Annotated in this window: 50 protein-coding genes and 1 riboswitch (1 of these 51 only partly in view); of the genes, 38 read left to right on the plus strand and 12 right to left on the minus strand. The window is 59.1% G+C overall.

Annotation, left to right across the window (positions count from 1 at the left end):
• Positions 1-92: 92 nt before the first annotated feature.
• Both EJA72_RS07370 and EJA72_RS07375 read right to left on the minus strand, forming a co-directional pair.
• A complete protein-coding gene (locus tag EJA72_RS07370; RefSeq protein WP_157710841.1) occupies positions 93-1,406 on the minus strand; it encodes a sorbosone dehydrogenase family protein in 1,314 nt (437 codons plus the stop codon).
• A gap of 66 nt (positions 1,407-1,472) precedes the next feature.
• Complete coding sequence (locus tag EJA72_RS07375) at positions 1,473-2,057, minus strand: hypothetical protein (RefSeq protein WP_157710842.1); 585 nt, start codon at positions 2,055-2,057, stop codon at positions 1,473-1,475.
• A 154-nt stretch (positions 2,058-2,211) separates the two neighbouring features.
• A riboswitch (cobalamin riboswitch) is annotated at positions 2,212-2,446 on the plus strand.
• 80 nt (positions 2,447-2,526) lie between these two features.
• Between EJA72_RS07375 and cobO the strand changes: the two genes are divergently transcribed.
• The 14 genes from cobO to EJA72_RS07440 all read left to right on the plus strand — a co-directional run bounded on the left by cobO (position 2,527) and on the right by EJA72_RS07440 (position 14,023).
• On the plus strand, positions 2,527-3,138 hold the full coding sequence (gene cobO, locus EJA72_RS07380) for a cob(I)yrinic acid a,c-diamide adenosyltransferase (RefSeq protein WP_059402199.1): 612 nt from the start codon (positions 2,527-2,529) through the stop codon (positions 3,136-3,138).
• Positions 3,135-4,535 (plus strand): cobyrinate a,c-diamide synthase, encoded by a 1,401-nt coding sequence (locus EJA72_RS07385; protein WP_178129151.1) that lies wholly within the window; start codon positions 3,135-3,137, stop codon positions 4,533-4,535. Before cobO ends, EJA72_RS07385 begins: the two co-directional genes overlap by 4 nt.
• Complete coding sequence (bluB, locus tag EJA72_RS07390) at positions 4,532-5,182, plus strand: 5,6-dimethylbenzimidazole synthase (RefSeq protein WP_157710843.1); 651 nt, start codon at positions 4,532-4,534, stop codon at positions 5,180-5,182. Before EJA72_RS07385 ends, bluB begins: the two co-directional genes overlap by 4 nt.
• A complete protein-coding gene (gene cbiB / locus EJA72_RS07395; RefSeq protein ID WP_157710844.1) occupies positions 5,179-6,087 on the plus strand; it encodes an adenosylcobinamide-phosphate synthase CbiB in 909 nt (302 codons plus the stop codon). The genes bluB and cbiB overlap by 4 nt, the downstream gene beginning before the upstream one ends.
• Entirely contained in the window at positions 6,080-7,072 is a 993-nt protein-coding gene (gene cobD, locus EJA72_RS07400) for a threonine-phosphate decarboxylase CobD (RefSeq protein WP_157710845.1), read from the plus strand. Before cbiB ends, cobD begins: the two co-directional genes overlap by 8 nt.
• Complete coding sequence (locus EJA72_RS07405) at positions 7,069-8,520, plus strand: cobyric acid synthase (protein WP_157710846.1); 1,452 nt, start codon at positions 7,069-7,071, stop codon at positions 8,518-8,520. Before cobD ends, EJA72_RS07405 begins: the two co-directional genes overlap by 4 nt.
• Positions 8,521-8,632: 112 nt before the next feature.
• Positions 8,633-9,154 carry a bifunctional adenosylcobinamide kinase/adenosylcobinamide-phosphate guanylyltransferase gene (gene cobU, locus EJA72_RS07410; protein ID WP_157710847.1) on the plus strand — a complete coding sequence of 174 codons (522 nt, stop codon included), beginning with the start codon at positions 8,633-8,635 and terminating at the stop codon, positions 9,152-9,154.
• Positions 9,151-10,206 carry a nicotinate-nucleotide--dimethylbenzimidazole phosphoribosyltransferase gene (gene cobT, locus EJA72_RS07415; protein WP_157710848.1) on the plus strand — a complete coding sequence of 352 codons (1,056 nt, stop codon included), beginning with the start codon at positions 9,151-9,153 and terminating at the stop codon, positions 10,204-10,206. The genes cobU and cobT overlap by 4 nt, the downstream gene beginning before the upstream one ends.
• Positions 10,203-10,778 (plus strand): alpha-ribazole phosphatase family protein, encoded by a 576-nt coding sequence (cobC, locus tag EJA72_RS07420; RefSeq protein WP_157710849.1) that lies wholly within the window; start codon positions 10,203-10,205, stop codon positions 10,776-10,778. Before cobT ends, cobC begins: the two co-directional genes overlap by 4 nt.
• A 2-nt stretch (positions 10,779-10,780) precedes the next feature.
• Positions 10,781-11,512 carry an adenosylcobinamide-GDP ribazoletransferase gene (locus EJA72_RS07425; RefSeq protein ID WP_157710850.1) on the plus strand — a complete coding sequence of 244 codons (732 nt, stop codon included), beginning with the start codon at positions 10,781-10,783 and terminating at the stop codon, positions 11,510-11,512.
• A gap of 113 nt (positions 11,513-11,625) precedes the next feature.
• Complete coding sequence (locus tag EJA72_RS07430; protein ID WP_157710851.1) at positions 11,626-12,030, plus strand: MarR family winged helix-turn-helix transcriptional regulator; 405 nt, start codon at positions 11,626-11,628, stop codon at positions 12,028-12,030.
• Between the two features lie 52 nt (positions 12,031-12,082).
• Positions 12,083-13,291 carry an MFS transporter gene (locus EJA72_RS07435; protein ID WP_157710852.1) on the plus strand — a complete coding sequence of 403 codons (1,209 nt, stop codon included), beginning with the start codon at positions 12,083-12,085 and terminating at the stop codon, positions 13,289-13,291.
• Between the two features lies 1 nt (position 13,292).
• Entirely contained in the window at positions 13,293-13,415 is a 123-nt protein-coding gene (locus tag EJA72_RS29180) for a hypothetical protein (RefSeq protein WP_256679648.1), read from the plus strand.
• Positions 13,416-13,471: 56 nt separating this feature from the next.
• Positions 13,472-14,023, plus strand: a complete 552-nt coding sequence (locus EJA72_RS07440; protein WP_157710853.1) for a glutathione peroxidase — start codon at positions 13,472-13,474, stop codon at positions 14,021-14,023.
• A gap of 89 nt (positions 14,024-14,112) precedes the next feature.
• Here EJA72_RS07440 and EJA72_RS07445 read toward each other — a convergent pair whose 3' ends face one another.
• The 3 genes from EJA72_RS07445 to EJA72_RS07455 form a co-directional block, all read right to left on the minus strand.
• Complete coding sequence (locus tag EJA72_RS07445) at positions 14,113-15,396, minus strand: OmpP1/FadL family transporter (RefSeq protein WP_157710854.1); 1,284 nt, start codon at positions 15,394-15,396, stop codon at positions 14,113-14,115.
• A 146-nt stretch (positions 15,397-15,542) separates the two neighbouring features.
• Positions 15,543-16,025: a hypothetical protein gene (locus tag EJA72_RS07450; RefSeq protein WP_157710855.1), complete on the minus strand. Its 483-nt coding sequence runs from the start codon at positions 16,023-16,025 to the stop codon at positions 15,543-15,545.
• Positions 16,026-16,303: 278 nt separating this feature from the next.
• Positions 16,304-16,528 (minus strand): hypothetical protein, encoded by a 225-nt coding sequence (locus tag EJA72_RS07455; RefSeq protein WP_157710856.1) that lies wholly within the window; start codon positions 16,526-16,528, stop codon positions 16,304-16,306.
• Positions 16,529-17,467: 939 nt separating this feature from the next.
• On the opposite strand from EJA72_RS07455, the gene EJA72_RS07460 reads away from it, so the two are divergent.
• Both EJA72_RS07460 and rmuC read left to right on the plus strand, forming a co-directional pair.
• Positions 17,468-17,791 (plus strand): sel1 repeat family protein, encoded by a 324-nt coding sequence (locus EJA72_RS07460; protein ID WP_157710857.1) that lies wholly within the window; start codon positions 17,468-17,470, stop codon positions 17,789-17,791.
• 175 nt (positions 17,792-17,966) lie between these two features.
• A complete protein-coding gene (gene rmuC, locus EJA72_RS07465; protein ID WP_178129170.1) occupies positions 17,967-19,331 on the plus strand; it encodes a DNA recombination protein RmuC in 1,365 nt (454 codons plus the stop codon).
• A 91-nt stretch (positions 19,332-19,422) separates the two neighbouring features.
• Here rmuC and EJA72_RS07470 read toward each other — a convergent pair whose 3' ends face one another.
• Both EJA72_RS07470 and EJA72_RS07475 read right to left on the minus strand, forming a co-directional pair.
• Complete coding sequence (locus EJA72_RS07470) at positions 19,423-22,893, minus strand: PAS domain-containing hybrid sensor histidine kinase/response regulator (RefSeq protein WP_157710859.1); 3,471 nt, start codon at positions 22,891-22,893, stop codon at positions 19,423-19,425.
• A gap of 250 nt (positions 22,894-23,143) precedes the next feature.
• On the minus strand, positions 23,144-23,683 hold the full coding sequence (locus EJA72_RS07475; RefSeq protein WP_157710860.1) for a TetR/AcrR family transcriptional regulator: 540 nt from the start codon (positions 23,681-23,683) through the stop codon (positions 23,144-23,146).
• Positions 23,684-23,774: 91 nt separating this feature from the next.
• Here EJA72_RS07475 and EJA72_RS07480 point away from each other — a divergent pair, with 91 nt between their 5' ends.
• From EJA72_RS07480 to EJA72_RS07490, 3 genes are all read left to right on the plus strand, one after another.
• Positions 23,775-24,959, plus strand: coding sequence for an MFS transporter (locus tag EJA72_RS07480; RefSeq protein ID WP_157710861.1), 1,185 nt, complete (start codon positions 23,775-23,777; stop codon positions 24,957-24,959).
• A 137-nt stretch (positions 24,960-25,096) separates the two neighbouring features.
• A complete protein-coding gene (locus EJA72_RS07485; RefSeq protein WP_157710862.1) occupies positions 25,097-26,248 on the plus strand; it encodes a TDT family transporter in 1,152 nt (383 codons plus the stop codon).
• Positions 26,249-26,346: 98 nt separating this feature from the next.
• On the plus strand, positions 26,347-28,221 hold the full coding sequence (locus EJA72_RS07490; protein ID WP_157710863.1) for an MFS transporter: 1,875 nt from the start codon (positions 26,347-26,349) through the stop codon (positions 28,219-28,221).
• 135 nt (positions 28,222-28,356) lie between these two features.
• Here EJA72_RS07490 and EJA72_RS07495 read toward each other — a convergent pair whose 3' ends face one another.
• From EJA72_RS07495 to EJA72_RS07515, 5 genes are all read right to left on the minus strand, one after another.
• Positions 28,357-29,283, minus strand: coding sequence for a GGDEF domain-containing protein (locus EJA72_RS07495; protein ID WP_157710864.1), 927 nt, complete (start codon positions 29,281-29,283; stop codon positions 28,357-28,359).
• Between the two features lie 387 nt (positions 29,284-29,670).
• Positions 29,671-30,411 carry a YciK family oxidoreductase gene (locus EJA72_RS07500; RefSeq protein ID WP_157710865.1) on the minus strand — a complete coding sequence of 247 codons (741 nt, stop codon included), beginning with the start codon at positions 30,409-30,411 and terminating at the stop codon, positions 29,671-29,673.
• A gap of 235 nt (positions 30,412-30,646) precedes the next feature.
• Entirely contained in the window at positions 30,647-31,318 is a 672-nt protein-coding gene (gene mupP, locus EJA72_RS07505) for an N-acetylmuramic acid 6-phosphate phosphatase MupP (RefSeq protein WP_157710866.1), read from the minus strand.
• A gap of 4 nt (positions 31,319-31,322) precedes the next feature.
• On the minus strand, positions 31,323-32,021 hold the full coding sequence (gene ubiG / locus EJA72_RS07510) for a bifunctional 2-polyprenyl-6-hydroxyphenol methylase/3-demethylubiquinol 3-O-methyltransferase UbiG (protein WP_157710867.1): 699 nt from the start codon (positions 32,019-32,021) through the stop codon (positions 31,323-31,325).
• Positions 32,022-32,078: 57 nt separating this feature from the next.
• Complete coding sequence (locus tag EJA72_RS07515) at positions 32,079-33,413, minus strand: TRZ/ATZ family hydrolase (RefSeq protein WP_157710868.1); 1,335 nt, start codon at positions 33,411-33,413, stop codon at positions 32,079-32,081.
• A gap of 108 nt (positions 33,414-33,521) precedes the next feature.
• On the opposite strand from EJA72_RS07515, the gene mtnA reads away from it, so the two are divergent.
• The 19 genes from mtnA to EJA72_RS07610 form a co-directional block, all read left to right on the plus strand.
• On the plus strand, positions 33,522-34,598 hold the full coding sequence (mtnA, locus tag EJA72_RS07520; RefSeq protein ID WP_157710869.1) for an S-methyl-5-thioribose-1-phosphate isomerase: 1,077 nt from the start codon (positions 33,522-33,524) through the stop codon (positions 34,596-34,598).
• 466 nt (positions 34,599-35,064) lie between these two features.
• Positions 35,065-37,728 (plus strand): DNA gyrase subunit A, encoded by a 2,664-nt coding sequence (gyrA, locus tag EJA72_RS07525; protein ID WP_157710870.1) that lies wholly within the window; start codon positions 35,065-35,067, stop codon positions 37,726-37,728.
• Positions 37,729-37,980: 252 nt separating this feature from the next.
• The gene (serC, locus tag EJA72_RS07530) at positions 37,981-39,066 is read left to right on the plus strand and encodes a 3-phosphoserine/phosphohydroxythreonine transaminase (RefSeq protein WP_178129153.1); all 1,086 of its coding nucleotides are present in this window, start codon (positions 37,981-37,983) and stop codon (positions 39,064-39,066) included.
• Complete coding sequence (gene pheA, locus EJA72_RS07535) at positions 39,066-40,160, plus strand: prephenate dehydratase (protein ID WP_007899727.1); 1,095 nt, start codon at positions 39,066-39,068, stop codon at positions 40,158-40,160. Before serC ends, pheA begins: the two co-directional genes overlap by 1 nt.
• A 10-nt stretch (positions 40,161-40,170) precedes the next feature.
• On the plus strand, positions 40,171-41,283 hold the full coding sequence (hisC, locus tag EJA72_RS07540; RefSeq protein ID WP_157710872.1) for a histidinol-phosphate transaminase: 1,113 nt from the start codon (positions 40,171-40,173) through the stop codon (positions 41,281-41,283).
• Between the two features lie 28 nt (positions 41,284-41,311).
• The gene (locus tag EJA72_RS07545; protein ID WP_256679653.1) at positions 41,312-43,519 is read left to right on the plus strand and encodes a bifunctional prephenate dehydrogenase/3-phosphoshikimate 1-carboxyvinyltransferase; all 2,208 of its coding nucleotides are present in this window, start codon (positions 41,312-41,314) and stop codon (positions 43,517-43,519) included.
• Entirely contained in the window at positions 43,516-44,205 is a 690-nt protein-coding gene (cmk, locus tag EJA72_RS07550) for a (d)CMP kinase (protein ID WP_178129158.1), read from the plus strand. Before EJA72_RS07545 ends, cmk begins: the two co-directional genes overlap by 4 nt.
• Positions 44,206-44,324: 119 nt before the next feature.
• Positions 44,325-46,016, plus strand: a complete 1,692-nt coding sequence (rpsA, locus tag EJA72_RS07555) for a 30S ribosomal protein S1 (RefSeq protein ID WP_157710873.1) — start codon at positions 44,325-44,327, stop codon at positions 46,014-46,016.
• 278 nt (positions 46,017-46,294) lie between these two features.
• Complete coding sequence (locus EJA72_RS07560; protein WP_157710874.1) at positions 46,295-48,337, plus strand: hypothetical protein; 2,043 nt, start codon at positions 46,295-46,297, stop codon at positions 48,335-48,337.
• 447 nt (positions 48,338-48,784) lie between these two features.
• A complete protein-coding gene (locus EJA72_RS07565) occupies positions 48,785-49,696 on the plus strand; it encodes an FkbM family methyltransferase (RefSeq protein WP_157710875.1) in 912 nt (303 codons plus the stop codon).
• 624 nt (positions 49,697-50,320) lie between these two features.
• A complete protein-coding gene (locus EJA72_RS07570; RefSeq protein WP_157710876.1) occupies positions 50,321-50,599 on the plus strand; it encodes a hypothetical protein in 279 nt (92 codons plus the stop codon).
• A 151-nt stretch (positions 50,600-50,750) separates the two neighbouring features.
• A complete protein-coding gene (gene ihfB / locus EJA72_RS07575; protein ID WP_033055808.1) occupies positions 50,751-51,047 on the plus strand; it encodes an integration host factor subunit beta in 297 nt (98 codons plus the stop codon).
• A gap of 27 nt (positions 51,048-51,074) precedes the next feature.
• Positions 51,075-51,314 carry a LapA family protein gene (locus EJA72_RS07580; protein WP_157710877.1) on the plus strand — a complete coding sequence of 80 codons (240 nt, stop codon included), beginning with the start codon at positions 51,075-51,077 and terminating at the stop codon, positions 51,312-51,314.
• 230 nt (positions 51,315-51,544) lie between these two features.
• Positions 51,545-52,621 (plus strand): dTDP-glucose 4,6-dehydratase, encoded by a 1,077-nt coding sequence (rfbB, locus tag EJA72_RS07585; protein WP_178129160.1) that lies wholly within the window; start codon positions 51,545-51,547, stop codon positions 52,619-52,621.
• The gene (gene rfbD, locus EJA72_RS07590) at positions 52,618-53,511 is read left to right on the plus strand and encodes a dTDP-4-dehydrorhamnose reductase (protein WP_157710879.1); all 894 of its coding nucleotides are present in this window, start codon (positions 52,618-52,620) and stop codon (positions 53,509-53,511) included. Before rfbB ends, rfbD begins: the two co-directional genes overlap by 4 nt.
• A complete protein-coding gene (gene rfbA / locus EJA72_RS07595; protein WP_157710880.1) occupies positions 53,508-54,398 on the plus strand; it encodes a glucose-1-phosphate thymidylyltransferase RfbA in 891 nt (296 codons plus the stop codon). Before rfbD ends, rfbA begins: the two co-directional genes overlap by 4 nt.
• Positions 54,399-54,454: 56 nt before the next feature.
• Positions 54,455-55,378 (plus strand): glycosyltransferase, encoded by a 924-nt coding sequence (locus EJA72_RS07600; protein ID WP_157710881.1) that lies wholly within the window; start codon positions 54,455-54,457, stop codon positions 55,376-55,378.
• The gene (locus EJA72_RS07605; protein ID WP_157710882.1) at positions 55,375-56,337 is read left to right on the plus strand and encodes an SDR family oxidoreductase; all 963 of its coding nucleotides are present in this window, start codon (positions 55,375-55,377) and stop codon (positions 56,335-56,337) included. The genes EJA72_RS07600 and EJA72_RS07605 overlap by 4 nt, the downstream gene beginning before the upstream one ends.
• Positions 56,334-57,243 carry the 5' portion of a glycosyltransferase family 4 protein gene (locus EJA72_RS07610; RefSeq protein ID WP_157710883.1) on the plus strand. 101 nt of this gene lie beyond the right edge of the window, so 910 of the gene's 1,011 nt are visible here — the first part of the coding sequence; it begins with the start codon at positions 56,334-56,336; the stop codon falls past the right edge of the window. The genes EJA72_RS07605 and EJA72_RS07610 overlap by 4 nt, the downstream gene beginning before the upstream one ends.

Consider the following 57,243-nt stretch of genomic DNA (forward strand, 5'->3'; position numbering starts at 1 on the left):
TAGCGGTGTATCAGGCGACATAAATGTTGACTGACCCACCGCCATCGCGAGCAGGCTCGCTCCTACGGGGGGGTATGTTCTCAGGCGCGTAATTACTTAACCGCCGACACCCGCCACACCTTGTTCCCCACATCATCCGCCACCAGCAAATCACCTTGCTGATCAATCACCACGCCCACCGGGCGGCCCATCGCATCCTCGTCGGCATTCAGGAAACCGGTGAGCACATCAACTGGCGGCCCATTCGGTTTGCCCGCACTGAACGGCACGAAGATCACTTTGTAGCCGCTGTGCGGATTGCGGTTCCATGAACCGTGCTGGCCGATGAAGGCGCCCTCCTTGAACTGCGCGGGGAGGGTGTTGCCTTGAGCAAACGTCAGGCCCAGTGACGCGGTATGCGGGCCGACGGCGTAGTCCGGTTTGATGGCCTTGGCCACCAGGTCCGGGTTTTGCGGCTCTACGCGGATGTCGACGTGCTGCCCGTAATAGCTGAACGGCCAGCCGTAGAACGCGCCGTCCTTGACCGAGGTGATGTAGTCCGGCACCAGGTCGCTGCCGATTTCATCTCGCTCGTTGACCGCCGTCCACAAGGCGCCGCTGTTGGGTTCCCAGGCCATGCCATTAGGGTTGCGCAAGCCCGAGGCAAAGATCCGGTGGTTGCCGGTGGCCCGGTCCACTTCCCAGATCGCTGCCCGGCCTTCTTCCTTGTCCATGCCGTTTTCGGCGACATTGCTGTTGGAGCCCACCGTGACATACAGCTTGCTGCCGTCCTGGCTGGCGATCACGTTTTTGGTCCAGTGGTGATTCAGCGGGCCGCCCGGCAAGTCGACCACTTTGATCGGCGGCGATTTGATCGCGGTCTCGCCGCTCTCATAGTGGAAGCGCAGCAAACGGTCGGTGTCGGCGACGTAGAGGTCATTGCCGACCAGGGTCATGCCGAAGGGCGAGTTCAGGTTTTCGAGGAAGACCGTGCGGGTTTCGGCGATGCCGTCGTGGTCCTGGTCGCGCAGCAGCGTGATCCGGTTCGGGCTCGGTACGGTGGCGCCGGCACGGCCCATGACTTTGCCCATCACCCAGCCGCGAATGCCTTTGCCGTCTTCGGGCTTGGGTGGCGCGTTGGTTTCGGCCACCAGCACATCGCCGTTGGGCAGCACGTAGAGCCAGCGCGGGTGGTCGAGGCTTTCGGCAAATGCCGCCACTTGGGTGCCGGCGGCAGCGGTCGGTTTTGCGCCGCTGGGCCAGCCAATCGCGGGGGCGACATTCACCGTGGGGATCAGTGTTTTGTTGGGTTCGGGCAGTTTTGGCGAGGGGCCGGTGCCGTCGGAAACTTGCAGGCTGGAGGTTTCACCGCAAGCGGCGAGCCCTCCGGCGAGCGCGATGACAAGAACGAGCTGAGGCTTGCGCATGCTGATCTTCCCTATGAATGCCTTATTTATTCATAGAGACGCAGGAAGCTTCGAAGGTTCAACAGGTCAGCCGCGGGCTTCCTTGAACAATACGGCGATGCCTGGGTGATAGTTGCCCGCTTCATTGCGCAACTTGCGGTAGGCGTAAGGGAAATACCAGGCAACGGCGCAGCTGTGTTCCTTTTGCAGGTCGTCGACCATGTCCTGGAGTTCTTCCGGCGTGGCGCCATGCTGGGCCTTTTGCGGCGCCACAAACAGGCAGCCGAGTTTCAGGTCGCTGGCGTAGCTGATCTTCTTCGCGTCGCTGGTGATGTCGATCAGCGCCTGGGTCAGGTTGAGGCTGTTGACCCGTGGCCAGCGTTGCGTGGTTTGCAGGTAGGCGCGTTCTTCGGTGGTCGCGATGAACAGGTCGGCGCGGCCGTTGCGCTCGCCTTCTTCGTTCTGTTTGCGGGTCGGGGTTTGTTGAAGCGTCACCATTTCCGCCATCCAGGCTGCAGCGGAAAGCAGGCCGAGGTTGGCTTTTTCATCGAACCAGTAGGGGGTGTCGTTATCGCCGCGCACGGCATTGTACCGGTCGATACAGTCAAACCAGCGCTCCAGCATCGGGCGCAGGAATTCCAGCTTCGGATTGCTGATGATCATGCCTTGCATGTAGCTCACCCTTGTTATTTTGATTGTAGGTTGTGGCTCTTTGATATCATTGCTGGCGCGTTGACACAACAATGGCGCCATTCAATTGACCGGCGGCAGTATATCTTTCGCTGGCGTTCTGTCTTCAATTGACGCTCTACCCCCAACCCTCTAACCTTCGCGGCTTGTTTCAGGTGCTCTGTGACCTTGGTCGACAGAGTGAAACAGGGAAGCCGGTGAGTGCGTTCATTCCGCCAGGAAGAACCGCGATCCCGGCGCTGCCCCCGCAACGGTAAATGAGTGAAGACTGCGCCTTGTGCCACTGTGTCGATCGTCGGCATGGGAAGGCGCGCAGTCCGGCAGATCGCCGCTCATGAGCCCGGAGACCGGCCTGACTCATCCAGCGGCATCACGGTGGGCGATGCCAGGCTTTTTGCCGTCTATTCTTGTGCCTGCCCGCCGTTATCCAGCCTCAACGGAGAGCTCCCCCATGACTGATACCCCCGATCGTGACGAACGCCACCTGGCGCGCATGCAGCGCAAAAAAGCCGTGATCGACGAACGCATCGCCAATTCCCCGAATGAATGCGGCCTGCTGCTGGTGCTGACCGGCAACGGCAAAGGCAAAAGCAGCTCGGCGTTCGGCATGCTCGCCCGGTCCATGGGCCACGGCATGCAATGCGGCGTGGTGCAGTTCATCAAGGGCCGCAACAGTACGGGCGAAGAACTGTTCTTCCGGCGCTTCCCGGAGCAAGTGCGTTTTCATGTGATGGGCGAGGGGTTCACCTGGGAAACCCAGGATCGCCAGCGTGATATCGCCGCCGCCGAAGCGGCGTGGGCCGTGTCGCAAGAGTTGCTGCGCGATCCGTCGATCGGTCTGGTGGTGCTGGATGAGTTGAACATCGCGCTCAAACACGGCTATCTCGACCTCGATCAGGTGCTCAGCGATCTGCAGGCCCGTCCGCCGATGCAACATGTGGTGGTCACCGGTCGCGGTGCCAAACCGGAGATGATCGAGCTGGCGGATACCGTTACCGAAATGGGCGTGATCAAGCATGCGTTCCAGGCCGGGATCAAAGCGCAAAAAGGCGTCGAACTGTGAATCAACCCCGTCATTGCCCGGCGGTGCTCATCGCCGCGCCGGCCTCCGGTCAGGGCAAGACCACCGTCACCGCCGCGCTGGCCCGTTTGCATCGCAATCAGGGGCGTAAGGTCCGCGTGTTCAAATGCGGCCCGGACTTTCTCGACCCGATGATTCTCGAGCGCGCCAGTGGCGCGCCGGTGTATCAACTGGACATGTGGATGGTCGGCGAGCAGGAAAGTCGCCGACTGTTGTGGGAAGCCGCCGGCGAGGCGGACCTGATCCTCATCGAAGGCGTCATGGGCCTGTTCGACGGTACGCCGTCCAGCGCTGACCTGGCGCGACACTTCGGCGTGCCGGTGCTCGGTGTGATCGACGGCACCGCCATGGCCCAGACCTTTGGCGCACTGGCGCTGGGGCTGGCGATGTATCAGCCAGACTTGCCGTTTGCCGGCGTGTTGGCCAATCGTGTCGGCACCTTGCGTCATGCGCAATTGCTTGAAGGCAGCCTGACCCAGGGCTTGCGCTGGTACGGCGCCTTGTCCCGGGAAACCGGGATCGAATTGCCGAGCCGCCATCTCGGCCTGGTGCAAGCCAGCGAGTTGAACGATCTCGACGTGCGCCTCGATGCGGCGGCCGATGCATTGGCCAGCAGCTGCGAGGTCGCGTTGCCGCCGGCGGTGGAATTCGCCGCCCCCGATGTGATCGCTGCCGAGCCGCTGCTCGCCGGCGTTCGAATTGCCGTGGCCCGCGATGAAGCATTCGCGTTCACCTACGGCGCGAGCCTGGATTTGCTGCGAGCGATGGGCGCCGAGCTGCTGTTTTTCTCGCCGATCCGTGACGCGCAATTACCGGAAGCGGACAGCCTTTATCTGCCGGGCGGTTACCCGGAATTGCACCATGTGGCGCTGTCGCAGAACACCCCGATGCTCGAGGCCATTCGCGCTCACCACGCCGCCGGCAAACCGTTGCTGGCCGAGTGTGGCGGCATGTTGTATCTGCTCGATTCGTTGACCGATGTCGAAGGCACCCGCGCTGAACTGGTGGGTTTGCTGACGGGCGATGCGGTGATGCAAAAGCGTCTGGCGGCGTTGGCCTTGCAGGCCGTCGAGTTGCCGGAAGGGGCGTTGCGCGGGCACACCTATCACCATTCGTTGACCAGCACACAGCTTGAGCCGATTGCTCGCGGGTTGAGCCCCAATGGCGGGCGGGGCGCGGAGGCGGTTTACCGTGAGGGGCGGATGACGGCTTCTTATGTGCACTTTTATTTTCCGTCGAATCCAGGCGCTGTTGCCGCACTGTTTGCGCCTGATCCGGAGACCGCCATCGCGAGCAGGCTCACTCCTACATTGAAAGGCTTCTCGCCTGACGAAACGCGGTCCCCTGTAGGAGCGAGCTTGCTCGCGAAGCGGCCATGACCGACAACGCATTCTCCGAAGCCGAACGCGCGGCGATCTACCGCGCCATCGGTGAACGCCGCGACATGCGCCACTTCAGCGGCGGCACCGTCGAACCTGAATTGCTCAGGCGCCTGCTCGAAGCCGCGCATCAGGCACCCAGCGTCGGCCTGATGCAGCCTTGGCGCTTCATTCGCATCAGCGACCGGGCCCTGCGCGGCAAGATCCAGTTGCTGGTGGAAGAAGAGCGCATCCGCACCGCCGAAGCCCTCGGCGAGCGCACCGACGAATTCATGAAGCTCAAGGTCGAAGGCATCAACGACTGCGCCGAAGTGCTGGTCGCGGCGTTGATGGACGATCGCGAGCGGCATATCTTCGGCCGGCGCACGCTGCCGGAAATGGACATGGCTTCGCTTTCCTGCGCGATCCAGAACCTCTGGCTGGCCTCCCGCGCCGAAGGGCTCGGGATGGGCTGGGTCTCGCTGTTCGACCCGCAAGCCCTGGCCGATCTGCTGGGGTTGCCGTCCGGCGCCAAACCGTTGGCCGTCCTCTGTCTGGGGCCAGTTAAAGAATTTTATCCGGCACCGATGCTGGTGCTCGAAGGCTGGGCGCAGGCGCGTTCGCTCAGCGAACTGTTGTACGAGAATTATTGGGGAGTGAGTCAATGAGTGTGGCGTTGTTGAGTGTCGCCGCGGTGGCGTTGGATGCGCTGCTGGGTGAACCCAAACGCTGGCATCCGCTGGTGGCGTTCGGCCGTTTTGCCGACCGCATCGAACAACGCTTCAACGGGGAAGGGCGCGGCTGGCGCAGCCACGGCGTCACCGCCTGGGTGATCGCCGTGTTGCCGCTGACACTCTTGGCCACGGCATTTTCCTGGGCGCCCTATGTCGGCTGGATCGTCGAGATTCTCGCGCTCTATTGCGCCCTCGGCATGCGCAGCCTCGGCGAACACGTCGAGCCAGTGGCGAAGGCCTTGCGCAGCGATGACCTGGAAGAAGCGCGCAAGCGCGTGGGGTATCTGGTCAGCCGTCAGACCAGTGAGCTGGATAAAACTGAAGTCGCCCGCGCGGCCACCGAGTCGGTCCTGGAAAACGGCAGTGACGCGGTGTTCGCCGCGCTGTTCTGGTTTGCCGTGGCCGGCGCGCCCGGCGTCGTGCTCTACCGCTTGAGCAATACGCTCGATGCGATGTGGGGCTATCGCAATGAACGCTTCGAACGTTTCGGCTGGGCTGCCGCGAAGATCGACGACGTGCTCAACTACATTCCGGCGCGACTGGTGGCGTTGACCTACGCGCTGTTTGGCAAAACCCGACTGGCACTCACATGCTGGCGCAACCAGGGCCCGACCTGGGACAGCCCGAATGCCGGTCCGGTGATGGCCGCCGGCGCTGGTGCACTCGGTGTCGAGTTGGGCGGCGCGGCGATTTATCACGGCGAACTGCATCAGCGGCCAGCGCTGGGGGAAGGGGTGCCGGCGGATGCCGACTCCATCGACCGTGGCTGGCAATTGGTCCAGCGCGGCGTATGGTTATGGCTGCTGATTCTCTGCGTGGGGGCTGAATTTTATGCTTGAACACGGTGGTCGGTTACGTAAAGCGGCGCTCGACTACGGCATTGCCGAAGCCGAATGGCTCGACCTGTCCAGCGGCCTCGCACCCTGGCCGTTTCCTGTGCCGGACATTCCGCAACGGGCCTGGGCGCGCTTGCCGGAGACCGATGACGGCCTGGAACAGGCCGCGTGTGATTACTACGGTGCCGCGCAGGTATTGCCGGTCGCCGGTTCGCAAATGGCCATCCAGCTGCTGCCGCGTTTGCGCCGGGCCGGCAAGGTCGGCGTGCTGTCGCCGTGTTACGCCGAACACGCCGAAGCGTGGCGCCGCAATGGTTACATCGTGCGTGAAGTGCTGGAGCAGGAAGCCGACTTTTACCTCGATAGCCTCGACGTGCTGGTGGTGGTCAACCCCAACAACCCCACGGGCCTGAGCCTGCCGCCGAGTCGTTTGCTCGACTGGCATGCGCGTCTGGCCCAGCGCGGTGGCTGGCTGGTGGTAGACGAGGCCTTCATGGACAACACACCAGCGCTGAGCGTGGCTCCGTTTGCCAATCAGGTCGGTTTGATCGTGCTGCGGTCCTTTGGCAAGTTTTTCGGCCTGGCCGGGGTGCGCCTGGGGTTCGTGGTGGCCGAGCGCAAGTTGCTCAAGTTGCTGGCCGAGCAAGTGGGGCCCTGGGCGGTCAGCGGGCCGAGCCGCGTGGTGGGCCAGGCGTGTCTGCTGGACACCGAGGGGCATGCGCGGCAACGGCAGCGCACCGAAGAGGCCAGCGAGCGTTTGGCCCTGCTGCTTGATCAGTACGGATTCAATCCTCAGGGCGGTTGCGCGCTGTTCCAGTGGCTGATCACCGAGCGCGCCGAGCATCTGCATCAGTTCATGGCCCGGCGCGGCATCCTTTTGCGATTGTTCACCCACAACAGCAGCCTGCGATTCGGCTTGCCCGGTGAGGAAGCCGATTGGGCCCGTCTGGCGCAAGCGCTCGATGCCTACGCCAAGGAAGCGCAATGACTACATTAATGGTGCAAGGCACGACGTCCGATGCCGGTAAAAGCACCCTGGTGACGGCGCTGTGTCGTTGGGTTACGCGCCAGGGTGTGCGTGTCGTGCCATTCAAGCCGCAGAACATGGCGCTCAACAGTGCGGTGACGGCGGACGGTGGCGAGATCGGTCGCGCGCAAGCCGTGCAGGCACAGGCGGCCCATCTGGAACCGCACACCGACATGAACCCGGTGCTGCTCAAACCCAACAGCGATACCGGCGCCCAAGTGATCATTCATGGTCGCGCCGTCACCACGATGAATGCCGTCGCTTATCACGATTACAAAGGCATCGCGATGCAAGCGGTGCTCGCCTCCCATCAACGCTTGAGCGCGGCGTATCCGGTGGTGATGGTCGAGGGCGCAGGCTCGCCGGCCGAGATCAATTTACGCGCTGGTGACATCGCCAACATGGGCTTTGCCGAGGCTGTCGATTGCCCGGTCGTGCTGATTGCCGACATCAATCGCGGCGGGGTCTTCGCGCACCTGGTGGGCACCCTGGAATTGTTGTCGCCCAGTGAGCAGGCGCGGGTCAAAGGTTTCATCATCAACCGTTTTCGCGGTGACCTCGCCTTGCTGCAACCCGGCCTCGACTGGCTCGAAGCGCGCACCGGCAAACCGGTGATCGGCGTGCTGCCTTACGTGATGGACCTGCACCTGGAAGCCGAAGACGGCATCGATCAGCGCCAGACCGAAAAGGCTGAACAGGTGTTGAAAGTCGTGGTCCCGGTGTTGCCGCGCATCAGCAACCACACCGATTTCGATCCGCTGCGCCTGCACCCGCAAGTGGACCTGCAATTCATCGGCCCTGGCCAGGCGATTCCACCGGCAGACCTGATTATCCTCCCCGGTTCGAAAAGCGTGCGCAGCGACCTCGCGTACCTGCGTGGCAGCGGTTGGGACGGCGCCATCGCTCGTCACCTGCGTTACGGCGGCAAAGTGCTGGGCATTTGCGGTGGCCTGCAAATGCTCGGTGAGCAGGTGCATGACCCGCTGGGTCTTGAAGGCGCGCCGGGCTCCAGTGCCGGTCTCGGGTTGTTGGCCTTCGAAACGCAACTCGAAGAAGAGAAGCAACTGCGCAACGTGCGCGGCCATTTGGCGCTGGAAAACGCTGAAGTCAGCGGCTACGAAATTCATGCCGGCGTGACCACCGGGCCGGCGTTGGAAAACGCTGCCGTACAGCTGGACGACGGTCGCTGCGACGGTGCGCAAAGTGTCGATGGGCAGATTTTCGGTACGTACCTGCATGGGCTGTTCGAGTCGCCGGCGGCGTGCAGCGCGTTGTTGCGCTGGGCCGGTTTGCAGGATGTCCAGGACGTGGATTACCACGGGTTGCGCGAGCGTGATATCGAGCGATTGGCGGATCTGGTGGAGCAACATCTGGATACCCGGCTGTTGCGTGAGCTCTGCGGGATTTAGGGTGAATCCATCGCGAGCAGGCTCGCTCCCACAGAAGCCCGCATTCCAATGTGGGAGCGAGCCTGCTCGCGATGAGGCCCGTCGGTACACCGCACATCTAAAGGAATAAACCATGCTGCAACTGATCCTCGGCGGCGCCCGCTCCGGCAAAAGCCGCCTGGCCGAAAAACTGGCAACAGACAGTCAGCTCCAGGTGACCTACATCGCCACCAGCCAACCCCTCGACGGCGAAATGAGCGAACGTGTCGCGCATCACCGCGCCCGCCGTCCCGCCGAATGGGCGCTGATCGAAGAACCCCTGGAACTCGCCCGCGTCCTGCGCGAAAGCGCCCGCGAAGGCCATTGCCTGCTGGTGGATTGCCTGACCCTGTGGCTGACCAATCTGCTGATGCTCGATAACCCGCAGCGGCTGACGGCCGAGCGCGATGCGTTGCTCGATTGCCTGGCGTCGTTGCCGGGTGAAATCATTTTTGTCAGCAACGAGACCGGAATGGGTGTCGTGCCGCTGGGCGAATTGACTCGCCGCTATGTCGATGAAGCCGGTTGGCTGCATCAAGCTCTGGCCGAGCGTTGTCAGCGAGTGATCCTGACCGTCGCCGGCCTGCCCCTGACTTTGAAAGGAACTGCGTTATGACTCAATCCTGGTGGCTGAACCCGTGCAAGCCGATCAATGCACAGGTGGTCGAGCAGGCCGAGGCCCGTCAACAGCAATTGACCAAACCGGCCGGTTCCCTCGGTCAGCTCGAGTCGGTGGCGGTGCAATTGGCGGGGATGCAGGGACGGGTCAAACCGAGTCTGGATCAGGTCTGGATCGCGATTTTTGCCGGTGATCACGGCGTGGTGGCCGAAGGCGTGTCGGCGTTTCCCCGGGAAGTCACCGGGCAGATGCTGCACAACTTCGTCAGCGGTGGCGCGGCGATCAGCGTGTTGGCGCGACAGCTTGGCGCCTCCCTGGAAGTGGTGGATCTGGGCACGGTCACCCCGACGTTGAATTTGCCTGGCGTGCGTCACCTGAATATCGGCCCGGGCACGGCGAATTTTGTACAAGGCCCGGCCATGACAGTCGCGCAGGGCGAACGGGCGTTGCAGGCCGGTCGCGACAGCGTGCAGCGTGCCATCGCGGGAGGCGCGCAGTTGTTCATCGGTGGCGAGATGGGCATCGGCAACACCACGGCCGCCAGTGCGTTGGCGTGTGCATTGCTCGATTGCCCGGTGGTGCAACTGACCGGGCCGGGCACCGGGCTGAACGCGGCGGGTGTCAGTCATAAAGCCCAGGTCATTGAGCGCGCCTTGACGCGGCACGGTGCTCAGCGCGGCGATGCGTTGCACACGCTGTTCAACCTCGGCGGCTTTGAAATCGTCGCGCTGGTGGGCGCGTACCTGGCCTGCGCGCAGGAAGGCGTCGCGGTGCTGGTGGACGGTTTCATTTGCAGCGTCGCGGCGTTGGTGGCGGTGCGCTTGAACCCTGAATGCCGGCAGTGGCTGTTGTTCGGCCATCGTGGCGCGGAGCTGGGCCATCGCCATGTGCTGGAAACCCTGAACGCCGAACCGCTGCTCGATCTTGGCCTGCGTTTGGGCGAAGGCAGCGGGGCCGCGCTGGCCGTTCCTCTGCTGCGTCTGGCTTGCGACCTTCACGGGCAAATGGCGACCTTCGCCGAAGCCGCGGTGGCGGACCGCCCGGCATGACCTTGAATCTCGACCTGTTGCGCCACGGCGAAACCGAACTCGGCGGCGGCTTGCGCGGCAGCCTCGACGACGCGCTGACCGACCAGGGCTGGGCGCAAATGCGTGTGGCGGTGGTTGATCAGGGGCCTTGGGATCGCCTGATCAGCTCGCCGTTGCAGCGTTGCGCGCGATTCGCTCAAGAGCTTGGTCGCCAACTTGGGCTGCCGGTGCAGCTGGAAAAGGATCTGCAAGAACTGCACTTCGGTGCCTGGGAAGGGCAGAGTGCGATTAAGTTGATGGAAACCGATGCCGAAGCATTGGGCCTGTTCTGGGCCGACCCGTATGCGTTTACGCCGCCTCAGGGTGAGCCGGTTGAGGATTTTTCGGCGCGGGTTTTGGCTGCTGTCGGGCGCTTGCAGGCGGCCTATGCGGGCGAGCGAGTGTTGCTGATCAGTCATGGCGGCGTGATGCGTTTGTTGCTGGCGCAGGCGCGAGGATTGCCCCGGGAACAGTTGCTCAACGTTGAAGTCGGCCATGGCGCGCTGTTTTCGTTGAGCGTAGAGCCTGGCGTCATGCTCAAGGAAGTGCGCTGATCATGTTGCCGTTCTGGATCGCCCTGCAATTCTTGAGCAGTCTGCCGGTTCGCCTGCCGGGCATGCCGACGCCGCAGGAATTGGGGCGCTCGCTGCTGTTTTATCCCTTGGTGGGGCTGTTGTTCGGCGCAATTCTGTGGGCGCTGAACTGGCTGTTGCTGGGCACGCCGTTGCTGCTTCACGCGGCGCTGTTGTTGACCGTTTGGGTGTTGCTCAGCGGCGCGTTGCACCTCGACGGCCTGGCCGACAGCGCCGATGCCTGGCTCGGCGGGTTCGGTGATCGCGAGCGTACGCTGACGATCATGAAAGACCCGCGCAGCGGTCCGATTGCGGTGGTGACGCTGGGGCTGGTGTTGCTGCTCAAGTTCACTGCGTTGCTGGCGTTGATCGAGCAGCACAACGCAGCCGCCCTGATCATCGTTCCCTTGATCGGCCGCGGCGCGCTGCTGGGGTTGTTCCTGACCACGCCGTATGTGCGGGCCGGTGGATTGGGGCAGGCGCTGGCGGATCATTTACCACGATCGACGGGCAAGCAGGTCCTGGCGGTGAGCGCGTTGGCGTGTGTGCTGGTTGCCGGTCTTGGCGGCGTGTTCGCATTGGCGCTCGCGGCGTTGGTGTTTGTCTGGTTGCGGCAGGTGATGCTGCGTCGATTGGGCGGGAGCACGGGGGACACGGCGGGGGCGTTGCTGGAGTTGCTGGAGATGGTGGTGTTGGTGGGGCTGGCGTTGGTCTGATGTTAATCGGGTGTATGTGCTGGCCCCTTCGCGGGCTTGCCCGCGAGGGCAACTTCCCAGCGACGAAAATTTTGAAACTTGATTTAACACAACCACGGGTATATACACGCACCATGCTCGACTCCCAATGCTTATGCATCAACCTGCGTCGCGCCGCCCGTGGCGTCAGCAGGCATTACGACGGCGCTCTCGACGGCTTCGGCATCAACGTTGCCCAGTATTCTTTGCTGTGCAATCTGCAGCGCCTGGACCAACCGAGCATCTCGACCCTGGCCGAAGCCATGGGCCTGGATCGCAGCACCCTTGGGCGAAATTTGCGCGTGCTGGAAGGCGAAGGCCTGCTGACCCTGGTCGAGGGCGAAGACATGCGCAATCGCATCGTCAGGCTCACCGAGGCTGGCGTTGAGCGGCTGGCCGCCGCATTGCCGGCGTGGGAAGCAGCACAGCAGCGATTGATTGATCGTCTGGGCGCGGAGAAGCGCGAAACCTTGTTGAGACTGCTGGACGAGCTGGCGTGATGCCGGTTTTTCCGATCTTAAGCGGGTATATACCCGCTACCGGAGAATAACAATGACATCGATGTGGCGTACTTGCGGTTGGGTTCTGTTAGGGAGTGCGCTGATTCTTGCGTTGTCATTGGGCGTGCGACACGGTTTCGGGCTGTTCCTGGCGCCGATGAGCGCCGAGTTTGGCTGGGGGCGCGAGACGTTTGCCTTCGCCATCGCCCTGCAGAACCTGATCTGGGGGCTGGCGCAGCCGTTCACCGGCGCGCTGGCCGACCGCTTCGGCGCGGCGAAAGTCGTGTTGGTTGGTGGTGTCCTGTATGCGTTGGGCCTGGTGTTCATGGGGATGTCCGATTCGGCCGTGACCCTGTCCTTGAGCGCCGGCTTGCTGATCGGTATCGGGCTGTCGGGCACTTCGTTCTCGGTGATTCTGGGTGTGGTTGGCCGTGCGGTGCCGCCGGAAAAACGCAGCATGGGCATGGGGATCGCCAGCGCCGCCGGTTCTTTCGGCCAGTTCGCGATGTTGCCGGGCACGCTGGGGTTGATCGGCTGGCTCGGCTGGTCCGCGGCATTATTGGTGTTGGGTTTGCTGGTGGCGCTGATCGTACCGCTGGTGAGCATGCTCAAGGACAAGCCGTTGCCCGTGCTTGGCCATGAACAGACCTTGTCCGAAGCGCTGCGCGAAGCGTGCTCTCATTCGGGATTCTGGCTGTTGGCGTTCGGCTTTTTTGTCTGCGGCTTCCAGGTGGTGTTCATCGGCGTGCATTTGCCGGCGTACCTGGTGGATCAGCATCTTCCGGCGACCGTCGGCACCACAGTGCTGGCGCTGATCGGGCTGTTTAATATCTTCGGTACGTACACCGCCGGCTGGCTCGGCGGGCGGATGTCCAAGCCGCGCCTGCTCACCGGCCTGTACTTGCTGCGGGCGGTGGTCATCGGGTTGTTCCTGTGGGCGCCGGTCACGACCACCACCGCGTACCTGTTTGGCATGGCGATGGGCTTTTTATGGCTGTCGACCGTGCCCCTGACCAACGGCACCGTGGCGACCCTGTTCGGTGTACGAAACCTGTCGATGCTCGGCGGGATTGTGTTCCTGTTTCATCAGCTCGGCTCCTTCCTGGGCGGCTGGCTGGGCGGGGTAGTGTACGACCGGACTGGGAGCTACGACTTGATCTGGCAGGTGGCGATTGCCTTGAGCCTGGTCGCCGCGGTCCTGAACTGGCCGGTGCGTGAACAACCCGTGGCACGGCTGAACACCCGCATGAGTGCGGCATGACATGAACAGTCTCTGGCCGCGTATAGCTGTCGTAGCCGTCTGCATCTTGCTGTTGGCCCTGGCGTGGTGGGGCTGGCAGCGGGGCGGGCTGGCGTTGATGCAGTTGGGCATGGGTGCTTGCTAGCGAGCGGCGAGGGCGAGTAACGTCGACGCGTGACGACTTCTCAAGGATGTAACGACATGCTGATGCGCTGGCTTGCAGTACCCGCGTTACTGGTCGCCTTGACCGGCATGGCTCACGCAGCCGAGTGCCCCGAGCTTTTGCAAGGCTCGTTGCCCAAGTTGCGCGCCAAGGAAACCATCGACTTGTGCCAGCGCTTCGCCGGCAAACCGCTGGTAGTGGTCAATACCGCGAGCTTTTGTGGTTTCGCCCCCCAGTTCAAAAGCCTTGAGGCGCTGTATCAGCGCTACAAGGACAAAGGATTGGAGGTGATTGGCGTTCCGTCCAATGACTTCAAGCAGGAGTCCAAGGATGGCGAGGAAACCGCCAAGGTCTGTTACGTGAATTACGGCGTGACCTTCACCATGACCGAGCCGCAGAGCGTTCGCGGTGACGATGCGACCCACTTGTTCAAAGTTCTCGCGAAGCAGGCCAGCGCGCCAAAGTGGAATTTCTATAAGTACGTGGTCGATCGCAAGGGCAAAGTCATTGCCCATTTTTCCAGCCTGACCAAGCCCGACGATCCCGAGTTCATCGAAGCCGTGGAGAAAGCCCTGGCTTCGCAACCCTGATCGACGCCCACTAAAAAGCCCCGCCTCTGTACAAGAGAGCGGGGCTTTTTCAATTCAGGCGGCGAGTGGTTCAGGTTCGCCGTGAATCATTAGAAGCGGTAGGTTGCACCGAGACCGAAACCGTTTGCCCAGTTTTCATACTTGGCGTTGTAGCTTTGGTTGCGAGGAGCACCGTTGTTGTCGTTGATCTTGACCGACTCTTCTTTCAAGTACGAGTACGCGAGGTCGATGGTCAGGTCGTCGGTCGGGCTCCAGCCGGCACCCAGGCTGAATACCGTGCGATCACCCGTCGGGATACGAGGGGAACGGTTTTCGTTGTTGGTCGGAGACTGGTCAACGGACAGACCGGTACGCAGTACCCACTGCTTGTTCAGCTGATAAGAAGCACCGATGGCGTGAGCCCAGGTGTCGTGCCAGTTCTGTTCTTCAGTGATAGTACCGAACAGAGGGTTCAGGCCAGCAGGAACGCCGCTGTTCTCGACGGAGATTTCTTTCAGGCGGCTCCAGCGAGTCCAGGTGCTGCCTGCATAGAGGGTCCACTGAGAGTCCAGCTGATGAGTGACCGAGAAGTCGACCGACTCAGGCGTGGTGATATCCAGCGAAGCGTCATACTTCTGGTTCGGGCTCTGACGCAGGGCAGCGAGGCCGACGTAGTTGATTTTGGTGTCACCGTCGAGCTTGTATTTCACTTTCGAGTGATAGGTCAGGCCGACGCGAGTGGAATCGGTGGCTTGAACCATGATACCGATGTTGTAGCCCAGCGCAGTGTCGTCACCCTTGATTTTGACGTTACCGTCCGGAGCAAGTGGGTTCGGGCTCAGCGACAGATTCGACTCCAGGGTACCGTCGATGCGGTTGATGGTCGGACCGAAACCGATCGACACCTTGTCATTGAAGGCGTAGCTGACGGTAGGCTGGAACGTTACGATTTTGACTTCGCTCTTGGTGCCGAAGTATTTGCCGGCGAAGCCGTTCTCGTAGTCGGTCACCAGGCCGAATGGAGCGTAGACGCCGAAACCGACGGCCCACTGGTCATCGATTGGCTTGACGTAGTAGCCCATCGGTACGCCCATGAAAGGGACCATGTCACCTTTATTGGTACCGCTGTTCGGGCGGGAGCTGGCATCACTGATGTCAGTGTGCGCGTCGATAAATGCAACACCGCCGGTCACTTGTTCGCGCTTGAGGCGCGACATGCCGGCAGGGTTGCCAAAAACGGTGGATGCGTCGTCGGCAGATGAAGATCGCCCGGCAAAACCTGTACCCATCCCGCTGATGCTTTGTTCGTTAAGGGCAAAGCCACTCGCGAAGATTTGGGTGGATGCCAAGGTAACGGCGAGGCTAAGGGTGGTTTTGAGCATTACTTTTTTCATTATTAGAACTCCTGGTGATCACCGGGGCGAAAATTACCAACATTTTCGTCCCAGCGCCATAGGCTGTATGCGTTGATTTAGAGCGGTTTTGTAGGACAATCCGACCGGATTCGCGACCTGTTATGCGATCTTGTGAAAACGGCGGATCAGCAGGCGACCTGATTCAGCGGTGAAACACAGGTTTGCCAAGCGTAGGTGAAGTCTCTGAGGCGTCCTTGAGGCTGGAAGGTCTGGCGCCAGATTCGGGCCATTCCCAGCAGGTCGCCGGCTTCGGGGAGCGGGGTGTTCTGTTCTTCCACCAGCAGCCAGGCGATGGCAGTGGCGTAACGCAGGTTAACGGTCAATTCAAGGTGCGGGCCACTCAGGAAGGCATGCTGGCTGGCCAGGCCACGGACCAGACTCGCGCGTTCCGGGTCCAGTGCGAGGTAGTGGTCCCATAGGGCTTGATGGCGAGGTTCGGCGATTCGATACAGGCCGTGTCCACGGCGGTCATGCAGCGCGGTACCAAGGGCAGACTGGCTGGCGGCGATGCCCAGCAGCAGGGATTCGGCAGTTGCGCTATGGCGTCCCAGGTAGATCAATGTCGGACGTATCACATAGCGGCACAGTTCGCTGGCAGCGATACCCATAAAACCCTCGAAACAGAAATTAGGCGGCGAGACCTGATAGTCAGCGTTGGCAGCGATGGTTGGAACTCAGGCCCGCCGGAAGCGGATCAAGCCGCTTGAGTTGAAGTGTAGTGTCATATTCGCGACGTAAAGGCCTGTTTTTAAAATATTTCCGGCTTCGAGTTATAACCGTTATATCGGTTAGTGCTTAGGCATGGTCGGCCGAAGGAGAAATATCGGGCAATAAAAAGCCCCGCTTTTTGAGCGAGGCTTTTGAGGTGTTCAGTCGTTCTGGGGTATCAGGCAATCAATGCCTGACGGGTACGATCGATCACGGCCTGCAGCGGTTCTGCGCTGGAGTATTGATCGGGGTACAGACGTTCGCTGTGGCGAGCGATGCCGTGTTCGTTGACCAGAGTGAAGCTGAAGCAGCCTTTGCGAGCGGCCATGATCAGGCAGTTCATTGGTGCAAAAGCGTTGGTTAGGGTGCGAATGGCATCCTGGGTATGGATTTGAGTATTCATGTATGGGTGTTCCTACAAGCGACACGGATAAGAGCCGTGCAAAATTAAAACGTTCCAGTGACGACGACCACCGTTGGTCGAACGAAGAACCCGACTGGAACAAAGCAGCCAGTTTGAAGCGCTGATAATTGGCGCGCTTGGGCTGGCAGGTAGGTACTTAGGAGGGCAGGCAACACATCAAGGGCAAAGGTTCTGGGCCCGGGGTGAAGATCCTGATCAATTTGCAGGCTGGTTCGGTCAGAGTAAGAGAACTTCGCAACACCCTTTGCATTCGATTCAAAGGCTGTGTCGGCGCAAGGTTTACCTGGAAACCATCGAGGTGGTCGATCCCGCTTGTTCGGTGGAAGCTTCCGTTGGGAAGGCTGACCGGGGGGATTTGTTCGACCAGAATTGACTTTCAGCTTGGTACTAACGCCGCGGATACTAACGGATTGAATTGCAGAAGGGAAGTGTGATAGCAAAAAAGATTGCGCGCGCCCTGGAGTAGCGCAGATTCCGACTGTTGGTCAGCGCCGTTCGTCGACCTTCAACGTGCCTGGATCCGGGGTTTGCCAAGGTATATCCACAGGTCAGGGCGAAAATTGCGCCGAAAAAGCGCATGGATATAACCGCTTCGAAGGTAGTTGTGCACATAAGTCGGGCGGCTTGTCACCCCCCTGTCATCTTCCCTTCAAACGCAGTGGGTGCCTGTAACCAAAATTTAAGTCAATGAAAAACATCGGTTTTTTTTACTGGTGAAAAAATCGTCAGTTTGACTGCAGGCCCCATTCCACACGGCTTTGCGAGAGTTCAAGGGCGGTTGTCCACTGAGTTATCCACAGCTTCTGTGGATTGTCCCGAGCGCTTGCTCTAGCACGGGCGTGCCGGGTTTTTTTAGGCTTTACCTGTAAGAAAAAAAGAGTAGAGTGGCGCGCCTTCTGATCTGCCCCACAGAGCTTTATGAAGTTTCGTTCAGTATCAATCTCCAACACCTCCGCACCCTCCAGTGTTACCCCTCCCAAGCGTTTCTCGATGCGCGTGGCCGAATGGTTGCTCGACAGCCCGCGCCTGAGCGAAAACACCAACGTCAAACATTTCGCCGGACGCTTGCTCAAGCAGCCTGCCCGCGAAGGCATCGTGGCCGCGCAAAGCCGTCTCGGCCAACTGATGTGCCGTGAGTGCGGGAATGCCCGGGATCGTCGCATTGGCCAGGATCTGTTGCGTCAGGCCGCACGCGCAGGGGATCGGCGCGCGCAACAGGAACTGGGCCTGATCGAAGACTGAGCTGTCCAAGACCTGACGCCTTGGTTAACCTTCCAGCTTTATCTCTTCGACAGGAATCGTTATGGCTATGGATTTGACCAGTCTGTTGCTCGGTCTGGCGGGCGCCGCCGTGCCCTTGCTGGTACTGGCCTGGCAAATCCAGCGGCGGGCGAGCGCCACGCAGTCGGCATCAGCGCTGCTGGAGGAACGTCTGGCCATGGCCCTGTTGGCACAGGACGGCTTGAACGCCCAGCTTGAAGCCAGTCGCGACGAAATTGCGGATCTGGGGCAGGCCAACACCGCCAAACAAGCCGATCTGGCAGCCCTGCGCCGCGAAGTCGAACTGCTGCAGATCGAACGCGACGATGCTCGCGATGCCTCCCACGCCTGGAATCTGGAACGCGCCGGCAAGGACGCTGAACTACGTCGTCTGGACGCCCAGGCCGCCTCGCTCAATGCCGAGTTGCGCGAGCAACAGGAAAGCCACCAGCAGCGCCTCAGCGACCTGCAGGGTTCACGCGACGAGCTGCGCGCGCAGTTTGCCGAGTTGGCGGGGAAGATCTTTGATGAACGCGAGCAGCGCTTTGCCGAAACCAGTCAGCAGCGTCTGGGGCAATTGCTCGATCCGCTGAAAGAACGTATCCAGTCTTTCGAAAAACGCGTCGAGGAAAGTTACCAGGCGGAAGCCCGCGAGCGCTTCTCGCTGGCCAAGGAACTGGAGCGCCTGCAACAGCTCAACCTGCGCCTGAGCGACGAAGCCACCAACCTGACCCGCGCCTTGAAAGGGCAGAAGACTCAGGGTAACTGGGGCGAGCTGATTCTGGAACGCGTGCTTGAACACGCCGGGCTGGAGAAGGGCCGCGAGTACCAGACCCAGGTCAATCTGAAGGGGCCTGACGGGGAGCGGTTCCAGCCGGACGTGATCATTTACCTGCCGGGCGACAAGCAGGTGGTGGTCGACTCCAAGGTCAGCCTCACGGCTTATCAGCAATATGTAGCGGCAGAAGACGACGCCATCGGCCAGATTGCGATCAAGCAGCATGTGCTGTCGCTGCGCAATCACGTCAAAGGCCTGGCCGGCAAGGACTACAAGCGTCTCGATGGCTTGCACAGCCTGGATTTCGTCCTGCTCTTCGTGCCGATCGAAGCGGCGTTTTCCGCCGCGTTGCAAGCGGAGCCGACCCTGTTTCAGGAGGCATTCGACCGCAACATCGTGATCGTCAGCCCAACCACCTTACTGGCGACATTGCGCGTCATCGACAGCCTGTGGAAGCAAGAGCGCCAGAGCCAGAATGCCCGGGAAATCGCCGAACGCGCCGGGTGGCTGTACGACAAGTTCGTGTTGTTCATTCAGGATCTGGATGAAGTCGGCAATCGCTTGCAGCAACTGGACAAGGCCTACAGCTCGGCGCGCAACAAGCTGACAGAGGGCCGTGGCAACCTGGTCAGCCGCAGTGAACAACTGAAGTTGCTCGGCGCGCGTGCAAGCAAAAGCCTGCCGGCCGATTTGCTGGAGCGGGCGATGACCGATGTCGACGGATTGGCCGAGTTGCCGGAATAGTTAAAATCCCGCGTTCTATCCAGCAGAACTCGGTCCAGGGTGGGAGCGAGCCTGCTCGCGATAGCGTCAGCCGCACCCCCACAAAACCCCGCTACAACGGCAAGTGCCGACTCAACAGCGCCCGCAACGCCGCCGGCTTCACCGGTTTCGCCAGATAATCCAGCCCCGCTGCATGCACCTGCGCCACCATCTCTGGCCGCCCGTCAGCACTGATCACCACCCCCGGCACCGGCTCGCCCAACTGCGTGCGCAACCAGGCCATCAACTCGGTGCCCGTCTCGCCATGGTCAAGGTGATAGTCCACCAGTGCCAATTGCGGACGCACCCCGTCACTGAGCAGCGCGGAACACTCATCGCGATTACGCGCAGTCCAGACCTGGCAACCCCAGCGAGTCAGCAAGCTGTTCATCCCGATCAGAATGCTGTCTTCGTTATCGATGCACAGGACCTGCGCGCCGCTGGGCAATTTGCCGTTGAGGGGGGCGAGCGCGGCTGGCAACGCAGCTTGCGCCGGAGCCAGCGGCACACTGACGCTGAACACGCTGCCGCGTCCCGGCCATGAACGAACCTGCAAGCTGTGCCCGAGCACGCGACACAGGCCATCGGCAATCGCCAGGCCCAGGCCCAGCCCTTTTTCGGCGCGGGTCTGATGACTGTCGAGCCGTTTGAACTCTTCGAAAATCACCTGCTGTTTATCAATCGGAATGCCCGGCCCTCGGTCCCAGACCTCCAGGCACAGCTCGCCGTTGCGCCGCCGGACGCCCAGCAAGACCGGCCCGCTGGCGTAACGGAACGCATTGGTCAGGAAGTTCTGCAGAATGCGGCGCAACAGTTTGATGTCGCTGTTGACCCGCAACGTGCTGCCCCGTACGCGAAACTTCAGCCCCTGATCCCGGGCCAGTGCCTTGAACTCGGCGCCCAGTGTGTCGAACAACTCGTTGAGCACGAACGGTTTGGCATCAGGGGTGATCTTGCCGTTTTCCAGGCGAGAAATGTCCAGCAGGTCGCTGATCAGGTCCTCGGCCGAGCGCAGCGAAGAGTCCAGGTGATGCACCAGTTTCTGCGCTTCGCTGGACAAGCCATCGTCTTGGTGGGAGAGGGCGGCGGAGAACAGGCGCGCCGCGTTCAGTGGCTGCATCAAATCGTGGCTGACCGCGGCCAGGAAGCGGGTTTTCGACTGGTTCGCCGACTCGGCGGTGCCCTTGGCTTCGGTCAGGGCCACGTTGAGTTGCGACAGTTCATGAGTTCGTTCCGTAACGCGCTGCTCCAGACCTTCGTTGGCCTCGGTGAGTGCCTGCTCGGCTTCGCGGAACGCGGTAATGTCGGTGAAACTCATGACGAACCCGCCGCCCGGCATCGGGTTGCCGATCAGTTCGATCACCCGACCATTGGGGAACAGGCGCTCGGAAGTGTGGGCCCGACCCTGGCGCATCCAGTGCAGGCGGCGGGCGACGTGCACTTCGGCTTCACCGGGGCCGCACAACCCACGCTCGGCGTTGTAGCGAATGATGTCGGCAATCGGGCGCCCGACGCTGATTAAGCCGTCCGGGTAATTGAACAGCTCCAGATAACGGCGGTTCCAGGCCACCAGCTTCAACGACTGGTCGACCACGCTGATGCCCTGGGTGATGTTCTCGATCGCGCCTTGCAGCAGTGCGCGGTTGAATTGCAGGACTTCCGAAGCTTCGTCGGCGATCCGGACGACATCCTCCAGTTGCATCTCCCGACCTTCGATGGCGGCTTTTACCACGGCGCGGGTTGAAGAAGCGCCCAGTACACCGGCCAGCAAACGTTCGGTGTGGGCGATCCATTCACTGTCGGCATTCTGGTTCGGGTTGAAGCCTTTGCCCTGGCGATAGGCGAAGCGGATGAAGCTCTGACGGGCGCGTTCTTCGCCGACGAAGCGGGCGGCCAGTTGCAGCAGATCGTCGATTTGAACCGACAGCATCGAGCGGGCGCTCGGGCGGGCGCTGATTTCCTGGCCGATGAAACGGCCGGCCTGCCAGTGTTCCGACACCCGCGTGCGGGACAGCACCGAGACCCAGGCGAACAACGTGAAGTTGGCCGCCAGGGACAACACCACGCCTTGGGTCAGCGGGGTGAGCGGCAGGTTCAGTGGGTTGCTGTGCAGCCACGCGAGCCCCGGGAAACTGCTCAGCGACCAACCCAGGCTGTGGGCGGCAATCGGCAGGATCAAGGTGTAGAACCACAGGAATGTCCCGGCGGCGAGGCCAGCGAACACGCCGCGGCGGTTGGCCTGCTTCCAGTACAGCGCGCCGAGCATGGCCGGGGCCAGTTGGGTCACGGCGGCGAAGGCGATCTGGCCGATGGTTGCCAGGCTCGCGGTCGAGCCCAGCAAGCGATAGCTGACATAGGCCAGCAGCAGAATCACCACGATGCTCACGCGACGCACCGAGAGCATCCACTGGCGGAACACTTCGAACGGCCGCTCGGCATTGTTCCGTCGCAGCAACCACGGCAACAACATGTCGTTGGAGACCATGGTCGACAGTGCCACGCTCGCCACGATCACCATGCCGGTCGCCGCCGACGCACCGCCGATAAAGGCCAGCAGCGCCAGGGCTGGATGAGCCTGAGCCAACGGCAAGCTGATGACGAAAGAGTCGGGCAGCACCGAGCTCGGCAGCATCATCTGACCCGCCAGTGCGATCGGTACTACAAACAACGCCGCCAGGGCGAGGTAGGTCGGGAACACCCACTTGGCCAGGCGCAGGTCCTGCGGATCGATGTTCTCGACCACGGTGACATGAAACTGTCGCGGCAGGCAGATGATGGCCATCATCGCCACCCCGGTCTGCACCACCATCGACGGCCAATTGATCGTTTCCTTCCAGTACGCTTCCAGACGCGGGGCAAGCATGGCCTGGTCAAACAGGTCATCGAAACCGTCGTACAGGCCGTAGGTCACAAACGCGCCCACCGCCAGAAAAGCGAACAGCTTGACCAGCGCCTCGAACGCAATCGCCAAGACCATGCCGCGGTGGTGTTCTGTGGCGTCAAGGTTGCGGGTACCGAAAACGATGGTGAACAGGGCCAGTACCAGGGACACGATCAGCGCCGTGTCCTGGGCGCGAACACCCATGGCATCGGCGCCGGCGCCGATCAGCAGGTTCACTCCGAGTACGATGCCCTTGAGTTGCAGTGCGATGTACGGCAGCACGCCGACCAGGCAGATCAGCGCCACCACCACGGCCAGCGACTGCGACTTGCCGTAGCGTGCGGCGATGAAGTCGGCAATGGAGGTGATGTTCTCCTGCTTGCTGATCATCACCATTTTTTGCAGGACCCACGGCGCGCAGACCAGCAGCAGGATCGGCCCGAGGTAGATCGGCAGGAATGACCAGAGTTGTTCGGCGGCCTGGCCCACGGCACCGAAGAAGGTCCAGCTGGTGCAGTAGACCGCCAGCGACAGGCTGTACACCCAAGCGCGCACCCGCGGCGGCAACGGCGCGCTGCGACGATCACCGTAGAAGGCGATGGCGAACATGATGGCCATATAGGCGAGGGCGACGGCGGCGATCAGCCCGCTGGACAACGACATGGAAACTCCCGGCAAAAAGACACCCGGGACTGCGCCCGGTGAGACAGTCTCGCACGATGGCCGGGGTTAGTCAGTGTCGACCAAGGTCGTGGCGTGGCGGGGTGTCGCAGGGTGGCTGGCTTTCAGATCTTCGGTGTTTGAGCGGGCCTCATCGCGAGCAGGCTCGCTCCCACATGGGTTCTATGTTGTTCACAAAATATGGGGTCAAGGAAGATCAACTGTGGGAGCGAGCCTGCTCGCGATGGCGCCCTCACTGACTCAACGCAATCCCGATCAACCGATGCAACTCCTCAACCTCCAGCGGCGCCTGTGAAAACAGGATGCGAAACACGCAAGGCGCCGCCACCATGTTGATCAACCGGTCGACATTCGGCTTCGGCTGATCAGGATAGCGATCCAGAATCGTCTGCAATTGCCCGCCAATCAGCGTCGCGCAAAAGCCTGGCGTCAGGCTCGATTGCACATCGCGCAGCATGTTGCGCCCGGGTTCCGAACTCATTTCGTCCAGATACTGTTCCGCCCAGGCGCGCACGTCGCCGGACAGGCTGCCGGTATTGGCCGGCTCGGTGTCGGGCTGCATGCGGGCGAGGGCGACATCCGCCAGCAACACCGACAGGTCGCCCCAGCGCCGGTAAATGGTCGACGGCGTAACGCCCGCGCGAGCGGCGATCTGCGGCACGGTCACGCTGGCGCGGTCCTGCTCTTCAAGGAGTGCGCGGACTGCCGAATGGACCGACTCTTGTACCCGGGCGCTGCGACCGCCGGGGCGTAAACCTTCTTTAATAGCCATGCGTCAGACCTTAACACAAAGAATTTGCTTTAAGCGCGGGGCAGTAGCACACTCTGCAAAAGCAAAAAGTTAGCTTTTGCGGAGTGTGCCCATGTCCCGTCCAGCGTCTAACCGTTCCAGCCTGTGGTTTCTGGCGATCACCTTGCTCAGCTTTCTCGCGGCTTCCACCGCGCCGACGCCGTTGTACCACTTGTATCAGGAGCAACTGCAGTTCTCGGCAGCGACCCTGACCCTGATCTTCGGTGTGTACGCCATCAGCTTGCTGGTGGCGTTGCTGACGGTGGGCTCGCTGTCGGATCACCTGGGGCGCAAACCGGTGATTTTCAGCGCCGTGGTGCTGAATATCCTGGCGATGTTGCTGTTCATCAACGCTGACAGTGTCGCCTGGTTGATCAGCGCGCGGGTGCTTCAGGGCTTCGCAACGGGGATGGCCACGGCGGTGCTGAGCGCGGCGCTGCTGGACACCGATCGCCAGCAAGGCCCGCTGGTCAACAGTGTTGCGCCATTACTCGGCATGGCGCTCGGCGCGATGGGCTGCGGCTTGTTGGCGGAGTTCGCGCCGCTGCCGTTGCAGCTGACCTATTGGGTGCTGTTCGCGCTGTTTTTGATGCAGGCGGTTTACGTCTGGCGTTTGCCGGAAAGCGTCAGTCCGCAGCCGGGGGCCTGGGCTTCGTTGCGGCCAACGCTGCACGTGCCGAAGCAAGCGCGGTCCACATTGTGGCGAGTATTGCCGCTGAATACCGCGACCTGGGCTCTCGGCGGCTTTTTTGCTTCGCTCGCTCCTTCGTTGGTGCGCACGGCCACTGGCTCGACGTCGAACCTGATTGGCGGCTCGGCGGTGGCGGCGTTGACGCTGACCGGTGCATTGATGATCTTCACCCTGCGTAATCGTCCTGCCGCCACGGCACTGTTGTTGGGCGGCACATTGCTGCCAACGGGCGTCGTGCTGCTTTTGCTGGGCGTGCACGCCGCGAGCCTGCCACTGTTTTTCCTCGGCACACTGATCGCCGGTTGCGGCTTCGGCTCCGGTTTCATGGGCGCGGTACGCAGTCTGGTACCGCTGGCGTTGCCCCATGAGCGGGCGGGTTTGATGTCGGCATTCTATGTGCTCAGTTACCTGGCGTTCTGTCTGCCGGCATTGCTGGCAGGGAATCTGACTCGCACCTTTGGCCTGGTCGCGACGACGGATGGATACGGCGCCGTGCTGATTGTCCTTTCCGTCGGGGCCTTGCTCGCGCTGCTGCGCCAGCGGTCCGCCCAAGTGTGTAGCGCCTGATTCTGGTGTCGAAATCGGAAAGAGGCACCTGAATCTATATCTGCAAAACAGATAACAGTTAGAGATATTACCCGTTATATAGATATTCGATCCGGATCTATCATGGGCTCCACCTCACCAGAGGACAGGAGTTCGCCATGACATGCCCTAACATTGCCAGACCTGGCATCAGACCTTTCAGTCATCTACAGCACCCTCGGGAAGTGATCCGCCAATTCACCCCGAACTGGTTTGCCGCAACCATGGGCACTGGCGTGCTGGCGCTGGCACTGGCCCAGTTGCCGCTGGCAATTCCCGGTATCCGCGCTGTTGCCGAAGGCCTTTGGCTGTTCAACATCTTCTTGTTCGTACTGTTTACAGCGGTGTACGCGGCACGCTGGGTGATGTTTTTCGACGAGGCTCGGCGGATTTTCGGCCACTCCACAGTGTCGATGTTCTTCGGCACTATCCCCATGGGGCTGGCCACGATCATCAATGGCTTTCTGGTATTTGGCCTGCCACGTTGGGGCGACGGAGTGATTTCAGTTGCCGAAATCCTGTGGTGGCTGGATGTGGCGATGTCGCTGGCCTGCGGCGTGCTGATCCCCTACATGATGTTTACCCGACAGGAACACAGCATCGATCAGATGACCGCCGTCTGGCTGTTGCCCGTGGTGGCGGCGGAAGTGGCAGCGGCCAGTGGCGGTCTGTTGGCGCCACATTTGGCCGACGCTCATTCGCAACTGGTGGTGATGGTGACCAGCTACGTGCTGTGGGCATTTTCCCTGCCGGTGGCGTTCAGCATTCTGACGATCCTGTTGCTGCGCATGGCGCTGCACAAACTGCCCCACGAAAATATGGCCGCGTCGAGTTGGCTGGCGCTCGGCCCGATTGGCACCGGGGCGCTGGGCATGTTGCTGCTGGGCGCCGACGCGCCGGCAATCTTCGCCGTCAACGGCTTGCATGGCATGGGTGAAATCGCCGCCGGGCTGGGCCTGGTGGCGGGGATCACGCTGTGGGGCTTTGGGCTGTGGTGGATGCTGATCGCGCTGCTGATCACCGGGCGTTACCTGCGCGCCGGGATTCCTTTCAACCTCGGCTGGTGGGGTTTCACCTTTCCGTTGGGCGTCTATTCTTTGGCGACGTTGAAACTGGCCAGCACCTTGAACCTGATGTTCTTCAATGTCTTCGGCTGCGTGTTGGTGGCGCTATTGACGGTGATGTGGCTGATCGTCGCCAAACGCACGGTGCAGGGCGCGTGGCGGGGCGAGCTGTTTGTGTCGCCGTGCATTGCAGGATTAAAGAAATAACCTGCCAAGTTTAGGTAATGTGTGGCCTGGATCGACGTACGACACTCCAATAACAGTATCCATGCCACGCGCGACCTAACATCAGGGACACACGGAAGATGAGTCACCCCTCACAGTTCACCTTGCTTCGCACCCGGCGCTTCCTGCCGTTTTTCGTGACCCAGTCCCTCGGGGCGTTCAACGACAACATATTCAAGCAGTCGTTGATCCTCGCCATTTTGTACAAGTTGACGATCGAGGGTGACCGCTCGATCTGGGTCAACCTCTGTGCGCTGCTGTTCATCCTGCCGTTCTTCCTGTTCTCGGCGCTGGCCGGGCAGTTCGGCGAAAAATTCGCCAAGGACGCGCTGATCCGTCTGATCAAGCTCGGGGAAATCGCGATCATGGCGGTGGGCGCCGTCGGTTTCCTGTTCGACCACTTGTCGCTGATGCTGGTGGCGCTGTTCGCCATGGGCACGCACTCGGCGCTGTTCGGGCCAGTGAAGTACTCGATTCTGCCCCAGGCCTTGCATGACGAAGAGTTGGTCGGTGGCAACGGGCTGGTGGAAATGGGCACCTTCCTGGCGATCCTCGCCGGGACCATCGGCGCCGGGATCATTATGTCGTCCGCGCACTACGCGCCCATCGTTTCCACCGCCATCATCGGTATCGCGGTGCTCGGTTATCTGGCGAGTCGCAGCATTCCTCGCGCGGCCGCTTCGGCGCCGGAGATGCGCCTGAACTGGAACATTTTCAGCCAGTCCTGGGCCACCTTGAAACTGGGTCTGGGGCAGACGCCAGCGGTGTCGCGCTCGATTGTCGGCAACTCGTGGTTCTGGTTTGTCGGGGCGACTTACCTGACGCAGATCCCGGCGTATGCCAAGGAATGGATGCATGGCGACGAGACCGTGGTGACGCTGATTCTGACCGTGTTCTCGGTCGGGATCGCACTCGGGTCGATGCTGTGCGAAAAATTGTCCGGGCGCAAAGTCGAGATCGGCCTGGTGCCGTTCGGCTCGTTCGGCCTGACGGTGTTTGGCTTGCTGTTGTGGTGGCATTCCGGTGGAATCCCGGACAGCGTCGAGGGCCATGGCTGGATCGCGGTCCTGGGTTTCGGTCATGCCTGGCTGGTGCTGATGGACGTGCTCGGGTTGGGGATTTTCGGTGGTTTCTACATCGTGCCGCTGTACGCGCTGATCCAGTCGCGCACGCCCGAGAAGGAGCGGGCGCGCGTGATTGCCGCCAACAACATCCTCAATGCGCTGTTCATGGTGGTCTCGGCGATTGTCTCGATCATTTTGCTGAGCGTGGTCAAGCTGTCGATCCCTCAGCTATTCCTTGTGGTGTCGCTGCTGAACATCGGCGTCAACGCCTACATCTTCAAGATCGTCCCCGAGTTCAGCATGCGCTTCATGATCTGGCTGCTCAGCCATTCCATGTACCGCGTCGAGCATCGCAACCTCGAACTGATTCCCGACGAGGGCGCGGCGTTGCTGGTCTGCAACCACGTGTCGTTTGTCGACGCCTTGCTGATTGGCGGCGCTGTGCGTCGGCCGATTCGCTTTGTGATGTACTACAAAATCTACAACCTGCCGGTGCTGAATTTTATCTTCCGCACCGCAGGGACGATTCCGATCGCGGGACGTCAGGAAGATATCCAGATTTACGAAAAAGCCTTTACCCGTATCGCCCAGTACCTGAAGGACGGCGAGCTGGTGTGCATTTTTCCCGAGGGTAAATTGACCGCTGACGGCGAGATCAATGAGTTCAAGGGCGGGCTGACCCGGATTCTCGAAGAGACACCAGTGCCAGTGATTCCGTTGGCGTTGCAGGGGTTATGGGGGAGTTTCTTCAGCCGTGATCCGGGCAAGGGATTGTTTCGTCGACTGTGGTCCCGGGTGACGCTGGTGGCGGGGCCGGCGGTGGCTGTCGAAGCGGCAGAGCCGGCCAGGTTGCAAGGTCTGGTGGGCGAGTTACGCGGCGCGGTTCGCTGAGATTTCTGTAGGAGCGAGCTTGCTCGCGATGGTCGTCAACGATAACGCGTTTTTACTGGTTAAACGCGGCGCTCTTGAGTTCATCGCGAGCAGGCTCGCTCCCACAGTTATGCGGTGTGATGTGTGCAACGGGGTTCAACCCGCCATCGCAATCCGGTTCCGCCCCTCGCGCTTGGCGACATACAGCGCACTGTCGGCGCGTCGCAACAGGCTCTCGACGGATTCACCCGGCAACAAGGTCGAACACCCCAGGCTGACCGTCAACTCGATCATGTTGCCGTCGGCCGTATAGCCTTCGGCCTGTGCCGCAAACCGTAGCCGTTCGCCGATCATGGCGGCGGCTTCACGGCTGGTGTTGGACAGCAGGATCAGAAACTCCTCGCCGCCAAAGCGGAACACCATGTCCACGTTTCGCAACTGGCTTTTGATGGACGCGGCGACAGCCTTGAGCACATCGTCTCCGGCGCCGTGGCCGTGGGTGTCATTGATGAGTTTGAAGTGGTCGATGTCGAGCATCAGCAGCGACAGGGGCTGCATGTGGCGCCGCGACATCTCGATTTCACGTTCCAGGGTCTGGTCCATGGCGATGCGGTTGCCGGTACCCGTGAGCGGGTCGCGCAACGCACTTTGGGTGGCCACACGGTACAGCAGGGCATTGCGCATCGGAAACAGCAGCGACGACAGCGAGGACTCCAGGTTGCCCTGTTCCTGATCACTGAAACGCTGATTGCGGCGAAAGACCAACTCGCCCAGGTGCTCGCCCTGATGGCTGAGGCTGTAACTGATCGTATGATGGCCGCGCTGGCCGAACTCCAGGCGCAAGTCGCTGGACGTGTGCTGGTAGACCAGGGCGTCCAGCGGTACCAGTTTCTGAACTTCGCGGAAGAACAGCCCGAGAATGCGTTGCGGCTCAAGACTGGTTTGCAGTTGCAGACTCAGTTGTTGGCGCAGTTGCGCAAGGCTGACGGGCCTCTCGGGAAGAGGCGGCTGCTGACCAAAGCCCAGGCGTTGCAATTTGGCGCTATCGAAGTCAATTGCGTTGGTCTGGGAAGGTGATTTCATATGGCAATGCGCCCCTAAGCAGTAAGGCTGTCTTACAGGCTGGGTGAGAGCGGCTTTGGGCTGCGCGTCGTACTGGTCCGTCAGTCCCGTAGGACATTTCGTACAAGTCTAATCTGCTTTGTACAAGATTAGTAACCTATCGACTCAAGCGCTGCAGCATCTGCTTCCACACGGCGTGTCTGAGCAAAATTAGAGCGAAAGTCGTGCCATTCGGTTCATTCGAATAAAAGCTGTGTTAAATCAACATCTTGATGGTTATTTGGAAGAATGCCGCCGAGACGCGCGGCATTTGTTTGACTTGATATGGGTAGAGTTGCAACGCTTTTTCAGTGCCGCGACGGGAATGCGTCGCGGCACAAATGCGACGCGCGGCACAAGTGCGCAGCGTTATTGGGCGTTGAATGCCTGGCCATTGATGCCCGTGCTGTCAGGTCCCATCAGGTACAGGTAGACCGGCATGATCTCTTCGGGCGTCGGGTTGTTCAGCGGGTTTTCGCCCGGGTAAGCCTGGGCGCGCATGCTGGTGCGGGTGGCGCCGGGGTTGATGCTGTTCGAGCGCACCGGGGCCACGGTGTCGACTTCGTCGGCCAGGGTTTGCATCAGGCCTTCGGTGGCAAACTTGGACACACCGTAGGCGCCCCAATAGGCACGACCCTTGCGGCCGACGCTGCTGGAGGTGAACACCACCGAGGCGTCCTGCGACAGCTTGAGCAGCGGCAGCAGGGTGCTGGTGAGCATGAACATGGCGTTGACGTTGACGTGCATGACGCGCATGAAGTTTTCGCCGGAGAGCTGCTCAAGCGGCGTGCGCGGACCAATGATCGACGCGTTGTGCAGCAGGCCGTCGAGGTGGCCGAACTCGGTTTCGATCATCGCGGCCAGCTCATCGTATTGATGGGGCAGGGCGGTTTCGAGGTTGAACGGGATTACGGCCGGCTGCGGATGGCCGGCGGCCTCGATTTCGTCGTAGACCTGAGTCAGGTTGGCTTCGGTCTTGCCGAGCAACAACACGGTCGCGCCGTGAGCCGCGTAGGTTTTCGCCGCGGCAGCACCGATGCCGCGACCAGCGCCGGTGACCAGGATGACCCGGTCCTTGAGCAATTCGGGGTGGGCGGAATAATCAAACATAAAAAACCTCACAACAATTCAGTTGGCAGGCATCGCACTTGTGGCGAGGGAGCTTGCTCCCGCTCGGCTGCGAAGCAGTCGTCATCCTTGCAAATGCGGTGTGCCTGACACTGCTCGATATAAATTGAGGGGCCGCTGCGCGACCCAGCGGGAGCAAGCTCCCTCGCCACAAAAGCCTGGTGTTTTGCCAGCCACAAAAGCCGGGTGCTTTAGCAGTCACAAAAGCCTGGTCTGATCAGCAACTGCAAAGCGCGCTATCCAGCACCTTACGCAACTCCAGCGGATGATCCACCACCACATCCGCGCCCCAATGCCGTGGGTTATCGTCCGGATGGATATAGCCATAGGTCACCGCGGCAGTTTTGGTGCCAGCATCGCGACCGGATTCGATGTCGCGCAAATCATCGCCCACGAACAACACGCTGGCCGGGTCAAGATCAAGCATCTTGCACGCCAGGATCAACGGCTCCGGATCCGGTTTGCTGTTCTTCACGTGATCCGGGCAGATCAGCAGCGCCGAACGTTCGGCCAGCCCCAGCTGCTGCATGATCGGCTCGGCGAAGCGCAATGGCTTGTTGGTGACCACGCCCCAGATCAGGTTGGCTTTCTCGATGTCGGCCAGCAGTTCGCCCATGCCGTCGAACAGCTTGCTGTGCACCGCGCAGCCGACCAGATAGCGCTCCAGAAACTCCAGGCGCAGCTCTTCAAAGCCCGGCGATTCCGGGTCCATGGAGAACGTCACGGCGACCATCGCCTTGGCGCCACCGGAGATTTCATCACGGATGTGCTGGTCATTCATCGGCGGCAAGCCGCGATCGGCGCGCATGGCCTGACAGATCGCAATGAAGTCAGGCGCGGTGTCGAGCAGCGTGCCGTCCATGTCGAAAAGGACTGCTCTGATACGCATCGGCTTACTCCTCGCGCAGGGTCTGGATCATGTAGTTGACGTCCACGTCGGCCGCCAGTTTGTAATGCTTGGTCAGCGGGTTGTACGTCAAGCCGATGATGTCCTTGACGGTCAGGCCGGCCATGCGGCTCCAGGCACCCAGCTCGGAAGGGCGGATGAACTTCTTGAAGTCGTGCGTGCCGCGCGGCAGCAGCTTCATGATGTATTCAGCGCCGACGATGGCGAACAGGTACGCCTTCGGGTTGCGGTTGATGGTGGAGAGGAACACCTGGCCACCTGGTTTGACCATGCGGAAGCAGGCGCGGATCACCGAGGACGGGTCCGGCACGTGTTCAAGCATTTCCAGGCAGGTGACCACGTCGAACTGCTCGGGCATTTCTTCGGCCAAGGCTTCGGCGGTGATCTGCCGGTACTCGACGTTCACGCCGGACTCCAGTTGATGCAGTTGAGCCACGGCCAGCGGCGCTTCGCCCATGTCGATGCCCATCACGGTCGCGCCGCGCTGGGCCATGGCTTCGCTGAGGATGCCGCCGCCGCAACCGATGTCGAGGACTTTCTTGCCAGCCAGGTTGACCCGCTCGTCAATCCAGTTGACCCGCAAAGGGTTGATGTCGTGCAGCGGTTTGAACTCGCTTTCACGGTCCCACCAGCGATGGGCCAGGGCCTCGAATTTGGCGATTTCGGCGTAGTCGACGTTGCTCATGATTAAGTCCTCTAAAACCTGAAAAATTCTGTTGCCCGGGAGTTCAGTCCGGGGTTCTTACGATTCGGTACGGCCGCTGATGCGCTGGCCCCAGGCCTTGGCCGTGGCGCAGAGCTGTTCTTCATCCATGCGCGTCAGGCGGCGGTCGTCGAGCAGTTGCTTGCCGGCGACCCAAAGGTGTTTCACGCAGTCCCGGCCGGTGGCATATATAAGCTGCGACACCGGGTCGTAGATCGGTTGCTGCGCCAGGCCGGAGAGGTCGAACGCGACGATGTCCGCGGCTTTGCCGACTTCCAGCGAACCGACTTCCGCTTCGATGCCCAGTGCGCGGGCGCCGTTGAGCGTGGCCATGCGCAGGGCGCGATGGGCGTCCAGCGCGGTGGCAGAACCGGCGACGGCTTTGGCCAGCAACGCGGCGGATCGGGTTTCGCCGAGCAGGTCGAGGTCATTGTTGCTGGCCGCGCCATCGGTGCCGACGGCGACATTGACCCCGGCCTGCCACAAACGCTCGACCGGGCAGAAACCACTGGCCAGCTTCAGGTTCGACTCCGGGCAATGAATCACGCTGGTGTTGGTTTCTACCAGCAACACCAGGTCTTCATCGCTGATCTGAGTCATATGAACCGCCTGGAAGCGTGGTCCCAGCAACCCCAGGCGAGCCAGTCGCGCCAACGGGCGTTCGCCACGCTGTTCGAGCGATTGCTGCACTTCAAACGCGGTTTCGTGCACGTGCATGTGAATCGCCGCGTCGAGTTCCTCGGCGATCACCCGGATTTTCTTCAGGTTTTCATCGCCCACGGTGTAGGGCGCGTGGGGGCCGAAGGTGACTTTGATCCGCTCGTGATGCTTGAGATCGCCGAATAATTCGACGCCCTGACGAATGGCCTCATCCGCCGTGCCGGCGCCCGGGATCGGGAAATCGAGGATCGGAATGGCGATTTGCGCGCGGATGCCGCTGTTGTGCACGCACTCGCTGGCAACCTTCGGGAAGAAATACATGTCAGAGAAGCAGGTGATGCCACCTTTGATCTGTTCGGCGATGGCCAGATCGGTGCCGTCGCGTACAAATGCCTCATCGACCCATTTGGCTTCGGCCGGCCAGATGTGGTTTTCCAGCCAGGTCATTAATGGCAAGTCGTCGGCCAGGCCACGGAACAGCGTCATCGCCGCATGCCCGTGGGCATTGATCAGGCCGGGACAGAGCAATACGTCGGGCAATTCCCGGATTTCGGTTGCATTAAGCTTCAGCGCGGCGGACCGTGGGCCGATGAATACGATGCGCCCGTCGCGGATGCCCAGCGCATGTTCCTTGAGGACAACGCCAGCGGGTTCGACGGGTACCAGCCAGGTCGGCAGCAACAGCAGGTCGAGCGCAACGGCAGTGTTCGGCATCGAGGGTCGGGTCCAGGGCGTTTGTAAAAGTTGGCGAAGTATACCCGAGCGTCTTCGCGGGGGGATCGCTATAATCGGCGGCTTTTGTGCTTGAGTGCGGGGTGAAGGATGCGCGATCGACTGTTGGCTGCGGAGAAGGTGAAGGCCATCGATTGGCGTGATGGCGCCCTGTATCTGCTGGATCAGCGTATTTTGCCGTTCGAGGAAACGTGGATCGCCTACACCAGCGCCGCGGGCGTGGCCGAGGCCATTCGCTCGATGGTCGTGCGCGGCGCGCCGGCGATCGGCATCAGTGCCGCATACGCCATGGTGCTGTCCGCCCGCGCGCGGATTCTGGAGGGGGGTGACTGGCAGGCCGCGTGGGAAGAAGATTTCGCGCTGCTGGCCGACTCCCGTCCAACCGCAGTAAATCTGTTCTGGGCCCTGAGTCGCATGCGTGACCGTCTTGATCGTCTCAAGGGCGACGCCGATCCGCTGGCGGCGCTGGAAGCGGAGGCCATGGCCATTCACGAAAGTGATCGCGAAGCCAACCTGACCATGGCGCAACTGGGTGTGGACCTGATCCGCAAGCACCAGGGTAATGCCCAGACCATCCTGACCCATTGCAACACCGGCGCACTCGCCACTGGCGGTTTCGGCACGGCGCTGGGGGTGATTCGCGGGGCGTTCATCGAAGGCATGGTCGAGCGTGTCTACGTCGATGAAACCCGTCCCTGGCTGCAAGGTTCGCGATTGACGGCGTGGGAGTTGGCCAACGAAGGCATTCCTGTGTCGGTCAATGCAGACGCCGCCGCCGCTCACATCATGAAGATCAAAGGCATCACCTGGGTCATCGTCGGCGCCGACCGAATCACCGCCAATGGCGACGTGGCCAACAAGATCGGCACTTATCAGCTGGCGGTGAACGCCATGCACCACGGTGTGCGCTTCATGGTGGTCGCGCCGAGTTCGACCATCGACCTGAACCTGGCCAGCGGTGATGACATTCCCCTTGAGGAGCGTGACGGTCGCGAGTTGCTGGAAGTGGGCGGCAAGCGGCTTGGGGCTGATGTCGATGCGTTCAACCCGGTGTTCGATGTGACGCCGGCGGACCTGATTGACGCGATCGTCACCGAAAAAGGCATCGTCGAGCGGCCGGACACGGCGAAAATGGCGCAGTTGATGTGCCGCAAGCGTCTGCATTGATTGGCCGTGGCGTTTGAAAGGACGCCATCGCCAGCAGGCTGGCTCCCACAGGTTTTGTGATCAGCACAGATTAAATGTGGGAGCCAGCAGGGTTTGTGATCAGCACACATCAAATGTGGGAGCCAGCCTGCTGGCGATGAGGGTCTGAAAGTCAACAAACAAGCCCCATTCAAGCCCGATTTCTACATTCAACAAAGCTCTAAGCCCCTCTGATCCCCTTCAAGCCTGCCACCAGTCAACTAACTACACTCCATGCGCATCAGGGGGATAGGTGCGTGGCGGCTCTTGTGATAACATCCGGCGGTTTCCAAGGTAGCCCGATGTGGCTGCCTTTACTGCGCAGATCCATGGCATAACTCGTTGATTTGTCGTAAGTCGGTGCATGGCACTCAGCCTGCAGCGGCGAGCTTCGTTCGTCCCATATGGATGTGACGAAGTTTCACCAGAAAAAGGAATCAGGCTTCTCATGGGCGAACTGGCCAAAGAAATCCTCCCGGTCAATATCGAAGACGAGCTGAAGCAGTCCTACCTCGACTACGCAATGAGCGTAATTGTCGGGCGGGCACTGCCGGATGCGCGCGATGGCTTGAAGCCCGTGCACCGGCGTGTGCTGTTCGCGATGAGCGAGCTGGGCAACGACTTCAACAAGCCGTACAAGAAATCTGCCCGTGTTGTCGGTGACGTGATCGGTAAGTATCACCCGCACGGTGATACCGCGGTGTACGACACCATCGTTCGGATGGCGCAGCCATTCTCGCTGCGCTACCTGCTGGTAGACGGCCAGGGCAACTTCGGTTCGGTGGACGGCGACAACGCCGCGGCCATGCGATACACCGAAGTGCGCATGACCAAGCTGGCGCACGAGCTGCTGGCTGACCTGCATAAAGAAACCGTGGACTGGGTGCCGAACTACGACGGCACCGAAATGATCCCGGCGGTCATGCCGACCCGTATTCCCAACCTGCTGGTCAACGGCTCCAGCGGTATCGCCGTGGGCATGGCGACCAACATCCCGCCGCACAACCTCGGTGAAGTCATCGACGGTTGCCTGGCCCTCATCGACAACCCCGAGTTGACCATCGATGAGCTGATGCAATACATCCCCGGTCCGGACTTCCCGACCGCCGCGATCATCAACGGTCGCGCCGGCATCATCGAAGCCTACCGCACCGGTCGCGGCCGCATTTACATGCGCGCCCGTTCGATCATCGAAGACATCGACAAGGTCGGTGGCCGTCAGCAGATCGTCATCACCGAGCTCCCGTACCAGCTGAACAAGGCCCGCCTGATCGAGAAGATCGCCGAGCTGGTCAAAGAGAAGAAGCTGGAAGGCATCACCGAACTGCGCGACGAGTCCGACAAGGACGGTATGCGCGTCGTGATCGAGCTGCGTCGCGGTGAAGTGCCTGAGGTGATCCTCAACAACCTCTACGCCCAGACTCAACTGCAAGCGGTGTTCGGCATCAACATCGTTGCGCTGATCGACGGCCGTCCGCGGATCCTGAACCTCAAGGACCTGCTGGAAGCGTTCGTTCGTCACCGTCGCGAAGTCGTGACCCGTCGCACCGTGTTCGAGCTGCGCAAGGCCCGTGAACGTGGTCACATCCTGGAAGGTCAAGCGGTTGCCCTGTCGAACATCGACCCGGTCATCGCCCTGATCAAGGCCTCGCCAACCCCGTCGGAAGCCAAGGAAGCGCTGATCAGCACGGCCTGGGAATCTTCCGCCGTGGTCGCGATGGTTGAGCGCGCCGGTGCCGATTCCTGCCGTCCAGAGACCCTGGACCCGCAATACGGCCTGCGCGACGGCAAGTACTTCCTGTCGCCAGAACAGGCGCAAGCCATTCTGGAGCTGCGCCTGCACCGCCTGACCGGTCTGGAACACGAGAAGCTGCTGGCCGAGTATCAAGAGATCCTCAACCAGATCGGCGAGCTGATCCGCATTCTCAACAGCGCCACGCGCCTGATGGAAGTGATCCGCGAAGAGCTGGAAGTGATCCGTGCCGAATACGGCGACGTGCGTCGCACCGAGATTCTGGATGCCCGTCTCGACCTGACCCTGGGTGACATGATCCCGGAAGAAGAGCGCGTCGTGACCATTTCCCACGGTGGCTACGCCAAGACCCAGCCATTGGCTGCGTACCAGGCTCAGCGTCGTGGCGGTAAAGGCAAGTCGGCGACCGGCGTCAAGGATGAGGACTACATTGCTCACCTGCTGGTCGCGAACAGTCACACCACGCTGCTGCTGTTCTCCAGCAAAGGCAAGGTGTACTGGCTGAAAACCTACGAAATCCCGGAAGCGTCCCGCGCTGCCCGTGGTCGTCCGCTGGTCAACCTGCTGCCGCTGGACAGTGATGAATACATCACCACCATGCTGCCGGTCGAGGAATACACCGAAGGTCACTTCATCTTCATGGCAACCGCCAAAGGCACCGTGAAGAAGACCCCGCTGGAATCCTTCAGCCGTCAACGCAGCGTCGGCCTGATCGCGCTGGAGCTGGACGAAGGTGACGTACTGATCTCTGCCGCCATTACCGATGGCGAGCGTGAAGTCATGCTGTTCTCCGACGGCGGCAAAGTGACTCGCTTCAAGGAAACCGACGTTCGCGCCATGGGCCGTACCGCTCGCGGTGTTCGCGGCATGCGTCTGCCGGAAGGCCAGAAGCTGATTTCCATGCTGATCCCGGAAGAAGGCAGCCAGATCCTCACCGCTTCGGCGCGTGGTTTCGGCAAGCGCACGGCGATCACCGAGTTCCCTGAGTACAAGCGTGGCGGCCAGGGCGTTATCGCCATGGTCAGCAACGACCGCAACGGCCGTCTGGTCGGTGCCGTCCAGGTGCTCGACGGCGAGGAAATCATGCTGATTTCCGACCAGGGCACATTGGTTCGTACTCGTGTCGACGAAGTCTCCAGCCTGGGTCGTAACACCCAGGGCGTGACCCTGATCAAGCTGGCCAGCGATGAAACGCTGGTAGGTCTGGAGCGGGTCCAGGAGCCGTCGGAAGTCGAAGGCGACGAGCTGGAAGGCGAAGAGGGCGAAGAAGGTGCAGTGTTCGACGGTGAAGTCGTAATCGACGACGTTGCCGAAGACCAGCAACTCGACGCCGCCGCCGACGAAGAACCACAGGAGTAAGCGGGCAAACAGGGGGCGGATGAAAATTCGCCCCCTTGTTGTTTGTCCGAACGGAAAGTTTCGATATCCAGGGAGATCCCTTGTGGGAGCGAGCCTGCTCGCGATGCAGGCGCCGCGGTATGTCTGAAGCTTCGCGGTGATGCGATCGCGAGCAGGCTCACTCCCACAAAAGCCGTGCTTCGGCAGGGATCCTGTGTCGATTGATGTTGTGATTTATTGCGTGATTACCACCAAATCAGAGCGAGATTGGATGTGAGCAAGAGAGCCTATAACTTCTGTGCCGGTCCTGCGGCACTTCCCGAAGCTGTCCTGCAGCGCGCCCAGGGTGAACTCCTTGATTGGCACGGCAAGGGCCTGTCGGTCATGGAAATGAGCCATCGCAGCGATGAGTTCGTGTCCATTGCGACCAAGGCCGAGCAGGATCTGCGTGATCTGCTGAATATCCCTTCGAACTATAAAGTGCTGTTCCTGCAAGGTGGCGCCAGCCAGCAATTCGCTCAGATCCCTCTGAACCTTCTGCCGGAAAACGGCACCGCCGACTATATCGACACCGGTATCTGGTCGCAGAAAGCCATCGAAGAAGCGTCGCGCTACGGCCGCGTCAACGTTGCCGCCACCGCCAAACCATACGACTACTTCGCCATCCCAGGCCAGAACGAATGGAACCTGTCGAAAGACGCGGCCTACGTTCACTACGCGCCGAACGAAACCATCGGCGGCCTGGAATTCCAATGGGTTCCGGAAACCGGTGATGTACCGCTGGTAGCCGACATGTCCTCGGACATCCTCTCGCGTCCGATCGATGTTTCGCGCTTCGGCATGATCTACGCCGGCGCCCAGAAAAACATCGGCCCGAGCGGCATCGTCGTCAACATCGTTCGCGAAGACCTGCTGGGTCACGCCCGTTCCCTGTGCCCGACCATGCTCAACTACAAGGTCGCGGCCGATAACGGCTCGATGTACAACACCCCGCCGACCCTGGCCTGGTACTTGTCCGGTCTGGTATTCGAGTGGCTGAAAGAGCAGGGTGGTGTTGAAGCCATCGGCAAGCTCAACGAAGTGAAGCAGCGCACGCTGTACAACTTCATTGACGCCAGCGGCCTCTACAGCAACCCGATCAACACGTCGGACCGCTCGTGGATGAACGTGCCGTTCCGCCTGGCGGACGATCGTCTGGACAAGCCGTTCCTGGCCGGTGCCGATGAGCGTGGGCTGTTGAACCTCAAGGGTCACCGTTCCGTGGGTGGCATGCGCGCCTCCATCTATAACGCCGTCGATATCGTTGCGGTCAACGCACTGATTTCGTACATGGCAGAGTTCGAGAAGGAACACGGCTAATGTCTGAGCAAGAACTCAAGGCACTGCGCCTGCGCATTGATGCCCTGGACGAAAAAGTCCTGGAGCTGATCAGTGAGCGCGCACGCTGCGCCCAGGAAGTTGCGCGAGTAAAGATGGCCTCGCTGGCCGAAGGCGAAGTGCCGGTGTTCTATCGTCCTGAGCGTGAAGCTCAGGTGCTCAAGCGCGTCATGGAGCGTAACCAGGGGCCGTTGGGCAACGAAGAGATGGCACGGTTGTTCCGCGAAATCATGTCCTCGTGCCTGGCCCTCGAGCAGCCACTGAAAGTGGCGTATCTCGGTCCTGAAGGGACGTTCACCCAGGCGGCAGCCATGAAGCACTTCGGCCACGCCGTGATCAGCAAGCCGATGGCCGCGATCGATGAAGTGTTCCGCGAAGTAGCAGCCGGTGCGGTGAACTTTGGCGTGGTCCCGGTGGAAAACTCCACCGAAGGCGCGGTCAACCACACGCTCGACAGCTTCCTCGAACACGACATGGTCATCTGTGGTGAAGTCGAGTTGCGGATTCACCACCACCTGCTGGTCGGTGAAAACACCAAGACCGACAGCATCAGCCGTATCTATTCCCATGCCCAGTCGCTGGCCCAGTGCCGCAAGTGGCTGGATGCGCACTACCCGAATGTCGAGCGCGTGGCGGTGTCCAGCAACGCCGAAGCGGCCAAGCGGGTCAAGGGTGAGTGGAACTCGGCGGCGATTGCCGGCGACATGGCTGCCGGCCTGTACGGGCTGACCCGTCTGGCCGAGAAAATCGAGGATCGCCCGGACAACTCCACGCGATTCCTGATGATCGGCAGCCAGGAAGTACCGCCGACCGGCGACGACAAGACCTCGATCATCGTCTCCATGAGCAACAAGCCGGGCGCGCTGCACGAGTTGCTGGTGCCGTTCCACGACAACGGCATCGACCTGACGCGCATCGAAACGCGTCCTTCGCGCAGCGGTAAATGGACCTACGTGTTCTTCATCGACTTCGTCGGCCACCACCGCGATCCGCTGGTAAAAGGTGTGCTGGAAAAGATCAGTCAGGAAGCAGTAGCACTCAAAGTGCTGGGTTCCTACCCGAAAGCAGTTCTCTAAGGGGTAGCAAATGAGTGGTGACTTCCTCGCCCTGGCACTGCCGGGCGTGCAACAACTTTCGCCTTATGTTCCGGGCAAACCCGTGGATGAGCTGGCGCGCGAGCTGGGCATCGACCCGGCCGGTATCGTCAAGCTGGCGAGCAACGAAAACCCGTTGGGCGCCAGTCCCAAGGCGCTCGCTGCGATTCGCGAAGAGCTGGCCGAGCTGACCCGCTATCCGGACGGCAATGGTTTTGCGCTCAAAACCTTGCTGGCCGAGCAGTGCCGCGTCGAGCTGAACCAGGTGACACTGGGCAACGGTTCCAATGACATTCTGGAGCTGGTGGCGCGTGCCTATCTGGCGCCGGGCCTGAACGCCGTGTTCAGCGAGCATGCGTTTGCGGTCTATCCGATCGTCACGCAAGCCGTTGGTGCGACCGCCAAAGTGATCCCGGCCAAAGACTGGGGTCACGATTTGCCGGCCATGCTGGCCGCGATCGATGCCGATACCCGCGTGGTCTTCATCGCCAACCCGAACAACCCGACCGGGACCTGGTTCGGCGCCGAGGCGTTGGACGAGTTCCTGCAGGACGTGCCGGAGCACGTGCTGGTGGTGCTGGACGAGGCCTACATCGAATACGCCGAAGGCAGCGATTTGCCGGATGGCCTGGACTTCCTGGCGGCGTACCCGAACCTGCTGGTCTCGCGCACCTTCTCCAAGGCCTATGGCCTGGCGGCGCTGCGGGTCGGTTATGGCTTGTCTACTCCGGTCGTCGCGGACGTGCTGAACCGCGTGCGCCAGCCGTTCAACGTCAACAGCCTGGCCCTGGCCGCCGCGTGTGCAGCTCTACAGGATGACGAATACCTGGCTGAAAGCCGTCGCCTGAACGAGTCCGGCATGCAACAACTTGAAGCGGGTTTCCGTGAGTTGGGGCTGAGCTGGATTCCGTCCAAGGGCAACTTTATCTGCGTCGACCTTGGTCGTGTGGCCTTGCCGGTCTTCCAGGGCTTGTTGCGTGAAGGCGTGATCGTGCGTCCGGTGGCCAACTACGGCATGCCGAACCACCTGCGCATCACCATCGGCCTGCCGGCGGAAAACAGCCGCTTCCTCGAGGCGCTGACCAAGGTTCTGGCTCGTGGTTGATGTCACTGCACTGCAATCTGCTGCACCTATGATCGGTCGCCTGGTGGTGGTCGGTCTGGGGTTGATCGGCGGTTCGTTTGCCAAGGGGTTGCGTGAAAGCGGCCTGTGCCGCGAAGTGGTCGGGGTCGATCTCGATCCGCAGTCGCGCAAGCTTGCGGTCGAGTTGGGCGTGGTGGATCGTTGCGAAGAAGACCTGGCCGCTGCTTGCCAGGGTGCTGACGTGATCCAGCTCGCCGTACCGATCCTGGCCATGGAAAAGATGCTGGCGCGTTTGGCCAGCATGGACCTGGGGCAGGCCATTCTCACCGACGTGGGCAGCGCCAAAGGCAACGTGGTGCGTGCGGCGACCGAAGCGTTCGGCGGCATGCCGGCGCGTTTCGTGCCGGGCCACCCGATTGCCGGTTCCGAGCAGAGCGGGGTGGAGGCTTCCAACGCCGATCTGTTCCGCCGTCATAAAGTGATTCTGACACCGCTGGATCAAACCGATCCCGCCGCACTGGCAGTGGTTGACCGTTTGTGGCGCGAATTGGGCGCCGATGTCGAGCACATGCAGGTCGAGCGTCATGACGAAGTGTTGGCGGCGACGAGCCATTTGCCGCACTTGCTGGCGTTCGGTTTGGTCGATTCATTGGCCAAGCGCAATGAAAACCTTGAGATCTTCCGTTACGCTGCGGGCGGTTTCCGCGATTTCACAAGAATCGCCGGGAGCGACCCGGTCATGTGGCACGACATCTTCCTCGCCAACCGCGAAGCTGTCCTGCGCACACTCGATACATTTCGCAGCGACCTCGACGCCTTGCGCGACGCGGTCGATGCAGGGGATGGGCACCAATTGTTGGGCGTATTCACTCGCGCCCGGGTTGCCCGCGAGCATTTCAGTAAAATCCTGGCCCGCCGGGCCTATGTGGACGCTATGAACTCCAACGACCTGATTTTCCTGGCACAACCTGGTGGCCGCCTGACTGGGCGGATTCGTGTACCGGGCGATAAATCGATTTCCCACCGCTCGATCATGCTCGGCTCGCTGGCCGAAGGCGTTACTGAAGTCGAAGGCTTCCTTGAGGGCGAAGACGCCCTGGCGACCCTGCAGGCTTTCCGCGACATGGGCGTAGTGATCGAAGGTCCGCACCACGGTCGCGTGACCATTCACGGCGTCGGCCTGCATGGCCTGAAGCCTGCGCCGGGCCCGATCTACCTGGGCAACTCCGGCACTTCGATGCGTCTGCTGTCTGGCCTGTTGGCTGCGCAGAACTTCGACAGCACCCTGACGGGCGACGCTTCGCTGTCCAAGCGCCCGATGAATCGCGTGGCCAATCCGCTGCGTGAAATGGGCGCCGTGATCGAGACCGCTGCTGAAGGTCGTCCGCCGATGACCATCCGTGGCGGCAACAAGCTCAAAGGCCTGACCTACACCATGCCGATGGCCAGCGCCCAGGTTAAATCCTGCCTGCTGCTGGCCGGCCTGTATGCCGAAGGCAAGACCACCGTCACCGAGCCGGCTCCGACCCGCGACCACACCGAGCGCATGTTGCGTGGCTTCGGCTACCCGGTCACCGTCAACGGCGCCACCGCGTCGGTCGAGTCTGGGCACAAGCTGACCGCGACCCACATTGAAGTGCCGGGCGATATTTCGTCCTCCGCGTTCTTCCTGGTGGCCGCCTCGATCGCCGAAGGCTCTGAGCTGGTGCTCGAGCACGTCGGCATCAACCCGACCCGTACCGGCGTGATCGACATCCTGCGCCTGATGGGCGCCGACATCACCCTGGAAAACCAGCGTGAAGTGGGCGGCGAGCCGGTTGCCGACCTGCGCGTGCGTGCAGCTAAACTCAAAGGTATCGAGATTCCCGAGGCGCTGGTTCCCTTGGCCATCGACGAATTCCCGGTGCTGTTCGTGGCCGCAGCCTGTGCCGAAGGGCGCACCATCCTGCGCGGCGCCGAAGAATTGCGCGTCAAGGAATCGGACCGGATCCAGGTCATGGCCGATGGCTTGCTGGCGCTGGGCGTCAAATGCGAACCGACTCCGGACGGCATCATCATCGACGGCGGCCTGATTGGCGGCGGCGAAGTGCATGGTCACGGCGACCACCGGATTGCCATGGCATTCAGCGTTGCATCGCTGCGCGCCACTGCGCCGATTCGCATCCATGACTGTGCCAACGTCGCGACGTCGTTCCCGAACTTCCTGGCGCTGTGCGCACAGGTCGGTATTCGTGTTGCACAAGAGGCTCAGTCGTGAAAAGCATTGCACCGGTCATCACCATTGATGGGCCAAGCGGCTCTGGCAAGGGCACGGTAGCCGGTATCCTGGCCAAGCGTCTGGGCTGGAACCTGCTGGATTCCGGTGCGCTTTACCGGTTGCTGGCCTTCGCTGCGCATAACCATGGCGTCGACCTCACCAATGAAGAGTTGCTGAAACAACTGGCCGCTCATCTGGATGTGCAGTTCATCGCGGCGACCGAAGGTCAGCTGCAGCGCATCATTCTAGAAGGGGATGAGGTCAGTGACGTCATCCGTACCGAAAGCATTGGTTCTGGTGCATCGCAGGTCGCGGCACTGCCGGCGGTGCGCGAAGCCTTGCTGCAGCGCCAGCGCGCTTTTCAGGAAGCGCCGGGCCTGGTGGCGGATGGCCGTGACATGGGAACAGTGGTTTTCCCCGATGCGCCGCTCAAGATATTTCTGACCGCCAGCGCCGAAGAGCGTGCGCGCCGTCGATATTTGCAGTTGAAGGGCAAAGTCGAGGGTGTTAGTCTGTCGAGTCTGCTAGATGAGATACGTGCACGCGATGAGCGTGACACCCAGCGAGCGGTAGCCCCGCTCAAACCGGCGGCTGACGCCATACAGCTGGATTCCACGGAATTATCCATCGATCAGGTGCTGGAACGCATCATGAGCGAGATCGCCATTCGCGATATCGCCGGGTGACCTAGAAGGCCGCAGGGGACCAGTCATAGTCCTGTGGCGCTTCTTTTAAATGAAACTAACCCACACCGTCTGGGGTGTGGAGATGGGCGTATTCTTCGCCCTCATCAACAGGAATTAAAATGAGCGAAAGCTTTGCGGAACTCTTTGAAGAAAGCCTAAAAACCCTGAACCTTCAGGCAGGCTCCATCATCACCGGTGTTATCGTTGATATCGATTACCAAGCTCGCTGGGTAACCGTTCACGCTGGCCTGAAGTCTGAAGCACTCATCCCGCTTGAGCAGTTCTACAACGACGCTGGCGACCTGACTATCAACGTCGGTGACGAAGTTCACGTTGCTCTGGACTCGGTTGAAGACGGCTTTGGTGAAACCAAGCTGTCCCGTGAAAAAGCCAAGCGCGCTGAATGCTGGATTGTTCTGGAAGCAGCCTTCGCAGCCGAAGAAGTGGTCAAGGGCGTTATCAACGGTAAGGTTAAAGGCGGCTTCACTGTCGACGTTAACGGCATCCGTGCGTTCCTGCCAGGTTCTCTGGTTGACGTCCGTCCTGTGCGCGATACTACGCACCTGGAAGGCAAAGAGCTGGAATTCAAGGTCATCAAACTCGACCAGAAACGCAACAACGTTGTCGTTTCCCGTCGTAGCGTCCTCGAAGCCGAGAACTCCGCTGAGCGTGAAGCTCTGCTGGAATCCCTGCAGGAAGGCCAACAAGTCAAAGGTATCGTCAAGAACCTCACCGATTACGGCGCATTCGTCGATCTGGGTGGCGTCGATGGCCTGCTGCACATTACCGACATGGCTTGGAAACGTATCAAGCATCCTTCCGAAATCGTCAACGTTGGCGACGAGATTGATGTCAAGGTTCTGAAGTACGATCGCGAACGCAATCGTGTTTCCCTGGGCCTGAAGCAACTGGGCGAAGATCCATGGGTTGCTATCAAAGCCCGTTACCCAGAAAGCACTCGCGTTACCGCTCGTGTAACCAACCTGACCGACTACGGCTGCTTCGCTGAGCTGGAAGAAGGCGTTGAAGGCCTGGTACACGTTTCCGAAATGGACTGGACCAACAAGAACATCCACCCTTCGAAAGTCGTACAAGTCGGCGACGAAGTGGAAGTTATGGTTCTGGACATCGACGAAGAGCGTCGTCGTATCTCCCTCGGCATCAAGCAGTGCAAATCTAACCCATGGGAAGATTTCTCTGGCCAGTTCAACAAGGGCGATAAAATCTCCGGCACCATCAAGTCGATCACCGATTTCGGTATCTTCATTGGTCTGGACGGCGGCATCGACGGTCTGGTTCACCTGTCCGACATCTCCTGGAACGAAGTGGGCGAAGAAGCCGTTCGCCGCTTCAAGAAGGGCGACGAGCTGGACACCGTTATCCTGTCGGTTGACCCAGAGCGCGAGCGTATCTCCCTGGGTATCAAGCAACTGGAAAGCGATCCGTTCTCCGAGTACGTTCAAGAGAACGACAAAGGCGCAATCGTTAAAGGCATCGTGAAAGAAGTTGACGCTAAAGGCGCCATCATCACTCTGGCCGACGATATCGAAGCGACTCTGAAAGCCTCCGAAATCAGCCGTGACCGCGTTGAAGACGCGCGCAACGTTCTGAAAGAAGGTCAGGAAGTAGAAGCCAAGATCATCAGCGTTGACCGCAAGAGCCGTGTAATCCAGCTCTCCATCAAGTCGAAAGACGATGCTGAAGAGAAAGAAGCCATCCAAAGCTTGAAAGACAAGCCTGCGGATAGCATCGCTGCTGGTCCTACCACTCTGGGCGACCTGTTGCGTGCACAAATGGAAAAACAGAACTAAGTTCTGTCAGACCATAGAAAAAGGGCGACTTCGGTCGCCCTTTTTTATGAAGCGTCAGAAAATATTGTTGTTAATCACAGTGCTAAAATAATTTTGCAAGTTTCGGCTGTACCGGAATTGATAAGAGGCGCGGGTAGTGATCTCTATAATCGCGTATTTAGCGATTGATTTTAAGACTAGGCCTCCTGTGTGTTTATGTGGTGCGTTTGATATTTGGTTGTACGCTAGCGAAACTAATTAAAAATGATCTAAAGCAATTATTGTAAAAGTTATTTTAGATGATTTTTAGAGGCGAAATATCGGCCAAGACTAAAATTAAAATAATTATCGATTTGAGTGTTGGTGGTAATTCCGCTTTTTGGTGTTTGATTGATTTTATGCTAAGTAAAGATAATATGGTTAGAATCGAAAGTAGTAAAGAAAAGAGGGATGTTGGTATGAAAACTTGGTACCAATCGCCTGATAAGCTCTGGTATTGTCTAGCGGCTATAATATGCTTCATGTTGATGCTTCTGTACTTTGTACCTTGGTCGCCAATTCTGCCTGGTGAGGATCTTGAGCATTCATGGCAGATGAGTATGAACTATGCCTCGGCTAAAAAAATGGCTTTTGGGACTGATATAGTTTTTACTTTTGGTCCGTTTAGTGCAGCCTATACTAGGAGCTATTACCCTGGTTTGTTTGGCATGATGTTGGGTGTGACATCTCTACTGAGTGTTTTTTTGACTCTCGCATTTGTTCGGTTGTCCGAAAAAAAGCTATCGGGGAGTCTTTTAATTATCGCGTGGGGATTAATCGTTTCAATTATATCAATATTTTATCTAAAAGATGCGCTGTTCCTAATAGCGCCTCTGTTGGTGTACTTGTGCCTAAATTTTGATGTTAAGAGTGAAAGGATCAGTGCGCTATCAATTCTCGGGGTGTTTACCTTAGCAAGTATTACGTTAGTAAAAGGTACGTTCGCGATATCTAGTTTCGCCTTGCTGGTACTTGTAATTTTCGTACCGGGACTATGGAGGTTGCGAGTTCTTCCTTTGATAGTCTACATCGTCTGCGTGGTACTGCTCTGGGTGATGTCGGGTCAGCCTTTAAGCGGACTTATGCTTCATGCCATCGCAATGAAACCTATTGTTTCTGGTTACACTGATGCAATGGCTTTTGAGGGGTCTATTTGGGTGGTGCTGGTCTACTGTGTCGGTGTAATGCTGGCGCTGCTTGTATCCTTAAAATATCGAAGCATTCCTACAGTTTTAGCTGTTGGTGCAACTTTATTTTTTGTATTTAAGGCTGCCTACGTACGGCAGGACATTCATGAGGTCATCGCTGCAGGGGCTATGGCTTTGATGGCTTGCCTGTTTATTGCAAATAGCGTTACGGCTCTTTCTGTGAGTTTTGCGGTGGTTACAAGTGTGCTCTGTGTTATGTCTTACAATGGCCAGATACAACGGCCTATTTCAGTTGTTGTTGGGGAGTGGAAAGGTCAAGCGGTCAGTAATATTAATGGAGTTCTGGACGTCATCTTTGATCGTGCATCTTTCAAGAAGCGTTTCGATCAGCGTATGATAGATTTGTCTAGTCAGTTTCCTATCCCTGCTCTAGATGGTAGTGTCGATATTTATTCGTTTCATCAATCTTCATTGTTAGCATCTAATGCACAGTGGTCGCCGCGCCCGGTGATCCAAAGTTACTCCGCATTCAACAGTGCTCTCGCAAAGATGAATGCGAAGCATCTGTCCGATGAAGGACGGCCAAAAAATCTTATATTTAATATTGAGCCAATCGATAATCGCTACTCAGCGATGGAAGATGGGCTTAGCTGGCCTGAAATTTGGAAAAACTACGATTTGAAAGATAAAGTGCCGGCAGGTCTTGTTTTTTCGGAGTCGATAGTACCTAGGGTTGTTGAGTACGAAAGCTACAAAGTATTGAACGGTAAGTTGGGTGAGCAAGTCGAAATTGATGGATCAAATGAACTGATTTGGGCGGAAATAAATCTAAAGAAAAATATTATCGGTCGCGTTCTTGGTTTTGGATTTCGCCCGCCATTATTGTTCATTGAAATAAAAACTACCGATGGAGTGGTGAAAAAATATCGGTATTTGGAGCAGGTAGGAAGTGCAGGGTTCTTGGTGTCTCCGCGTGTAGACACTACAATTGATTTCGAGGTTCTTTCAAGAGAAATCTACTCTGGAAATGTCAGTCATGGCAGAGTTTCAACTATACGAATCACGCAGGAAGCGGGGTGGATTCCTGCGTTTGACGTAGGATATGAGATCAACCTAAAAAAAGTTCAAGTATCGCTACCTCGTTCAGTTAAATGAATTGGTATAAAACCGCCGTCAGGTGGTTTTAAATTGGATACTCCACTCTTGGTGCGCTGCGCGCAAGCGTAACAAATTTGTTGAGGTGCTCATGCTGATTGCTTGAGGGTATCGTTCAGCATCCCACCTGAGAAGGCCCGACCTTGCTGCTTAGCTTTTCCAGCAATCATCGCGCAGAAGTCTCCTTTGCTAGCCTTCGGTTGGTAGCAATTGGTCTGTGGCTGAAGTGATCCTAAAAAGTTGAGCCTACAAGATTTTTTTTGCCAGATTCGTTTTTATGCACAGAGGCTAGTGAAACTGCCGGTTGAACAACAGCAGAGCAGGTGTAGAGTCGTTTTCGAAACCGAACCCTCCACTCTGTAACACAGTTTCTGTATATTGGAGGCTTGCGCAGAAATGCGCTGTCCGGAACACAATTCAGATATGGTTTTCCAAGCAAGGAAAGGTATGGGACTTACAAAAATTGCTCCGTTCAGACAGATAGCTGGGGTCTATTCTGCTCTCCTTGGTATAGCTGCATCCCTGCAGAATATTTCGGCGAGGGCAGGACAGGAAGCAGTCAATGAGCAACTTCTCGCTATAAATTCGTCGATACAAGAGCTTTCCAGTGTCGCCAAGAGAGCGTTGCCACCTGAGACGCCCTTGCACGACGTGTCAATTTATGAAGTGAACGGTTTTAGATTGCTACTGGATCGAAGTTCACTTGTCGATCGACTAGTAGTCGAGCAGGGAGAGTGGGAGGGGGAGCAGGTTCGCTATCTGATGAAGCTCTCAGAGTTGTTTCGAGGTCGTAGCAATCCCGTGTTCTTGGATTTGGGCTCGTACTGGGGTTACTATTCTCTGATGCTTCAGAGCACGGGGATTTTTGAAAGGGTCTATGCATTTGATGCGGATGCCTACAATTTTGCGCAGCTGCAGGCAAACATCTTTCTTAACAAGCTGGATGGCGTAATAGTTGCTCAGCACGCGGCTGTTAGTGATGCTGCTGGCGTTGTAACGGTTCAAAACAGTCGTTCACATGACGACGGAAATCGTGGAGCAACCCGAATTCTCGGAGAGTCGGAGGTGTCCTCTAGCGGCTCATCAAGGACTGTTAAAGCGATAGCAGTTGATGATGTGTTGGATATTAGAAACTCCCACGTAGTTATAAAGATGGATGTGGAGGCGCACGAGGATCGGGCATTGCTTGGGATGAAAAATATCATCGCAAACAACAAGGTAATTGTGCAGGTGGAGATCTACAAGGAGCAGGCCGGCATTGTAGTGCCGGTTTTGGAGAGCTTAGGTCTTCGGCAAGTTTGTGCCATGTACCCCGATTTTTTTTACTCAAACCTTTCGGATGAAGAGCTCGCTATCTGAGCCTTGCCCCTCATAATAAACCGCCTCTAGGCGGTTTTTTTCTGTGCGCCCAGCATAGGCACGACCTGCGATCTAAAATTTTTGGTTGGAAAGCTTACTACTACTTTTCGTAAGCCCCGGCCATCTTGCGAGTGGTTTGACAGATTGAGGCTAGTTCGACACTCATAACTCAATCTCGCGCCCCCCCCCAGAGTGGGGCCTCATGCTGGGAGGTGTAGGAAGGAGAGCTGTTTGTGAAGGTCGCCTCCTATGCCAATTTGTTTAAAATTAGTTGGCCCTGCTGGCCGCCTAAGTGCCACGCCCGCAAACCATAACCCCACGCTATATTCCGAACCCAAACGAAACACGCCATGTAGCAGCGGGCGAAGCCTGCAACTGGCTGCGTAGCAGTTTTGAAATCGGGCGGCGCGGTGCTTCAGCATGATCCGCACTCATGCTTTATTACTACAACTCAGCCACCGTCATTTTCTACAAAAACATGCTGATTATGCGGGAGTCAGGCAGGCCATGAAACCAACGCGCTCTACGTGCTGTCCCTTTCTTTAATCGGATCAATCGCTTATTTGCAGCTAGTCTTTAGCTCAAGCGAACGAGCCGGGCAGGGTGCCTGGTATAGGGAAGTGAATGAACAAGCTCATTGTCGCAATAGCAGTGCTGACACTGGCGGGGTGTACCACTAACGCCAAGACTCACGCGGTGCGTGGCGTTAGTGGTATCGAGATCGATTGTTCGGGGCTGGGGTCCAGTTGGGAGCGATGCAAGAAGCGGGCAGCCAAGGAGTGCAAGGCGGCCGGCTACAAAGTGGTGGTGCGGTCTGATGATGTCAAAGAGGAGGATGAATTTCCTTTTGGTTTCAATCCTGCGGGCTTTTTCACGCGCACCATGTTGGTTATCTGTCGGTGATTATGCAGGGTGGTGCGAGCGTTGAGCTGCTCCGAAATCGGGCATCTCACGGTTGATAAAGATATGTCATGAGCCGGGCTGTTCAAATTCATCGAGGCGTGCTAAAACCTTTGAAGCGCTGATCTAGCTGCTTGAAAAAGAAGGGAAAAATATGACGAAGTCGGAGTTGATCGAACGAATTGTCACCCATCAAGGGCTGCTCTCATCGAAGGATGTGGAGCTGGCCATCAAGACCATGCTTGAACAAATGTCCCAATGTCTGGCCACCGGTGATCGCATCGAAATCCGTGGTTTTGGCAGCTTCTCCCTGCACTACCGCGCACCGCGCGTAGGTCGCAATCCGAAAACCGGTCAGTCCGTCAGCCTCGACGGCAAGTTCGTGCCGCATTTCAAGCCAGGCAAAGAACTGCGTGATCGCGTGAACGAGGATGAGGAGGAAGTGCTTTGACGGTGACCACCATTCAGGGAGCCGCTCATGCGTAATCTGAAACGAATTTTGCTCGGCGTGTTTATCCTGCTGCTGGTGTTGGCTGTCCTGGCGTTTGTTCTCGAGAATCAACAATCGGTTTCGTTGTTGTTCCTCGGCTGGGCAGGACCACAGCTCCCGGTGTCGCTGATCATGGTTCTAGCGCTGCTGATCGGTATGGTGATCGGCCCGATTCTGGGCTGGTTTCTGGGGCGTTCGTCGAGGGCTTCGCGCAAGCGCGTTGTCTGACGCCGGCAGCAATGGCGCAGGCCCACTTGGCTTTGGCCGCTGCTTGTCCATATCCATTAGTAAAACGTTCATTAAGCTGTAAAATGCTGCGCTTGTACGGTGGGTCGAATTCCCGAATCGTTACAAACTGACTCTGTCAGAAGCCTCAATTGATTCGATGGCTTTTGCATTCATGGATTAGACAGTGCTCGGTTCACGGCCCTGTCAGCAGCTCAGGGGTATGGTTTCGCGTGAAAATTCTAGTAACCGGCGGCGCCGGATTTATCGGCTCGGCAGTCATTCGTCATATCATCTCCTTCACGACCGATTCCGTCGTTAACGTCGACAAGCTAACGTACGCCGGTAATCTTGAGTCGCTGGATGAAGTCAGCCAGAACTCCCGCTACGCATTTGAGCGTGTCGACATCTGTGATCGCGACGAAATCGACCGCGTCCTGCGTGAACACCAGCCGGATGCAATCATGCACCTGGCGGCAGAGTCCCACGTAGACCGTTCGATCTCTGGTCCGTCTGAATTCATCCAGACCAACATCATCGGCACCTACACCCTTCTGGAAGCGGCGCGTCAGTATTGGTCCGCGCTCGATGACGCACGCAAGGCCAATTTCCGCTTTCACCACATCTCGACTGACGAAGTTTACGGAGACCTCGAAGGTCCCGAAGACCTCTTCACCGAAACCACGCCCTATCAGCCAAGCTCGCCTTACTCGGCCAGCAAGGCCAGTTCCGATCACCTGGTTCGCGCCTGGAGCCGTACGTACGGCCTGCCGACGCTGGTCACCAACTGCTCGAACAACTATGGCCCTTACCACTTCCCTGAGAAGTTGATCCCGCTGATCATTCTCAATGCGCTGGAAGGTAAGCCGCTGCCGGTTTACGGCAAGGGCAATCAGGTTCGTGACTGGTTGTACGTCGAAGACCATGCGCGCGCACTGTACAAAGTCGTGACCGAAGGCGTTCTCGGCGAGACGTACAACATCGGCGGCCATAACGAGAAGCAAAACATCGAAGTGGTGCATACCCTGTGCGCGCTGCTCGACGAACTGCGCCCCGATTCGGCTCACCGTCCCCATGCCAGTCTGATCACCTACGTTCAGGATCGGCCGGGCCATGACCAGCGCTACGCGATCGACGCCAGCAAAATTCAGCGTGAACTGGGTTGGACGCCGGAAGAAACATTTGAAACCGGCATCCGCAAAACGGTCGAGTGGTACCTCAACAACACTGAATGGGTCGCTCACGTAAAGAGCGGCAGCTACCAGCAGTGGATCGATCAAAACTACGCAGATCGCTCGAACAAAGCATGAAAATACTTCTGCTCGGAAAAAACGGCCAGGTAGGCTGGGAGCTGCAACGCTCCCTCGCGCCGCTGGGTGAGCTGATCGCCCTGGACCGCCATGCGGTGGATGGTTTGTGTGGCGATCTGTCCGATCTCGAGGTCTTGCGCGCAACGATCCGTCAGGTCAAACCTGACGTCATCGTCAACGCGGCGGCCTACACCGCTGTCGATAAGGCAGAGTCCGAGACGGAGCTGGCCGACCGTGTGAACGGTCTGGCGAGTCAGGTCATGGCCGAAGAAGCTGCGGCTCTGGGCGCCTGGCTGATTCACTATTCGACGGACTACGTCTTCAGTGGCCTGGGCACAACGCCGTGGCAAGAGTCAGATCCAGTCGCCCCGGTGAACCACTACGGCGCCAGCAAGCTGGCGGGTGAGCAGGCGATTACCGCGTCGGGCTGCAAGCATCTGATCTTCCGTACCAGCTGGGTCTATGGTGCTCGCGGCAACAACTTCGCCAAGACCATGCTGCGTCTGGCCAAGGATCGCGAAATGTTGAGCGTCATTGCCGACCAGATCGGAGCCCCGACCGGCGCAGACCTGATCGCCGACGTGACCGCGCTGGCCATTCAGCAAGTGCTGCAGCGCCCAGAGCTTGCGGGCGTGTATCACTTGGCCGCCAGTGGCGAAGTATCGTGGCACGGCTATGCTAGCCATGTGATCGGCTTCGCCCAGGCCAATGGCGAGGAGCTTGCCGTAACGTCGGTGAATCCGATTGAAACGACGGCTTATCCGACACCTGCGCGCCGCCCTCTGAATTCACGTTTGAATACTCAGAAGCTGCGTGACAATTTTTCTCTACACTTGCCGGATTGGCAAAGTGGCGTAACCCGAATGCTTAGGGAAGTTCTGAACAAATGAGCACGACAAATCGTAAAGGCATCATCCTCGCCGGCGGCTCGGGTACGCGCTTGCATCCGCTGACCCTTGGCGTGTCCAAACAGATGCTGCCGATCTACGACAAGCCGATGATCTTTTATCCGCTGTCGGTGCTGATGCTCGCAGGCATGCGTGAAGTGCTGATTATCTCCACGCCAGAAGACTTGCCGTGTTTCCGCAAGTTGCTGGGTGACGGCAGCCAGTACGGTATCAATCTGACCTACGCCGAACAGCCTAGCCCTGATGGTCTCGCACAAGCCTTCATCATTGGTGAAGAGTTCATCGGCGAAGACCCTTGCTGTCTGATCCTCGGCGACAACATCTTCTACGGTCAGCACTTCTCGGACAACCTTCGTTCCGCCAGCTCTCAACAGAGCGGCGCTACTGTCTTCGGTTATCACGTCTCTGATCCAGAGCGTTTCGGCGTTGTCGAGTTCGACAAGACCGGTCGGGCCCTGAGCATTGAAGAAAAACCGCTGAAACCAAAATCCAACTATGCGGTGACCGGCCTGTACTTCTACGACAACGATGTCGTAGAGATCGCCAAGGGTATCAAGCCCTCCGAGCGTGGCGAGCTGGAAATCACCGATGTGAACCGCGCGTACCTGGAGCGGAAAACGCTCAATGTTGAAATGCTGGGCCGTGGTTTTGCCTGGCTCGATACGGGTACCCATGATTCGCTACTGGAGGCCAGTCACTTCGTGCATACCATCGAACAGCGCCAAGGCCTGAAAGTGGCATGCCTGGAAGAAATTGCCTACAACAACGGCTGGATTACCGCCGAACAGTTGGGCGCTCAAGCCAATGCCCTGAAGAAGACGGGCTACGGTCAATACCTGCAGAAGCTGCTGGACTCGCCTTCTCACTGATTCGAACGCTTTATCCTTTCGAACAGTAGCGTTTAACCGGTGCAAGCAGGAATGGCATGCCAGTAAAACATCCCAAGGTTGCAGTTTTGCTGGCGGCCTACAATGGCATGCGATGGATTGAGGAGCAGTTGGCTTCGATCCTCGGCCAGTCAGCTGTCGACGTAATCGTTCATATCAGTATCGACCCCTCCACTGACGGTACCGAAGCGTGGTGCGCAGCTTACGCTGCGACCCACCCCGGCGTTCTGGTCTTGCCGGCTGCCGGCAGTTTTGGTGGTGCCTCTCGCAACTTCTTTCGACTGATTCGTGATGTCAACTTCGAAGGTTACGACTTCGTTGCCTTTGCAGACCAGGATGACATCTGGCACGCAGATAAGCTTCAGCGTGCGACCCAAGCCATTCAAGCCCGCCAAGTCGATGCCTACTCCAGTAACGTCACGGCTTTTTGGCCCGATGGTAAAACCCATCTGCTGGACAAGGCTCAACCCCAGGTTGAATGGGATTTCCTGTTCGAGGCTGCGGGGCCTGGCTGTACGTATGTTTTGAGCAAGAGCCTCGCTGATTCACTAAAGGCTTCGATGCTCGATAATTGGCAGCTATTGCAAGGTGTCAGCCTGCATGACTGGTACTGCTATGCCTACGCCCGCAGCAATGGTTTCCGCTGGTACATCGACCCTGAACCGTCCATGGATTATCGCCAGCACGAGCGCAATCAGGTGGGTGCCAACAAGGGGTTAAGCCCGCTGATTGCCCGTTACAAAACGATCCATGATGGCTGGTGGTTCAATCAGGTCCAGTTGATTGCGAACTTGGTCGGGCAGGGCACAGATCCTTTTGTTCGAACTTGGCTGACGCTGCGGCGCAACCATCTTCTGAGACTTTCCTTCAGTGCCTGGCATTGCCGACGGCGGGTGAGGGACAAGGTATTTTTCTTTTGTATTTGCTGGGTTACTGCGTTGATCGGGAATAAGGCTAGATGACTGCCCTTAAGGTATTAGTGACAGGGGCAAGCGGTTTTGTGGGTGAGGCCGTCATTTTCAGGCTATTGGTGGACAAGAAGTTCTCCCCGATCGCAGCCGCACGCGGTAGTACTCGCTTGCACGGATTGTGTCCGGTCCGACCCTTCGACTTGACCCAAGCCAAGAGCCTGCCTGCGCTCGAAGATGTCCAAGTTGTCATTCATGCCGCTGCCCGTGTGCATGTCATGGATGAAACCGCAACGGACTCGTTGGCCGAGTTTCGCAAGGTAAACGTGGAAGGCACGCTCAGGTTGGCCCAGCGTGCTGCCGAATCAGGGGTAAAGCGCTTCATTTTCCTCAGCTCAATCAAGGTTAATGGCGAAAGTACGCACCCCGGCAAGCCATTCAAAGCTGATGACCCGCCCAATCCTTTCGACCCGTATGGCGTCTCAAAGCATGAGGCCGAAGAGGCATTGAAGTTGCTGGGTCGTGACAGCGGCATGGAGGTCGTGATCATCCGCCCGCCACTGGTCTATGGGCCTGGTGTGAAAGCCAATTTTCTTAGTATGTTGCGTTGGCTGGATAAGGGCATTCCATTGCCGTTCGGTGCGATTCAAAATCAGCGAAGCCTCGTGGCTATCGGAAACCTGGTGAGCCTTATCGTCACGTGCATTGATCATCCGGCTGCGGCCAATCAAACCTTTCTGGTCAGCGACGGTGAAGACCTGTCTACGACTCAATTGCTGCGGCGTCTATCCAAGGCGCTGGGCAAACCTGCGCGGCTTCTGCCGATGCCCGAGTGGCTGTTAAAGCTGGGAGCCTTGGCGCTGGGTAAGCGGTCGGTCGCTCAGAGGATATGCGGATCGTTGCAAGTTGATATCAGCAAGAACCAAGCGTTACTGGGCTGGACGCCAACCATAAACATAGACAACGCCTTGCGTCAGACCGCTGGCCACTACCTGGAACTGCAAAAGAAATGACTGTTTGGTGGCTGTTTTTTGCAGTGTTCGCAGTTTCCTGGGTATTGACCCTCGTCTTGCGCCGTTACGCGTTGGCCAAAAGCTTGATGGATATCCCTAATGAGCGCAGCTCCCATTCGATCCCGACGCCACGCGGGGGAGGGGTCGCCATTGTCGTTTCCTTCCTTTTGGCACTTCCCGTCCTTGGTGCCCTTGATTTGCTGAGTCTTCCGGCTATGTTTGGGTTGCTTGGTTCGGGAGTGCTCGTTGCGATCATCGGGTTCGCCGATGACCACGGGCATATCGCTGCCCGATGGCGGTTGCTGGGGCATTTCATCGCAGCGGGCTGGGCACTGTTCTGGGTAAACGGCCTTCCTCCGATTCAGTTCTTCGGCGTGATGGTTGATTTGGGTTGGTTCGGCAGCCTCCTGGCGTTGCTGTACCTTGTCTGGATGTTGAACCTATACAATTTCATGGATGGCATTGATGGCCTGGCCAGCGCAGAGGCCATTTGTGTCTGTCTCGGAAGTTGCGTTGTTTACGGGTTTACGGGGCATGTCGAATTGATGCCACCCGCGCTGCTGTTATCGGCAGCGGTAGGGGGTTTTTTGTGTTGGAACTTCCCACCCGCTCGCATTTTTATGGGCGACGCCGGGAGTGGTTTTCTGGGTTTGATACTGGGCGTTTTGAGCCTTGTGGCAGCCTGGGCGTCAGTTGAGCTGCTGTGGAGTTGGCTCATACTTTTGGGCGTATTTATTGTTGATGCAACTTGGACACTTCTTCGCCGCCTATTGAATGGGGACAAGGTCTACGAGGCTCACCGAAGTCATGCCTATCAATACGCGTCCAGGAAGTACGGAAGCCATAAAATTGTTACATTTTCGATCATTGGGATAAATATAGTCTGGTTGCTTCCCATGGCGGTTG

Source organism: Pseudomonas sp. PB120 (assembly GCF_009761815.1).
In the GTDB taxonomy this organism is placed as follows: Bacteria; Pseudomonadota; Gammaproteobacteria; order Pseudomonadales; family Pseudomonadaceae; genus Aquipseudomonas.

Excerpts from the sequence above, each read along its gene's own strand:
- EJA72_RS07370 (WP_157710841.1), bottom strand. The coding sequence starts at position 1,406 with ATGCGCAAGCCTCAGCTCGTTCTTGTCATCGCGCTCGCCGGAGGGCTC.
- EJA72_RS07375 (WP_157710842.1), bottom strand. The coding sequence starts at position 2,057 with ATGCAAGGCATGATCATCAGCAATCCGAAGCTGGAATTCCTGCGCCCG.
- cobO (WP_059402199.1), top strand. The coding sequence starts at position 2,527 with ATGACTGATACCCCCGATCGTGACGAACGCCACCTGGCGCGCATGCAG.
- bluB (WP_157710843.1), top strand. The coding sequence starts at position 4,532 with ATGACCGACAACGCATTCTCCGAAGCCGAACGCGCGGCGATCTACCGC.
- cbiB (WP_157710844.1), top strand. The coding sequence starts at position 5,179 with ATGAGTGTGGCGTTGTTGAGTGTCGCCGCGGTGGCGTTGGATGCGCTG.
- cobD (WP_157710845.1), top strand. The coding sequence starts at position 6,080 with ATGCTTGAACACGGTGGTCGGTTACGTAAAGCGGCGCTCGACTACGGC.
- EJA72_RS07405 (WP_157710846.1), top strand. The coding sequence starts at position 7,069 with ATGACTACATTAATGGTGCAAGGCACGACGTCCGATGCCGGTAAAAGC.
- cobU (WP_157710847.1), top strand. The coding sequence starts at position 8,633 with ATGCTGCAACTGATCCTCGGCGGCGCCCGCTCCGGCAAAAGCCGCCTG.
- cobT (WP_157710848.1), top strand. The coding sequence starts at position 9,151 with ATGACTCAATCCTGGTGGCTGAACCCGTGCAAGCCGATCAATGCACAG.
- cobC (WP_157710849.1), top strand. The coding sequence starts at position 10,203 with ATGACCTTGAATCTCGACCTGTTGCGCCACGGCGAAACCGAACTCGGC.
- EJA72_RS07425 (WP_157710850.1), top strand. The coding sequence starts at position 10,781 with ATGTTGCCGTTCTGGATCGCCCTGCAATTCTTGAGCAGTCTGCCGGTT.
- EJA72_RS07430 (WP_157710851.1), top strand. The coding sequence starts at position 11,626 with ATGCTCGACTCCCAATGCTTATGCATCAACCTGCGTCGCGCCGCCCGT.
- EJA72_RS07435 (WP_157710852.1), top strand. The coding sequence starts at position 12,083 with ATGACATCGATGTGGCGTACTTGCGGTTGGGTTCTGTTAGGGAGTGCG.
- EJA72_RS29180 (WP_256679648.1), top strand. The coding sequence starts at position 13,293 with ATGAACAGTCTCTGGCCGCGTATAGCTGTCGTAGCCGTCTGCATCTTG.
- EJA72_RS07440 (WP_157710853.1), top strand. The coding sequence starts at position 13,472 with ATGCTGATGCGCTGGCTTGCAGTACCCGCGTTACTGGTCGCCTTGACC.
- EJA72_RS07445 (WP_157710854.1), bottom strand. The coding sequence starts at position 15,396 with ATGAAAAAAGTAATGCTCAAAACCACCCTTAGCCTCGCCGTTACCTTG.
- EJA72_RS07450 (WP_157710855.1), bottom strand. The coding sequence starts at position 16,025 with ATGGGTATCGCTGCCAGCGAACTGTGCCGCTATGTGATACGTCCGACA.
- EJA72_RS07455 (WP_157710856.1), bottom strand. The coding sequence starts at position 16,528 with ATGAATACTCAAATCCATACCCAGGATGCCATTCGCACCCTAACCAAC.
- EJA72_RS07460 (WP_157710857.1), top strand. The coding sequence starts at position 17,468 with ATGAAGTTTCGTTCAGTATCAATCTCCAACACCTCCGCACCCTCCAGT.
- EJA72_RS07470 (WP_157710859.1), bottom strand. The coding sequence starts at position 22,893 with ATGTCGTTGTCCAGCGGGCTGATCGCCGCCGTCGCCCTCGCCTATATG.
- EJA72_RS07475 (WP_157710860.1), bottom strand. The coding sequence starts at position 23,683 with ATGGCTATTAAAGAAGGTTTACGCCCCGGCGGTCGCAGCGCCCGGGTA.
- EJA72_RS07480 (WP_157710861.1), top strand. The coding sequence starts at position 23,775 with ATGTCCCGTCCAGCGTCTAACCGTTCCAGCCTGTGGTTTCTGGCGATC.
- EJA72_RS07485 (WP_157710862.1), top strand. The coding sequence starts at position 25,097 with ATGACATGCCCTAACATTGCCAGACCTGGCATCAGACCTTTCAGTCAT.
- EJA72_RS07490 (WP_157710863.1), top strand. The coding sequence starts at position 26,347 with ATGAGTCACCCCTCACAGTTCACCTTGCTTCGCACCCGGCGCTTCCTG.
- EJA72_RS07495 (WP_157710864.1), bottom strand. The coding sequence starts at position 29,283 with ATGAAATCACCTTCCCAGACCAACGCAATTGACTTCGATAGCGCCAAA.
- EJA72_RS07500 (WP_157710865.1), bottom strand. The coding sequence starts at position 30,411 with ATGTTTGATTATTCCGCCCACCCCGAATTGCTCAAGGACCGGGTCATC.
- mupP (WP_157710866.1), bottom strand. The coding sequence starts at position 31,318 with ATGCGTATCAGAGCAGTCCTTTTCGACATGGACGGCACGCTGCTCGAC.
- ubiG (WP_157710867.1), bottom strand. The coding sequence starts at position 32,021 with ATGAGCAACGTCGACTACGCCGAAATCGCCAAATTCGAGGCCCTGGCC.
- EJA72_RS07515 (WP_157710868.1), bottom strand. The coding sequence starts at position 33,413 with ATGCCGAACACTGCCGTTGCGCTCGACCTGCTGTTGCTGCCGACCTGG.
- mtnA (WP_157710869.1), top strand. The coding sequence starts at position 33,522 with ATGCGCGATCGACTGTTGGCTGCGGAGAAGGTGAAGGCCATCGATTGG.
- gyrA (WP_157710870.1), top strand. The coding sequence starts at position 35,065 with ATGGGCGAACTGGCCAAAGAAATCCTCCCGGTCAATATCGAAGACGAG.
- pheA (WP_007899727.1), top strand. The coding sequence starts at position 39,066 with ATGTCTGAGCAAGAACTCAAGGCACTGCGCCTGCGCATTGATGCCCTG.
- hisC (WP_157710872.1), top strand. The coding sequence starts at position 40,171 with ATGAGTGGTGACTTCCTCGCCCTGGCACTGCCGGGCGTGCAACAACTT.
- EJA72_RS07545 (WP_256679653.1), top strand. The coding sequence starts at position 41,312 with ATGATCGGTCGCCTGGTGGTGGTCGGTCTGGGGTTGATCGGCGGTTCG.
- rpsA (WP_157710873.1), top strand. The coding sequence starts at position 44,325 with ATGAGCGAAAGCTTTGCGGAACTCTTTGAAGAAAGCCTAAAAACCCTG.
- EJA72_RS07560 (WP_157710874.1), top strand. The coding sequence starts at position 46,295 with ATGATTTTTAGAGGCGAAATATCGGCCAAGACTAAAATTAAAATAATT.
- EJA72_RS07565 (WP_157710875.1), top strand. The coding sequence starts at position 48,785 with ATGGGACTTACAAAAATTGCTCCGTTCAGACAGATAGCTGGGGTCTAT.
- EJA72_RS07570 (WP_157710876.1), top strand. The coding sequence starts at position 50,321 with ATGAACAAGCTCATTGTCGCAATAGCAGTGCTGACACTGGCGGGGTGT.
- ihfB (WP_033055808.1), top strand. The coding sequence starts at position 50,751 with ATGACGAAGTCGGAGTTGATCGAACGAATTGTCACCCATCAAGGGCTG.
- EJA72_RS07580 (WP_157710877.1), top strand. The coding sequence starts at position 51,075 with ATGCGTAATCTGAAACGAATTTTGCTCGGCGTGTTTATCCTGCTGCTG.
- rfbD (WP_157710879.1), top strand. The coding sequence starts at position 52,618 with ATGAAAATACTTCTGCTCGGAAAAAACGGCCAGGTAGGCTGGGAGCTG.
- rfbA (WP_157710880.1), top strand. The coding sequence starts at position 53,508 with ATGAGCACGACAAATCGTAAAGGCATCATCCTCGCCGGCGGCTCGGGT.
- EJA72_RS07600 (WP_157710881.1), top strand. The coding sequence starts at position 54,455 with ATGCCAGTAAAACATCCCAAGGTTGCAGTTTTGCTGGCGGCCTACAAT.
- EJA72_RS07605 (WP_157710882.1), top strand. The coding sequence starts at position 55,375 with ATGACTGCCCTTAAGGTATTAGTGACAGGGGCAAGCGGTTTTGTGGGT.